Annotated in this window: 55 protein-coding genes (2 of these 55 running past the window's edge); 36 read left to right on the top strand and 19 right to left on the bottom strand. The window is 41.9% G+C overall.

Annotated features, from left to right (window positions below; all coding sequences use genetic code 11):
• A protein-coding gene (locus tag ID165_RS10805) for a YCF48-related protein (protein ID WP_192350448.1) crosses the window boundary here: on the top strand, window positions 1-1,301 show its 3' portion. It extends 682 nt beyond the left edge of the window; 1,301 of the gene's 1,983 nt are visible here — the last part of the coding sequence; its start codon lies beyond the left edge, outside the window; it ends in the stop codon at window positions 1,299-1,301.
• A gap of 604 nt (window positions 1,302-1,905) precedes the next feature.
• Window positions 1,906-2,232, top strand: coding sequence for a hypothetical protein (locus ID165_RS10800; protein WP_192350446.1), 327 nt, complete (start codon window positions 1,906-1,908; stop codon window positions 2,230-2,232).
• 49 nt (window positions 2,233-2,281) lie between these two features.
• On the opposite strand, the gene ID165_RS10795 is transcribed toward ID165_RS10800, so the two are convergent.
• Window positions 2,282-3,142 (bottom strand): S9 family peptidase, encoded by an 861-nt coding sequence (locus ID165_RS10795; protein ID WP_192350444.1) that lies wholly within the window; start codon window positions 3,140-3,142, stop codon window positions 2,282-2,284.
• Between the two features lie 258 nt (window positions 3,143-3,400).
• On the opposite strand from ID165_RS10795, the gene ID165_RS10790 reads away from it, so the two are divergent.
• The 4 genes from ID165_RS10790 (at window position 3,401) to ID165_RS10775 (ending at window position 6,648) form a co-directional block, all read left to right on the top strand.
• Entirely contained in the window at window positions 3,401-3,814 is a 414-nt protein-coding gene (locus tag ID165_RS10790) for a hypothetical protein (RefSeq protein WP_192350442.1), read from the top strand.
• A 224-nt stretch (window positions 3,815-4,038) separates the two neighbouring features.
• On the top strand, window positions 4,039-4,383 hold the full coding sequence (locus ID165_RS10785; RefSeq protein ID WP_192350440.1) for a hypothetical protein: 345 nt from the start codon (window positions 4,039-4,041) through the stop codon (window positions 4,381-4,383).
• A gap of 90 nt (window positions 4,384-4,473) precedes the next feature.
• Window positions 4,474-4,947, top strand: a complete 474-nt coding sequence (locus ID165_RS10780; RefSeq protein ID WP_225587077.1) for a hypothetical protein — start codon at window positions 4,474-4,476, stop codon at window positions 4,945-4,947.
• Between the two features lie 42 nt (window positions 4,948-4,989).
• Entirely contained in the window at window positions 4,990-6,648 is a 1,659-nt protein-coding gene (locus ID165_RS10775; RefSeq protein WP_192350436.1) for a sodium:calcium symporter, read from the top strand.
• 749 nt (window positions 6,649-7,397) lie between these two features.
• Here the strand turns inward: ID165_RS10775 and ID165_RS10770 are convergent.
• Window positions 7,398-9,578: a TonB-dependent receptor domain-containing protein gene (locus ID165_RS10770; RefSeq protein WP_192350434.1), complete on the bottom strand. Its 2,181-nt coding sequence runs from the start codon at window positions 9,576-9,578 to the stop codon at window positions 7,398-7,400.
• Window positions 9,579-9,656: 78 nt separating this feature from the next.
• Complete coding sequence (locus ID165_RS10765; RefSeq protein WP_192350432.1) at window positions 9,657-10,205, bottom strand: hypothetical protein; 549 nt, start codon at window positions 10,203-10,205, stop codon at window positions 9,657-9,659.
• A gap of 626 nt (window positions 10,206-10,831) precedes the next feature.
• On the opposite strand from ID165_RS10765, the gene ID165_RS10760 reads away from it, so the two are divergent.
• The 8 genes from ID165_RS10760 to ID165_RS10725 all read left to right on the top strand — a co-directional run bounded on the left by ID165_RS10760 (window position 10,832) and on the right by ID165_RS10725 (window position 20,169).
• On the top strand, window positions 10,832-11,125 hold the full coding sequence (locus ID165_RS10760) for a hypothetical protein (RefSeq protein ID WP_192350430.1): 294 nt from the start codon (window positions 10,832-10,834) through the stop codon (window positions 11,123-11,125).
• Between the two features lie 195 nt (window positions 11,126-11,320).
• A complete protein-coding gene (locus ID165_RS10755; protein WP_192350428.1) occupies window positions 11,321-11,758 on the top strand; it encodes a YHS domain-containing (seleno)protein in 438 nt (145 codons plus the stop codon).
• 1 nt (window position 11,759) lies between these two features.
• A complete protein-coding gene (locus ID165_RS10750) occupies window positions 11,760-12,848 on the top strand; it encodes an ATP-grasp domain-containing protein (protein WP_192350425.1) in 1,089 nt (362 codons plus the stop codon).
• A gap of 19 nt (window positions 12,849-12,867) precedes the next feature.
• A complete protein-coding gene (locus tag ID165_RS10745; RefSeq protein WP_225587076.1) occupies window positions 12,868-13,521 on the top strand; it encodes a Crp/Fnr family transcriptional regulator in 654 nt (217 codons plus the stop codon).
• An 85-nt stretch (window positions 13,522-13,606) separates the two neighbouring features.
• Window positions 13,607-14,038: a DoxX family protein gene (locus ID165_RS10740; protein ID WP_225587075.1), complete on the top strand. Its 432-nt coding sequence runs from the start codon at window positions 13,607-13,609 to the stop codon at window positions 14,036-14,038.
• Window positions 14,028-14,525 carry a DinB family protein gene (locus ID165_RS10735; protein WP_192350421.1) on the top strand — a complete coding sequence of 166 codons (498 nt, stop codon included), beginning with the start codon at window positions 14,028-14,030 and terminating at the stop codon, window positions 14,523-14,525. Before ID165_RS10740 ends, ID165_RS10735 begins: the two co-directional genes overlap by 11 nt.
• Window positions 14,526-14,860: 335 nt before the next feature.
• Window positions 14,861-15,823: an alpha/beta fold hydrolase gene (locus tag ID165_RS10730; protein WP_192350419.1), complete on the top strand. Its 963-nt coding sequence runs from the start codon at window positions 14,861-14,863 to the stop codon at window positions 15,821-15,823.
• A gap of 1,244 nt (window positions 15,824-17,067) precedes the next feature.
• Window positions 17,068-20,169, top strand: a complete 3,102-nt coding sequence (locus ID165_RS10725) for a CHAT domain-containing protein (protein ID WP_192350417.1) — start codon at window positions 17,068-17,070, stop codon at window positions 20,167-20,169.
• A gap of 15 nt (window positions 20,170-20,184) precedes the next feature.
• On the opposite strand, the gene ID165_RS10720 is transcribed toward ID165_RS10725, so the two are convergent.
• Both ID165_RS10720 and ID165_RS10715 read right to left on the bottom strand, forming a co-directional pair.
• Complete coding sequence (locus tag ID165_RS10720; protein WP_192350415.1) at window positions 20,185-20,895, bottom strand: hypothetical protein; 711 nt, start codon at window positions 20,893-20,895, stop codon at window positions 20,185-20,187.
• Window positions 20,885-21,442, bottom strand: coding sequence for an RNA polymerase sigma factor (locus ID165_RS10715; protein WP_192350414.1), 558 nt, complete (start codon window positions 21,440-21,442; stop codon window positions 20,885-20,887). The genes ID165_RS10720 and ID165_RS10715 overlap by 11 nt, the downstream gene beginning before the upstream one ends.
• A 196-nt stretch (window positions 21,443-21,638) precedes the next feature.
• On the opposite strand from ID165_RS10715, the gene ID165_RS10710 reads away from it, so the two are divergent.
• The 7 genes from ID165_RS10710 to ID165_RS10680 all read left to right on the top strand — a co-directional run bounded on the left by ID165_RS10710 (window position 21,639) and on the right by ID165_RS10680 (window position 27,891).
• Window positions 21,639-22,181 carry a hypothetical protein gene (locus ID165_RS10710; protein ID WP_192350412.1) on the top strand — a complete coding sequence of 181 codons (543 nt, stop codon included), beginning with the start codon at window positions 21,639-21,641 and terminating at the stop codon, window positions 22,179-22,181.
• A gap of 15 nt (window positions 22,182-22,196) precedes the next feature.
• Window positions 22,197-23,462 (top strand): hypothetical protein, encoded by a 1,266-nt coding sequence (locus ID165_RS10705; RefSeq protein WP_192350410.1) that lies wholly within the window; start codon window positions 22,197-22,199, stop codon window positions 23,460-23,462.
• 119 nt (window positions 23,463-23,581) lie between these two features.
• Window positions 23,582-24,145, top strand: coding sequence for a hypothetical protein (locus ID165_RS10700; protein WP_192350408.1), 564 nt, complete (start codon window positions 23,582-23,584; stop codon window positions 24,143-24,145).
• Between the two features lie 141 nt (window positions 24,146-24,286).
• The gene (locus ID165_RS10695) at window positions 24,287-24,712 is read left to right on the top strand and encodes a lipocalin family protein (RefSeq protein ID WP_192350405.1); all 426 of its coding nucleotides are present in this window, start codon (window positions 24,287-24,289) and stop codon (window positions 24,710-24,712) included.
• Window positions 24,713-24,763: 51 nt separating this feature from the next.
• Window positions 24,764-26,530 (top strand): PQQ-binding-like beta-propeller repeat protein, encoded by a 1,767-nt coding sequence (locus ID165_RS10690; protein WP_192350403.1) that lies wholly within the window; start codon window positions 24,764-24,766, stop codon window positions 26,528-26,530.
• Window positions 26,531-26,830: 300 nt separating this feature from the next.
• The gene (locus ID165_RS27100) at window positions 26,831-26,959 is read left to right on the top strand and encodes a DUF4256 domain-containing protein (RefSeq protein WP_370539746.1); all 129 of its coding nucleotides are present in this window, start codon (window positions 26,831-26,833) and stop codon (window positions 26,957-26,959) included.
• Between the two features lie 161 nt (window positions 26,960-27,120).
• Window positions 27,121-27,891, top strand: a complete 771-nt coding sequence (locus tag ID165_RS10680) for a metallophosphoesterase (protein ID WP_225587074.1) — start codon at window positions 27,121-27,123, stop codon at window positions 27,889-27,891.
• A gap of 672 nt (window positions 27,892-28,563) precedes the next feature.
• Here the strand turns inward: ID165_RS10680 and ID165_RS10675 are convergent.
• From ID165_RS10675 to ID165_RS26925, 3 genes are all read right to left on the bottom strand, one after another.
• Window positions 28,564-29,394: a nucleotidyl transferase AbiEii/AbiGii toxin family protein gene (locus tag ID165_RS10675; protein WP_225587073.1), complete on the bottom strand. Its 831-nt coding sequence runs from the start codon at window positions 29,392-29,394 to the stop codon at window positions 28,564-28,566.
• 27 nt (window positions 29,395-29,421) lie between these two features.
• Window positions 29,422-30,222 (bottom strand): hypothetical protein, encoded by an 801-nt coding sequence (locus ID165_RS10670; protein WP_192350399.1) that lies wholly within the window; start codon window positions 30,220-30,222, stop codon window positions 29,422-29,424.
• 274 nt (window positions 30,223-30,496) lie between these two features.
• Window positions 30,497-30,619 carry a hypothetical protein gene (locus tag ID165_RS26925; RefSeq protein WP_255505196.1) on the bottom strand — a complete coding sequence of 41 codons (123 nt, stop codon included), beginning with the start codon at window positions 30,617-30,619 and terminating at the stop codon, window positions 30,497-30,499.
• A 425-nt stretch (window positions 30,620-31,044) separates the two neighbouring features.
• On the opposite strand from ID165_RS26925, the gene ID165_RS10665 reads away from it, so the two are divergent.
• Window positions 31,045-31,515, top strand: a complete 471-nt coding sequence (locus ID165_RS10665; protein ID WP_225587072.1) for a transposase — start codon at window positions 31,045-31,047, stop codon at window positions 31,513-31,515.
• A gap of 52 nt (window positions 31,516-31,567) precedes the next feature.
• On the opposite strand, the gene ID165_RS10660 is transcribed toward ID165_RS10665, so the two are convergent.
• Window positions 31,568-31,939: a helix-turn-helix domain-containing protein gene (locus ID165_RS10660; RefSeq protein ID WP_192350396.1), complete on the bottom strand. Its 372-nt coding sequence runs from the start codon at window positions 31,937-31,939 to the stop codon at window positions 31,568-31,570.
• 108 nt (window positions 31,940-32,047) lie between these two features.
• Here ID165_RS10660 and ID165_RS10655 point away from each other — a divergent pair, with 108 nt between their 5' ends.
• Together ID165_RS10655 and ID165_RS10650 are read left to right on the top strand one after the other, a co-directional pair.
• Window positions 32,048-33,010, top strand: coding sequence for an NmrA/HSCARG family protein (locus tag ID165_RS10655; protein ID WP_192350394.1), 963 nt, complete (start codon window positions 32,048-32,050; stop codon window positions 33,008-33,010).
• A gap of 206 nt (window positions 33,011-33,216) precedes the next feature.
• A complete protein-coding gene (locus ID165_RS10650; RefSeq protein ID WP_192350392.1) occupies window positions 33,217-34,053 on the top strand; it encodes an oxidoreductase in 837 nt (278 codons plus the stop codon).
• Window positions 34,054-35,479: 1,426 nt separating this feature from the next.
• Here the strand turns inward: ID165_RS10650 and ID165_RS10645 are convergent.
• From ID165_RS10645 to ID165_RS10630, 4 genes are all read right to left on the bottom strand, one after another.
• On the bottom strand, window positions 35,480-36,691 hold the full coding sequence (locus ID165_RS10645; RefSeq protein WP_192350390.1) for a PepSY domain-containing protein: 1,212 nt from the start codon (window positions 36,689-36,691) through the stop codon (window positions 35,480-35,482).
• 51 nt (window positions 36,692-36,742) lie between these two features.
• On the bottom strand, window positions 36,743-39,223 hold the full coding sequence (locus ID165_RS10640; RefSeq protein WP_192350388.1) for a TonB-dependent receptor: 2,481 nt from the start codon (window positions 39,221-39,223) through the stop codon (window positions 36,743-36,745).
• 220 nt (window positions 39,224-39,443) lie between these two features.
• The gene (locus tag ID165_RS10635; protein ID WP_192350386.1) at window positions 39,444-40,400 is read right to left on the bottom strand and encodes a FecR family protein; all 957 of its coding nucleotides are present in this window, start codon (window positions 40,398-40,400) and stop codon (window positions 39,444-39,446) included.
• Window positions 40,401-40,526: 126 nt separating this feature from the next.
• A complete protein-coding gene (locus ID165_RS10630; protein WP_192350383.1) occupies window positions 40,527-41,063 on the bottom strand; it encodes an RNA polymerase sigma-70 factor in 537 nt (178 codons plus the stop codon).
• Window positions 41,064-41,396: 333 nt separating this feature from the next.
• Between ID165_RS10630 and ID165_RS10625 the strand changes: the two genes are divergently transcribed.
• Window positions 41,397-41,678: a DUF1835 domain-containing protein gene (locus ID165_RS10625; RefSeq protein WP_192350381.1), complete on the top strand. Its 282-nt coding sequence runs from the start codon at window positions 41,397-41,399 to the stop codon at window positions 41,676-41,678.
• An 842-nt stretch (window positions 41,679-42,520) separates the two neighbouring features.
• Window positions 42,521-43,855 carry an IS110 family transposase gene (locus ID165_RS10620; RefSeq protein ID WP_192350380.1) on the top strand — a complete coding sequence of 445 codons (1,335 nt, stop codon included), beginning with the start codon at window positions 42,521-42,523 and terminating at the stop codon, window positions 43,853-43,855.
• A gap of 715 nt (window positions 43,856-44,570) precedes the next feature.
• Here the strand turns inward: ID165_RS10620 and ID165_RS10615 are convergent.
• The 4 genes from ID165_RS10615 to ID165_RS10600 all read right to left on the bottom strand — a co-directional run bounded on the left by ID165_RS10615 (window position 44,571) and on the right by ID165_RS10600 (window position 47,691).
• The gene (locus tag ID165_RS10615; RefSeq protein ID WP_192350378.1) at window positions 44,571-44,882 is read right to left on the bottom strand and encodes a hypothetical protein; all 312 of its coding nucleotides are present in this window, start codon (window positions 44,880-44,882) and stop codon (window positions 44,571-44,573) included.
• 135 nt (window positions 44,883-45,017) lie between these two features.
• Window positions 45,018-46,043, bottom strand: coding sequence for a BsuBI/PstI family type II restriction endonuclease (locus ID165_RS10610; RefSeq protein WP_192350376.1), 1,026 nt, complete (start codon window positions 46,041-46,043; stop codon window positions 45,018-45,020).
• Entirely contained in the window at window positions 46,018-47,058 is a 1,041-nt protein-coding gene (locus ID165_RS10605) for a DNA cytosine methyltransferase (RefSeq protein ID WP_225587071.1), read from the bottom strand. The genes ID165_RS10610 and ID165_RS10605 overlap by 26 nt, the downstream gene beginning before the upstream one ends.
• Window positions 47,059-47,124: 66 nt before the next feature.
• Window positions 47,125-47,691: a hypothetical protein gene (locus ID165_RS10600; RefSeq protein WP_192350374.1), complete on the bottom strand. Its 567-nt coding sequence runs from the start codon at window positions 47,689-47,691 to the stop codon at window positions 47,125-47,127.
• Window positions 47,692-48,228: 537 nt separating this feature from the next.
• Here ID165_RS10600 and ID165_RS10595 point away from each other — a divergent pair.
• From ID165_RS10595 to ID165_RS10550, 10 genes are all read left to right on the top strand, one after another.
• Window positions 48,229-48,528, top strand: coding sequence for a hypothetical protein (locus ID165_RS10595; protein WP_192350372.1), 300 nt, complete (start codon window positions 48,229-48,231; stop codon window positions 48,526-48,528).
• A 191-nt stretch (window positions 48,529-48,719) separates the two neighbouring features.
• Window positions 48,720-49,394, top strand: a complete 675-nt coding sequence (locus ID165_RS10590; RefSeq protein ID WP_192350370.1) for a hypothetical protein — start codon at window positions 48,720-48,722, stop codon at window positions 49,392-49,394.
• A 102-nt stretch (window positions 49,395-49,496) separates the two neighbouring features.
• Entirely contained in the window at window positions 49,497-50,372 is an 876-nt protein-coding gene (locus ID165_RS10585) for a sce7726 family protein (protein ID WP_192350368.1), read from the top strand.
• Window positions 50,373-50,376: 4 nt separating this feature from the next.
• On the top strand, window positions 50,377-51,324 hold the full coding sequence (locus tag ID165_RS10580) for a sce7725 family protein (protein ID WP_192350366.1): 948 nt from the start codon (window positions 50,377-50,379) through the stop codon (window positions 51,322-51,324).
• Window positions 51,321-52,400 (top strand): RES family NAD+ phosphorylase, encoded by a 1,080-nt coding sequence (locus ID165_RS10575; protein WP_192350364.1) that lies wholly within the window; start codon window positions 51,321-51,323, stop codon window positions 52,398-52,400. Before ID165_RS10580 ends, ID165_RS10575 begins: the two co-directional genes overlap by 4 nt.
• Window positions 52,401-52,703: 303 nt before the next feature.
• Complete coding sequence (locus ID165_RS10570) at window positions 52,704-53,327, top strand: hypothetical protein (protein WP_192350362.1); 624 nt, start codon at window positions 52,704-52,706, stop codon at window positions 53,325-53,327.
• Between the two features lie 130 nt (window positions 53,328-53,457).
• Window positions 53,458-54,243 carry a hypothetical protein gene (locus ID165_RS10565; protein ID WP_192350361.1) on the top strand — a complete coding sequence of 262 codons (786 nt, stop codon included), beginning with the start codon at window positions 53,458-53,460 and terminating at the stop codon, window positions 54,241-54,243.
• A gap of 522 nt (window positions 54,244-54,765) precedes the next feature.
• Window positions 54,766-54,912 carry a hypothetical protein gene (locus tag ID165_RS10560; RefSeq protein ID WP_192350359.1) on the top strand — a complete coding sequence of 49 codons (147 nt, stop codon included), beginning with the start codon at window positions 54,766-54,768 and terminating at the stop codon, window positions 54,910-54,912.
• Between the two features lie 30 nt (window positions 54,913-54,942).
• Window positions 54,943-55,860, top strand: a complete 918-nt coding sequence (locus ID165_RS10555; RefSeq protein ID WP_192350356.1) for a zeta toxin family protein — start codon at window positions 54,943-54,945, stop codon at window positions 55,858-55,860.
• 12 nt (window positions 55,861-55,872) lie between these two features.
• Window positions 55,873-56,076, top strand: a complete 204-nt coding sequence (locus ID165_RS10550; protein ID WP_192350354.1) for a hypothetical protein — start codon at window positions 55,873-55,875, stop codon at window positions 56,074-56,076.
• A gap of 59 nt (window positions 56,077-56,135) precedes the next feature.
• Here the strand turns inward: ID165_RS10550 and ID165_RS10545 are convergent, their stop codons facing one another.
• Window positions 56,136-56,543, bottom strand: a complete 408-nt coding sequence (locus ID165_RS10545; RefSeq protein WP_225587070.1) for a DUF6527 family protein — start codon at window positions 56,541-56,543, stop codon at window positions 56,136-56,138.
• Window positions 56,533-57,671, bottom strand: partial view of a ThiF family adenylyltransferase gene (locus ID165_RS10540; protein WP_192350350.1) — the 3' portion only. It continues 40 nt past the right edge of the window; 1,139 of the gene's 1,179 nt are visible here — the last part of the coding sequence; the start codon falls outside the window, past its right edge; the stop codon is at window positions 56,533-56,535. The genes ID165_RS10545 and ID165_RS10540 overlap by 11 nt, the downstream gene beginning before the upstream one ends.

The following is a 57,671-nucleotide window of genomic DNA, read 5'->3' as shown; positions in this document are numbered from 1 at the left end:
GGAAAATAAGAATTTTTGGAAACTACTATATCATCAATCAACAAGATAGAGTGTTTATAACTAAATCGGATTCTATTGATTGGACTTATTCCCCTGAAATAATTGATTTTGAAGTTTCTGAAAACAATAACCTTTACACAATTAATCAAGATTTTAGCATAAGCCATTATGATAGTGCTTTTTCTAAAACTTGGCAGTCCGAGAAATCGCTTGAAAACATCCCCAGAGCAATTGGAGTTAGAAACAACAAACTTTTCGTGTTGACATTTGAAAGCGTTTACAAAATTAATCCTGATGACTTTAAAGTTTCAGAGTTATTTACGGATGAAGTCCCAATTCAAGAGCCCTACTTGAAACTAAACTTTGAAGATGAAGAATATGGATTTGAGAATAAGGATATTTTTCGTTTTGACAAAAAGAAAAAGCAGTGGTACCGATTTCTGTCTGTGGATTTCTCTATCGCCAATGTTTCTTTATTTTACAACAAAATTGTATTGGCAGACCGAAGTTTAAATAAACAATACACCTTTGAACCAAAAGAAAAGTCAGTTAAGGAATATAATTTACCTGAAAGCCTTTTCTCCAATCTCGTAGTTAAGGAATTACATTTTGAAAATGGCAGTCAAGGTTGTTTCCATTCTAATAATTCATTAAGGTCATACATTAGAAAAGGCGACAAATTTGTAGTTGATAAAAAATCAAGTTCTTCAAAATATCTTTCCCGTGCTTTAAGCGAAATAAACACTGACAAAATAGAACAGATTATTGAGCTAATTGATAAATCAAGGTTTGTAAAAGTTTCATTAAATGATTTAAATATCACAGAAAATGACATAAATGAATTTAAGGAGTTTATCGACAAAGAAGAAAAACAAATAAAGAAATCAGGAATAGACCGTTTTGACTTTGATAATTTATATTCATTTCCGGGAGAAAACATCGACTTTAATTTTTACAAGTCAGTTGCAGAATCACTTTTTACTCTAAGTGAAGAAGAAATCAATAATGCCTTTTGGCAAGCTTATGGAAATTGGAGTACTACAACCGATTGGAGAAGAATCACTATTGTATTTCAAAATGGAAATAAATTAATAATCGAAAACTCAGACGACAAGCCAAACTATCTTTATACACCTTGGGTAGTTGACTTTGAAGGTTTAAAATTTCGAACAAACTCTATTCTCTTTGGACAACAAATAGATGAAATAACAAATGGACAGTTTTTTAATGAAATTGCACAAGATAAAAATTATGCTATCTTCAAAATTGCTGACTATTTGTACAACAAAGAAACTAAATGAAAAATAACTGTGGAATCGAGTATACGTCCTCGCCAGATTTCTCTGACGAGGTGCGCTCCTCGGCGCACATATCTTACACCATTGTGTCCCGATTCTCTGGAAACAATGAATCTTTTCCCAAAAGTATTGGGGAAGGTGAGGTTCTTATGGAATGATCCGGGATTCTGTGGGTCTGAGCTAAACAGATCATCTCTCCTTCTGTTTCACTCTCATATTCAGGATCACAGTGGCGTCCTTTTCCTGTTCCAGTTCAACAAATTGCGGTTAGTTGATCCAAACTGCCATGGTTAGTTTGTAAGATCACATTGACGAGGAATCTCGGATTATTATTCAAGTGGTTTTTCTTGTTAAGAATGTGGGATTGACTATCCCTGATTCAGTCCATATTCCGACAATTCGCTAATTTTGAAGTTAACTTATCCGCCCCGGTAATAATTGCCCTAATTGAAGATCACCCGACCCTTTATGAAATCGAGCATGTCGAAAACGACACACTGGCATGATTATAAGCGCTGCGAGATTCTCCCGAATGGAGTTCGGGACAGGCTATCCCGTTTCTTTTGTCATGGGACAAGTTATGACCATTATAAATAAAAATATACAGATGAAACTGAAGAAAGTAATAGAGAATGCTCTGAACATGCTTGAGAAAGCTGACAATGGTATAGTGCTCATGAATATGTACAATGAAGTGATTCATCCTGCCGATGCGGCTTTCAGAGAGGAGGCTGTCCATCCCTACAATGCCAAGGCCTTTATAGAAGAGTCCCTGAGCCAAAATGGGCTGGACCTTAAGGACAAAGATTTAAGAATGAAGCTGCTGAAGCTGATATTGACCTTAGAGGAAACTGATGCCAACAAGAGCAGAAAGAAAAGGCTGGATGCAGTACTATCCGGGTATGATATAGAGAGTTTTGGGAAGATCGTCTAGCCGGCACCCCAGCGAGAAGCTATCGGAATGGCCTTACAATAAGCGGAACTTATTTTTTAAATTCCTCTTCCAAAAATTCAAACACCTTGTCAAAGTGGTTTAAGGGTTCTACATGTCCTCCTTTAAAAGCAAGGTGTAGATACCGGTGCTTAAACTTATGCTTGGCCAGGCGACTGATCAGCTGTTCTGACATATGGGTAGCAGGCCATTGCTCATCTTGTGTTCCCGAGAGGAGTAGGATAGGGCCATTGATGTTTTCTACTTCTATTTCTGCGAGATGGACGGCATTTTTATCCTCCAACATCAAGGTAAAAGCTTCATACAAATTTCCCATTAATGCCGGAACAAGAGTAGTTAACGGCGCAGGTACATAAGGGATTTCCCGGTTGTTGTCCTGCCAGGAAGAGGTGTTCGCCGCAAGGGTATGTGCAGGAAAAGAGACATGGGAGGCGGAGAGTGCTATAACTCCTTTGAAATGAGAATACCGGCTTGCCAGATTTAATACCAACTCGCCACCTTTGCTTGCGCCCATTAAAATAATGCGGCTGCTGTCCACCTGCGGATGGCGCTTTGCAATTTGCAGGACTGAATCTGAAATAGCGTCAAGTGAAATACGGTCCAGTGTGTTTGGGGACTGCCCGGAATTGAAATACCCTATGGCCAATACAGCAAAACCTCTGGCTAGAAATTCGTCCCGCTTTTCCTTTAGGTAGTTACGCTCCCAGTCATTACCGCCCGACCCACCCCCAAACGCTACGATCAATGGCTGACTTGCGCTATCGCCCAGATACAAGTGAGTGTCTATCTTGCCATGATTTTCAGACAGTGAGGGTGTACGCCAACTCAGATAGAAAAGAATTAAGCCAATTGCTAACAATGCGGCCCCTATACCGATACCAATCTTTTTCATAAGTATAATTGTGTTTATTCAGCATTCCATTTCCCCAAACCCAACCGGGCTTTACAATCCTTCCCGAGGCAGTTCCGGGGTGATTTTAGCACATAAAACCGGCAGGAGTGGTATTTAAATCATTATTTTTACCCGACATTTCCCCGACATTTTATCAGATACCGCCATAACAAAGGTTTTGCAATGATCCGGTTTTTAAAGCGATTCTTTATTTATGCTTCTGCATATCTTTAGGGCGTAGAAGATTGATCCAATTATATGATAACAGACTCAATGGCCAGACAGTTTTTGGTAATGCACAGGCATTTTTTACGGATATCTGCGATGGAGGATGAGCTGGGTATAAGTGGAAAGTCTCTTTATAAATGGATGATAGGCAAGAGGGCGCTACCCGATCGATGGGAACAGCCGTTATACGATTACCTATATCCCATGCTGGATCCCGGGAATGAAATCCATCTAAAGACCTATTGGATTGACAGGGTAGTGGTTCTGGAGGAGCATCATTTACTGCCCCGATATCGGCATATCAAACCGGAGCTGTTGAGAAGGTTTCATTTCTCCGGGCAGTATACCGCGGGTGCGGATGTGGTTTACTTCAGGTATTCCAACAAAAAGAATAGAGAAAGTAATATTTCCATCTATTCTGTCTATATCAAGAGTTCATGGTAGAAAAGGGATCAGGTGTAATAGCAAGAATAGCAGGTATGCTCTCTAAGGCAAAAAGTATGTCGGTTAGGGCAATGATAACTAAGAACAGAGGCCCTGCAAACCCGGCTAAACTTCTAATTGGCTGTCAACTATCGGGTTCTTGGATAGTTTTGAATGTTGAAAATATTTCCTCTTGCAAATTGATTTTTTATTGACATAACTTGCGATAATATTTCACTGAAAAAATGAAGAAACAGCGGATAGCGTACCTTCTCGGTTTGGTGTGGCTGCTTAGTCTATCCGTTAATTGTTTAACGCTAAGCAAAGCAGATACAGGAAGATCATGGGCTGTCGGGGTGGAGATTGTACAGCAGGGTATCGTGCAAGTATCAGATATTCTGGTGTGCAGCGACTCCCCAAAAACCCCTTCATTTGTCGTGGATTGGAGTCTGTGGTCCAAGTTTAATGCTCAATGGATTTCAATAGACTATGGGGTAAAAGACGCTTCTGATTTCTATTTGTTTTTCAAAAAGTCCATAGCACTATTTGACGTGAAAGAGACTTTTATCCATTTTTTTTATACGTGGTAGGGTAATTAATAAAATCTTCAGGGGCTGTATCCGGCCTGATTTTATTTTATCATTTACCATTCTATCATCATTATGTTCCAACTAGAACCTGTGACATTAATAATGTCATGCTTACTGATGTGCGCATTTAGCGCACCGTTTATTTACCATGGATTTCAAAATAGGGAAAAAAACAACAAACTTATTGCCCACCTGACTGAATTGGCGCAATCCAAAAGTGCCAATCCCAAAGAAATAGAGACTTGGAGGTATCAATATGCCTTAGGGATAGACCTTTATCAAAATGTATTGGTTTATGTCCGGCATGGAATAGATAGCTTCAGCAGCTGCTTAGATCTGGGGGATTATGGAAAAGTGAACCTGATCAAAAATTTTCAGAATCCTACAACCACTGCGCAAACACAGAAATTGCCGGAATTTGTCGCTTTGGAACTTGTCCCCAAAGTAGCTTCAAAAGAAGTGGTTTTATTGGAAATCTATGATGCCGAACACTATTCAGACCTGCTGGGAGAGACTGTTTTGGCGGAGAAATGGTTCGAACTGATTAAAAATCAGCTAAAATAATACGGATTGTCCTATAGGACGTCCTTTCTATTTCTCGAAATTATGACAAAACTAACAGATTCCTGGGGATCCAGGACAGGTTTGATACTTGCGATGGCCGGAAATGCAGTGGGCCTTGGCAATTTTTTGCGGTTTCCCGTGCAGGCGATCCAAAATGGCGGAGGAACATTTATAATTCCTTACCTGGTTTGTTTTCTGGTCATGGGCATTCCTTTGCTGTTTACCGAATGGTCCATAGGAAGATTTGGAGGCAAGAGAGGCAATCACAGTGCGCCGTATATTCTTGGATCGATGGCCAATAGCAACTGGTGGAAGTATGTTGGAGTCTTCGGGATTTTCACCAATGTGGCCGTGGTCGCATACTACACTTATATAGAATCCTGGACTTTTATTTATGTCATCCACACCGTGGTCGGGACATTTGCCCAAATGACCCAGTCAGAAGTGAGTATGTTTTTTGTTCACTATGTAAATCTTGACGGATCTGATTTTGGCATTTCCTATCTACCTGTATTGGTATATATAGTTGTTCTGGGTATCAATGTATACATTTTGTCTACAGGATTGGGAGGCATTGAGAAAGTTGCCAAAATAGGCATGCCACTGTTGATTTTGTTTGGGGCAGTACTTGCTTTCAAGGGCTGGAGCATGGGATCCGACTATGCCTCAGAGACCTTTCCTGAAGCGAATGCATGGGATGGTATTAACTTCCTTTGGACTCCCCAATATACATCGCTTCTCGATCCAAAGGTATGGCTGGCTGCAGCGGGACAGATTTTTTTCACCCTTTCAGTAGGAATGGGATCCATACAATGCTATGCCTCCTATCTCAAAGAAAACGAAGATGTCGCATTGAACTCCCTTACATCGGGTTTTACCAATGAATTGGTTGAAATCGTACTGGGAAGTGCGATTGTCATACCAATAGCGGCTGGATTCCTTGGTTTGGACTGGGTGTTGGACAATGCCGGGTTCGGAATGGCTTTTCAGACGATGCCTTATTTGTTCATGCAGTGGGGGGAGCTGTTCGGCGTTGTTGCAGGGATCTGCTGGTTTGGACTTCTCTTCTTTGCCGGCATCACCTCTTCTTTAGCTATGGGAACACCGTGGATGGGATTTATGAAAGATGAGTTTGGATGGGGGAAAGTAAAAGGAGCCGTGTCCTTTGGTGCGCTGGCATTGGTAATGGGGTTGCCCACTATCCTGTTTTACCGGTACGGGTACTTTGACGAATATGATTATTGGGCAGGAACTGTAAGTCTTGTCGTTTTTGCCTTTCTGGAGATGATATTGTTTACCTGGGTTTTTGGAATGGACAACGCGTGGGCTGAACTAAACAGAGGGGCGGATATCCGTATCCCCGGCATATATAAATGGATTATGAAATATATCACTCCTCTACTTTTGTTGCTGGTGCTCATAGCGGCATTGATCACTCCGATGGGCAATGATTGGGGAGGAGCGATAGCAGGTCTGCTGGATGGCAGGGGATGGCAGCTGGATACAGGGTCGTTGGTTTCCAAGATTGCACAGGCTGACCTTCAGCTTCTCATGCAGAAAGATCCTCTGAATGAAGAATTTTATAAAAGCAAAATATTCTTTTCTTCCTTGGCCCGGATTCAGCTCACTATCTTGTTTCTGTTCATAGCAGCCCTTGTGTGGTATTCCGGTACTAAACGTAAACAAATCTCCCATGAATAATTCGGCATTGATTTTAGCTGTTGCGGTACAGGTTTTGGTTGTTTTGGCAACCGCCTATTGCTTTTATTTGGTGATGAAAAAGCCTGACTCGGAGTAGATTTATGAGAAGATTTTACGGGAGGTTTGTAGCTAGTGCAGCAAAACTTCAATACAGCAAAGTATGTGGCATGAACAGATGATCTCCCGTAAATTTAGGGGAACTTCACCCCCATATCCCGTAGCATATGCAGGATCACAGTGGCATTCTTTTCCTTTTCCAGCTCAATAAACTGCCATAGTGTGCGGGAGTGCGTTTCAATCTGTCGGCCTTTTTTAATCCGCTCATGTGGAAATGGTGTAGGGCTTTCGGAAAAAAACTGCTGATTTTTGCATCCACCCGTTTTTCCAGATCCTTAAGTTCACTGCATATCTCTGCCCGGGTGGTACATGCGGTTGTTGAAATGAATCAGTATGCAATATTGATTGACTTCGTGTTAGTCCAAAGCCGAAAACTTTAACAGGCCAATTTTTGGACCAAACTGTCGCATTTTTGTGAGAAGTTGGCTGTTGCATAGAATAGCTGTTCAAACTATTGATTTTTTTACACTGTTGCTGAGAGATTTAGACGTTTTCACCCGGATTAAACCAGTATTAAATAAAACACCTAATAAACTACTGTTTATTAGGTGTTTAAGCAATTGTATTAATAGAATATAGGTTGAGGTAATCATCTGGCTCTTTAGCAATAATTTACACCCAGAACCTACCTTTTAAAGCTTGAAGCCTACGGATACTACAAAACTTCTTCCGTCTGATGGCCAGATTCCCGGTCCGGGATACATCTGCGGTCGTTTAGTAAAGTAGCTCTCGTTCAGTAGGTTGTTGATTCCTGCCCGTACAATAAAATTTGAGCTTACCTGATAGGAGGTATTCAAATCCCAGACATGATAGGAAGGGACTCTCCCTACCGCACCGCTTTCCGGTGGGGTTTCTGTATTCAGCACATCGGCATAGGTCTCTCCCACAAACTGATGTTGGAGTAGTACCTGCAATCCTTTGAAGTATCCTGTAAGTCCATTTCTGCTTAGCCATTTTGGTACAGCTTCAATTCTGTTTCCGGAAATATCCTGATTGCCGTCTTCACCGGCGATTTCACCGGATGTGTATTTCGCATCCATCAAACTGGTAGAGGTATAGAAATTCAAAGTCCAGTTGGAGCCTTTCCATAGCTGGTAATCCAGATAGAATTCGATCCCATTAGTCAGACTATTGCCGATATTTGTTTTTTGAATGTAGGTTTGCCCCTCTTGCTCCACATAGATATTTCCAAGGCGATTGCCTATAGATGTTTGGAAGAGGGTGATGTTGTACTTTAGGCCTGGGATGGAAGAGTTTTCCCAACCCACTTCTGCGTTATACCCAAAACTATCCTTCAGGTTGTCAGAGATGAGCATCAGGGGGTTTCCCGGGATAATATCCTGGAAAATAACAGGTCTATTGGCTTGTGAGAAACCGGCATATACCCGTGAATTCCGGTCCAGCTGATAATTGGCATTGATACCGAGTGCGGCGAAGTCATAAGCTATCGTCTTGGGTACCTTGGCGTCCTGGATATAATCAATACGTCCGGTCATTTTTGAAGAGCCCATTTCCACCCGTAAGCCTGGCGTAATACTGAGTTTTTCCGATAGGTAAAACTGATTTTCAAGCGCTATCGCAAAGCTTTCACTTTTCAGGTTCATATCCCTTTGGAACTCCCCGGATATGCTTATGTCGTAATCCGAACCTGTTGTTCCCTGCCCCCGCTGCCTTCTGTCCATGCTGTTGTTGAAATACCGGAAGTTGGCAGAGAAATTACTTTTCAGGGCTCCCAGTTGATAGGCATGGATCAACCTTCCTTCTGAGGTACGTGTATGATAATTATCTATATCCACGTTTCTGTGAGCGTATACACCGGTAGCCGGATCGATGAGGTCCGGTTTGTTGGCAAACCCGTCGAATGTGACAGAAGACCTTTGCCCGAATACTCCCGAAACTGTCCAGCTGAGCGAAGTCCTGGCCGACAGTCGGTAGTCCAGAACCAAAGCAGGAATCCAGATTTCCGGACTGTAGTAATTCCTGCTCCGGCTAGCCTGTTTCGGGTCTTCGGCAAACATCCCGTCATTCAGTGGGCCGGGGATCCGGTACAAATAGGTACTTCGGGAGAGTTCTCCCCTCAGCTTTAGTTTATCGTTGAATTGATAAGTCAGGCCCACATGCTGAGCATCTGATTTGGAATTGGAATTCCTCCGGTAACCTTCCGAAACCCGCTTTTGATAGTATGCATAGTAGGTCAGTTTTCCCACTTTGCCGCCAATGGCATTGAAGGTAGATAGCAAGCCAAATGAACCAACAGAGCTTAAGTTTTCGAAGGAAAACCGTTTGGTAGAGTCCGGCTCTTTTAAGATGTAATTCAGCATGCCTCCGAATTGCTGTCCATATTGCAGGGCTCCTGTGCCGCGGGTCAACTCTATCTTTTCTACGGCTTCTATAGGCATAGAATAATGGCTGGCAGGATAGCCGTATATATCCGTGTTTATCATTACGCCGTTCTGGCGTACATTGAATTCCCAGCTTCTATGGCCATCCAGTCCGCGGACTGAGAAGTTGATTTGGTTGCCTGAGCCATCCATGTCATACACAAATCCCCCCGGGATTTTGGCAAATAATTGCCTTCCTGTTTTATCGGCCAGGTTGGCTGGGAGCTGACTGATTTGGATTGACTCGGTTTTTGTTCCTCCGATCAGGAAGTTGCGGTGTGTGTTTGGAAGAGGAGAAACAGGCGCTAAACCCCGGAAATCCCTCAACTGAAATTCCTTTAAGTCCAGCGTCTTGATGCTGTCATTTTGGGCATAGGAGTAGGCCACCACGCATTGGAATAACCCAATGCTGAGTAGTTTTTTTATATTCATACGTAAGGATAAAATAAATATGTGCAGCCAACCGGGTAAATTGACCCAACTGGCAGTAAAAATGATTAAGCGTATATTTTATTCCAACTGTGGGGGAGGGGTCTTTATGGGTATAGCAATATCAGCGTAATCAGCCTGAAGTGACCATTTTTTATAGGAAGTATTTTGGCTAAAGAGAGTTTTAAGTTTGGGGATTTCACTTGCCATGAAGTCTCTTGGAAATAACTTGGCAAATAGCTGATTTCTTTCCTTTTTGTTTTGAGGCGATTGGTCAGAGATGGATCTTATCCAGTCAGTAACCTGGTTTTCCAGTTGCTGTTGTTGATGATCTATGATATAGACTAGTTGTAGGGTGTCATTTTGGTAACGTTGCTTGACTACCCGAAGGAATTTTCCATCTACCTCCATAGCCAGGTTAGTCGTCTGAAAAGATTCCTGATTGGCCATGTATGGAAGGGAGAGGGGTATTTCCATCATTTCAGTGTCAGAGTCATCATACATTTCTTCCCAGATGCTTTCTTCCCAATCTCTATTGATACTATGCTGAAAAGTATAGTAATAGATTAGGTACCCGAAGTAGTACAGGCAAAAACAGCCCAGCAGAACTATGGAAGAGAGTTTTCTCACTTGCTAAATCTACTAAATAATTATATCGATTTCTACGCAGGGAGTAGGTAATTTAAGCGATTTACAGCCTAACGGATCAGTGCAAAAGCTAGTTTGCAAGGTTGGCATACTGCAGCACGGTTAAACCCGAAATACGCATTAGTAATTCTACGCCACGGCCACAAGTTATTACAGCCATTAATTGCTTCAAAATCAGCCATTACATTGCTGTTTTCGAGTTCACCATATCCGTCGCGGCGGACTCACTCTCCAAAGAGGCGCCACAAAATAGGAGCGATGGTAAGAAGCAAGTCTCTGGCTAGAGATTAGCGTGCAAGTGCATATGCCGATCTCTTTATGATTTATATGTGAAATATGCATAATCAAAGGTTCTTGTCCATCCACTCTGCCTCGACATTGGTTCGACTTTTCATCGCTGCCCTGCCGAAGATAAGCAGACCGAATGCCGGGCTAGACTGAATGATGATGAAGGTTTTCTATTCCGTTTTTCATCCTAGTGGAGAATTTTTGAAAGGTGTCATATGCCTGACAATTGTATTCCAAGGAAACCCGGAGCTTGTAGCAAAATTCCTGTCTATGCACTTCTATAAAAAATCCCGAACGCACGGTTTACTCCTCTTTTTGGCTTGGCCTGCATTGGAATAGACTATCAAGACGACGCTTTTGTGGATCCTGTCATCGAACTGGAAGCGGAACAAGTGGGACTTCAGATAGGTGAAGAGCTTCAACGTTCTTCCTGGGTTTTTCCCTCCCAAATTCCATTTACTTTTCAGCTTTCGGAGGTATCAACAATTGCACACGAGACTTTTCGGACGAAATCAGGTATGGTTTTGATCTGGGCTATTTTAAGAAGAAAGTTCTGGTTGCCTTTCACTTCAATGCCATCCAATCGCTCGAAAATGGAAATGCCGAAAATGTAAACAACGGAATCTTTTCCAACAACCTTGAATACTTGCTTCCAACCCTAGAAATAGGATGGTTTTTCCCAAATAACATTGGAATTTCTGCCTACGCCAATCAGGTCCTCCAAGGTCAAAATGTACTAAACGGCCCAGGTTACGGTTTTGGCCTTTTCTATCAACTTAAACAAACACCTTAAATTCAATTCAATTCGTATGAAAACGGTCTTACTCTTGGCTTTCGCCTTTTTTATCCAAACAGTAGCTTTCGCCCAAAAACCCGAAGTTTACCTCTCTGACGGTAAGGCAATCGGAGGCTATGATCCTGTTGCCTATTTTACTGAAAGGAAGCCTGTCAAAGGCAAAGAAGAATTCAAGTCCGTATACATGAATGCCAGTTGGCTCTTTTCCAGTGCTGCCAACAAAAAGCTTTTTGACGCAAATCCTCAGACTTATGCACCTCAATATGGTGGCTATTGTGCCTTTGGGGTGGCAGGTGGATACAAAGCAAAAATTTCTCCGGATGCATGGACTGTTGTGGACAACAAACTTTATTTAAATTATAACTTGAATGTCCAAAAAGACTGGCTTAAAGACCAAAATGGAATGATCAAAAAAGCCGATCATAACTGGACTACCGTCAAAAAACAGTAAAATGAACATCATGGAGGTCACTAATCCAAGCTTCCCGATCACCGTAAAAACCAAGGATCAGGTTTCCCTCGACCCAACTACTGAGACCAATCCTTTCGAGTTTTGGCCTGCCTGGACAATTCACCTTCCGATGTATTTGCTTGGGATCTACTGGGGAATCCGTCTTCAGAATCTTAATTACTTTCAGGCCTTGAACCCGGCTATTGAGAATGGGGGGCTTTTCAACTATTCAAAATTCGACTCCATGCTGGACTTTGCTGAGGAAAATATACCCAAAAGCATTCTCAGTCATCCACCCCATGACTTAAATGGATTATTGGAAAAAGCTGCAAAAAATGAAATCCATTTTCCCTTCATTCTCAAACCAAATATAGGAGAGCGAGGTCGAGGGGTACGGAAAATCACAAATCAAACCGACGTAGCACTTTATCTCGAAGCATTCAAAAACGAAGCGTTGATTTTGCAGGAGTTCATTTCCAAAAACGAAGAATATGGGATTTTTATCGTAAAAAACCCTGAAACAGGTCAGCTGAGCATTCCGTCCATCACTCAAAAAATCCCGCTCCAAGTCATTGGAAACGGAGTGAATTCTGTACAAATGCTCGCAGAAAATCACCCAAGAGTGAGACGGTATTTACATGAAATACAGGAGGAGCTTTTAGAAATCATCCCGGCAAAAAATGAAATCTTCCAACTCAGTCACAGCGGGAATCATTGTAAAGGTGCGCTGTTTTTGGATAGATCGGAGCTAATTTCCCCGAAAGTATTACTGGCTTTTGAGCATATCTGCCTTCCTCTATCAGACTTCTACTATGGTAGACTTGATGTGAAAGTGGAATCTTCGGCAGATCTCGAAGATGCTTTTGCAATTTCTATTCTGGAAGTGAATGGTGCCAATGCAGAACCGATACACATCTATTCGCCGGGAAACTCCTATGTCGCTTCTCTAAAAACCATTGCAAAATTCTTCAGGAAGATGGCAAAAATCGCCAAATTTAATCTGAAGTCCATGCCGGCCAGACCTAGTCTTTCGGTTTTGAAACTCAGTTTTCAATCTTATAAACGCCTCATAAGGGACAGCAATGAGTGATGAAATTAAATTTTGGCACTTGAGAAATCATCAGCTGTTTTGGGTGCTGAACAACTCGCAGGTGAGGCAACTTTGCATCATCACCAATTTCAAGCGCGCCAAGAAGGGCGAAATGATAGATTTTGGAGACAATGAAAGCTCCAGAATCTTTCTGCTTAAGCGTGGTAATCTGAAGATTGTCCAAGTCGATGAGGAAGGGAATGAATTGATCGTGGATATTATCCAAAAGGGAGAATTGTTTGGTTCTCTCAACCTTGATAAAGAAGAAAGCACTTATGAATATGCACAGGTTTTGACCGATAGCGTAGTGCTATGCAGCTTCAACACCGCGGACTTTGAACGCTTGCTGGCAGAGAATCCGACCTTGGCTATATCTTACACCAAGCTCATCGGCTTTCGGCTGAAGCGGGTCAAAAACAATTATTCCAATCTCTTTTTCAAAAACACGAAAGAACGACTTATCGCTTTTCTTACAGATTGGGCGAAACGTGAGGGCCGATTCACAGGCAATCAGGTCTGCATCGACAACTTTCTCACCCATAAGGAAATCTCCCAAATCATCTGCAGCTCGCGGCAAACCACCACCAAACTTTTCAACGAATGGGAGCAGCAAGGTTTGATCACCTACTCCAGAAAAGAAATTAGGATAAAAAACCTGCGCGAGCTCGATTAAAATTGCTCAAAGTGTAAGTTTTATGACAATTGGAGTCAGTTGACCACTACATCTTTGAGGTATAGAACCATGAAATCTTAAGACTATGCTGCAAGGACCGGGCTTTCCGCCTAAATCATTTATAAATGCAAAACGCCTCAGTTGGGGACTGCGGATTTTGGCGGCAATAATTCTGATTCAATCACTGATTTTTAAGTTTGGTGCGCATTCGGATTCTGTTATGCTATTTACTACTTTGGGTCTTGAGCCTTTCGGAAGAATAGGTCTTGGCGTGATTGAATTAATTGTAGCCATCTTAATTCTAACACCAAAAGCCACACTTCTTGGGGCAATTTTGGGAATTTTAATTATGGTTGGAGCGCTCGGAGCGCATATCTTCCAACTAGGAATTATATTCAATAATGATGGAGGAAAGCTATTCGGGCTTGCATTGGTCTGTTTTCTGGCTTGTGTGGGGCAGGTGATTATCCTAAAAAATCAATTGATCAGTTTTATCAAACGCCGGTATGCTATCTAACTCATGCGCTAATCAGCTCGAGGAGCTCAGTGATCTTCTGCTGCAACTTTCTCACCAGGATTATTCTCAATTTTCTCCGGTGTTTCGAACCTCCTCAATTGGTCAGCATGTACGACATATTTTGGAGCTTTTCGAATGCTTGATCGCTCAGTATGACTCCGGTGAAATCAATTATGATCTCCGAAAAAGAGACTTAAGGATGGAACGGGATCCTGTATTTGCTTTGGAGAAAATCAGGCTGATTCAACATCAAATCATTCTTCCAGACAAGGATTTGCTATTGTATCCGGATCAAAATCCGGAAACTGAGGGCATCAATACAACCTATTTCCGGGAGCTTTTGTATAATCTGGAGCATTGTGTCCATCACCAGGCATTGATAAGATTAGCTTGTCATGCTATTCCTGGAATATTGATTTCTGAATATTTTGGAGTAGCAAAATCGACCCTTACTTATAATTCCAGAGGAACTGTGAATTATCAGTAAACCCGAAATATTCATTAGCAATTCTACGCCACGGCGCACAAGTTATTACAACCCTTAATTGCTTCAAAATCAGCTATTACATTGCTGTTTTCAACTTCACCATATCCGCCGCGGCGGACTCAGTTTCCAAACAGCCTGATTTTCTTGCGATTAATGACCTTCCCGATTTATCGGGACAGGCTATAACGAAACCTAATGCATAATTCGGGTTAAACCTTATACTGACTTTGCAAGAGTATTTTGACAATTACAACTAGTTCCTTTTCACTCTTGACATAGGGCTGTCACTGACCGGATTTAAGTTTGCATCACATCAATTTTTAAACGGCAATAAAATGACAAGCACAACAAGTAAAAGTGTAAATCCAACCCAATTCCCGGTTCCCGCGATGATTTCAGTAAATGGCGTGGAACTGGAAGTATTTGAAGCAGGTCCAAAGAATTCGGGGAAACCTGTCGTTCTCTGTCACGGTTTTCCGGAACATGCGTTTTCCTGGCGTTATCAGATACCGGCACTTGCTGCAGCTGGCTATCATGTCATCATTCCAAACCAGAGAGGTTATGGCAACTCATCCCGTCCGGCCGAAGTAACTGAATATGACATTGAACACTTGGCAGGTGACCTGATTGCACTGCTCGACCATTACGGATACGAGGACGCCATTTTTGTTGGTCACGACTGGGGCGCAAATGTCGTTTGGAGTCTGGCGCTATTGCATCCAGAGCGGGTAAATAAAGTGATCAACCTGGCTTTGCCCTATCAGGCGCGTGGAGAAAAACCATGGATTGAGTCGATGGAAGCACTGGTTGGAGGAGACTTCTATTTTGTTCACTTCAACAGACAACCCGGAGTAGCAGATGCTATAATGAATGAATACACATCCCGGTTTCTGCGTAATATATTCCGCAAAAATATACCCCCCACACCTCCTGAGCCGGGAATGCTAATGATCAATCTTGCAAGAGCAGAAAAACCACTTGGGGAGCCTTTGATGGATGAGGACGAACTGGCTGTTTTCATCTCGGCTTTCGAATCATCAGGGTTTACAGGAAGTATAAATTGGTACAGAAACCTGGATAGAAACTGGCACTTGATGGCGGACGTAATCCCAATCATCCATCAGCCGACTCTTATGATATATGGTGAACAGGACACGATTCCAAAGTCTGAAAACCTAAAAAATATCGTTCCTAATTTGGATGTTGTCAGTCTGGATTGCGGTCATTGGATTCAGCAAGAAATGCCGGGGGAAACTACCCAATCAATTTTAAAATGGCTGGAACAAGAGAATGCCTAAAAATGAAATAGAAACATATCGTCCTAAAAGCCGAGCAGATTGGAGGCAATGGTTAGAAAAAAATCATCAGTCAACACAATCTGTTTGGCTCGTTTATTACACAGAAAAGTCAAATGTTCACTCCATCAAATTGGAATAAAGACGTTGAAGAAGCACTTTGCTTCGGGTGGATTGGGCTCTGAATCAAGGGCTTTATTACCTAAATCTTGGAGTCTGATAAATCGACTGGTAGTACTTGCCAGATAGGAAAAAGGGGGCAAACCAATCACCGGCATTCCAGATCCGGAACAGGATCATGAACCTCACTTTCTGTTTTTGTCTGAAAAAGGATGCCATGGGATGCAGATAATCCTGCTGACCAACCAAAAAACACCACAATTCCCTCACATTTCCTCCCATTTTCCCAAATAATACCCTAGGGCCGACTGTTAAGAAAATGTCCTGTGGACATTTTTAAGGAGGAGCCAGATTGCAGGGAGGGATTTAGCGAAGTAGCTAGCCTGCGTGATGGGATGGTATCATTTTTTTTCCGTTCTTGCCATTGTTCATTATCGCCTGCGACACTCGAGGTATCGAGACTGACAGGATCTGGGAACTACGCCAACTTTTATAGCATCCTTCTGGGCTTAAATCCGGAAACTATCAAACACCTTTTGATTCTGAAATCTTGATGATAGTACTAAACATGCGCCTTCTCTCTTCAGGGATTGGGCCGGCTAGTAGGGCAGGGTGAGGCAGTAAGCTGATATTTAGGGGGGCATGATTCGTTAGTCAGAATCCTGTTCAACAGTAGTTTTTATAAGGCAAATAGAATGAAAGAAAATATTCCTGAACAGCGTGTATAAGAAATAGCGGGTGAGTCTTCACTTGGAAAATCCTGCGGATTTCCCAAAGCCCGTTTCTATTAGGAGAGGCTCGTACCGAAACACGCCACAGTTCATATACAAACACGTTAGCCTTACACTTTACTAAAGAAAAGCTTGTATCTATCGCTTTATCGCGACTCACGAATCCTAAATTTTAAAGAAGAATGACTTTATTACTACCTAATTCTTTTTGATTTCTGGCTTTTAAATGTTTGTTTCAAGGGTTCCAACATAGATATGCACCCAATATTGTGCCCTAAACTAACCTAAATACTTAAAATTCCTGAATAGAATTGCTGATCAGGTAACTGCCCCTAGCATTAAAACCGAACCCTGAGTGAAACATAGAGGCTGGCTTCAATTGATTAAATACACGCCATGTTTATTGACAGTAAAACATCACTAGCACTTTTTATTTGCCTTTTTTTAACCCTCAATCATACCTTATGTAAGCAAAATTCGAGGGCTTCACAACACGGTCAAAGTTCTCTTGGAGATAGTCTCTTCTCATCCCGGCAATACCTTGAGGCTGCCAGGGTTTTTCAACAGCTGTCAAATCAACTGGGAAAGGATCACCAAGATTTCTTGCTCTTTCAAAGTAAGTTTCACAGAGCTTCCGGCTTGCACTATTCCGGTCAACAGAATTATACAAAGTCCCGGCAGGAATTTGAAAAAGCCCTGGAAAATAGCAAACCACTCGCTTCTGATGGTCATGTTGATTATCTAAAAGAACTGTTTACCGAGGCCTATCATGATTATGCCAATTCTGGTGATTGGGCAAGTTCCTTGCAGCTGGCATTGGAGGGATATCAATTGATAGCGTCTCAGATCGGCACTGCTGACAAGGCAGATTTTGTTTACGACATTGCTTACTTGCACGACAAGAATAAAGACTATCATGAGGCAATCCGGGTTTACAAAAAGTCTATCAGCCTTTACGAGTCTTTGCCTCCGGAGGAATTGGATGTGTCCAGTTTGGCTTTGGCTTATAACAATCTGGGTACCATGTATGCGGAAACCGGCTTTTTCACCCAACGCAAGGAATGTTACCTCAAAGCGAAATCCCTCTGGGAATCAGATCCCGATGTGGACAAAAGTTACCTGATAACCATCTATGGGAATCTCATGAGGCAATACCGCACCTATGGTGACAAGGCGGCTGCCAAGGAATTAATTGAATCAGTGAACGAGCAGTTTGACCAGTGGGTGAGCGAGGAATCCTTTGGAAAGTCCGGGTTTAAGGCTACCATTAAACCTCAGCTAATGCATCATGTCAACCGGCACCGGATCAACATTCTCTATTATGATCTGGCTGACGACGGTCAATCGGCACTCGCCCATTTAGATTCATTGAACGGATTTTTTCAGGATCTTCCACGGGAAAGCCAGATACAATATTCCAATTACCTGATCAGCAGCATTCTCAATACAGCAGCTATCTTGGATGATTATGAGAATAGTACTGAAATTCAAAAGAAAATCCAGCTTTTGGATATGGCACTGCAAAAAAGCATCAGGTATGATAATTATTACTATGAAATGCTGAGCTATGCGGATTATTGTAAATTCTGGTTGTTTTCCTCAAATGAGCTTGATAAAGCACTTCTTGCGCTGGATAAAGCCCTGCAGATCGGTAGGAATCATGACATCCGGGAAGTCAACCTGCTAAACCTGTCCTTGAAAAAAGCAGATATCCTGCAGCAAATGGATGATTTTGGTCAAGCAGAGCAAATCGTGAAGCAGGCTTTTTCGCTATTGCTCGCTGAGGAAATAGATGACGTGATGGTCGTCAATGTGCAGGACTTTGCCGAGCGAAACAGTGTATATTATATCAATGCGGTAAAAGAAGCTGCCAACGTTTACCGAAACCAATTTGAGTGCACGGGTGAGCGGGAGTTGGGCCTGATCAGTTACCATCTCTTTGACGTAGCTGCGCTTATTTTTCAGGACTATTATCAAAAAGGGGCTTACAACCCCAGCCTGAACATGACTTCCGGTAATATTCATGAAGGCTTGATTTCACTACATCTGCAATTGGAGAAGCCTGATGTGGATAGTCTATTGATCCGGGTGGAAAACAACTCCTCCCAATTGCTGTGGCGGGAGTTTGAATCCAAATACCAACAATACTTGGCCGTTCCGGACAGCTTGTTGCTACAGCACAATCAGTTAAGGTATTCTTTAGTACAGCTTCAGCAACAAAATGTTACTTCTTCACAGGACGAAATACGTCAGTTGGAAGCAGAACTCCAGGCCAATGAAGCCAGCATATCCTCCTACGATACGAGCTATTTTGATTTTTTCACAGGGGGAATCAATCTTGAGTTGATTCAAAACCAACTCTCAGACGATAGGGCAATTGTCAGGTACTTGGCAACAGATTCAAAACTATTCGCCTTTGTAGTCAGCGCTGAGAAAACACGTGTGGTGGATCTGGGCGAAAAAAAAACAGTGCTTGAGCTCATGGATGCCTATCATGAACAAATTCAAACCATCCAACCTGGGGCGGCGGCACTTTCCAGACAGCTTTACGAACTGCTGGTCCACCCCTTGAACCTTGAAGGGGAATCCATCAGTAAGCTAGTCGTTATTCCAGACAGTAAGCTAAATTTTCTGGCCTTCGAAAGCCTGGAAAAAGCTGACAAGTCCGGGTTATTGATTGAAAATTACGCTATTAGCTATTCCAATTCCTTTAAGCTGTGGGGCTTACAGCAATATGCAAATGCTGGAAAATCAAGTTCCCGTACTGTAGCAGCCTTTGTGCCCGAGTACCCCAAATCTTTCCTTAAGACTGTAGAAACTATTCCTATAACCCGAAGCCGATTGACTTACCTGGAAGGCGCACTTTCCGAAGCTCATTACATTGTGGATCGTTTGGGAGGTGAGGTTTTCCATCGTGATCAGGCCAATAAGGATGAGTTTCTCAATGCTATAGGTTCTTTTCAGGTGTATCATTTTGCTACCCATGCGGTGATGGACAAACTGAATTATGAAAGTTCAGGGATATTCTTTCAGGATGGGGAAAATATGTCCTATTCGGAGCTATACAATATGCGTTTTCCTGCTGATCTGGTGGTACTGAGTGCCTGCAATACCGGGATTGGTGCATTGCAGGCCGGAGAAGGAATGATGAGTCTGTCACGCGCACTTACCTATGCCGGTGTAAAAGCCTCGATTTATAGTTTGTGGCAGGTGCCTGATGAAGAAACTGCGACCTTGATGCGTTCTTTCTATGATTTTTTGGATAAAGGTAGCTCCAAGGAAGAAGCACTTGCAGAAGCCAAAAAGCAATTTCTGGTGGATCATCCCATGAAGCGGCATCCTTTCTATTGGGCGGGATTTGTCCTCAACGGCAATGTAGAAGGACTTTCTCCGCGTGGAAAGTGGATAATACCCGATGAATACTGGGCTTTTCTTGGCATTGCCTTTCTGCTGCTGGCGGCAGCGGGATTCTTCTACCGTAGAAGACAGACTTTATGAACTAAAAGCTGGTGACTAATCCAGTTCTTTCAATAATTTAGTTGCCTGAGACGATAGGAAACCTTTGGCATCACGCACCTTTTTCAGGTGGGTTTTTGCTTGGGAAAGCTGTTCCTCTTTTAGATAAGCTAAGGCTAGATACCATTGGGAAGCTTCAAAGTAGGAGGCTGTCCATTCCTGCCGTTCCAGCAGCGGGAGGGCTTCGGTAGTCTTTCCGGCGGCCATCAGCGAAATAGCCTGATAGAATAGATCCTGTTCTTTGTTACTTTCTTGATACAGCCTTCCGAAAGCAGCACCGGCTTTAGCGTATTCCCCTTCCTCATAGAGGTGAAAAGCCTGTACTGAAAGACCTTTTTGTCCGGCATCACTTCTTACAAGAGGCTCCACGGTATTGGGGTAAGGTTCAAAATAAGCATAATATAAATCCTTAGGCTGTTGTGGGATCTGACTACTAATCCACCAGCCCATAGCCATCAGTGCCAACACAGCAGCAGCTGCGTACCACCATCGGTAGGATGGGCTTGGGGTAGCATCGATTGTATCAAACCTGGCCTTGAGATTCTCCCGTTCTTCCATCCGGATGGCTGCTTTCAGTTTACGATGGAAGGTTACTTCCTCCGCAAACGAAGAATCCTCCAGCATTAACCGGTCAAACTCGGTTTGTTGCAAGGCTGTAAGGGTCTTTTCGAAATACCCATCGATCAATATATCCCTGTCACTTTTCATATACCCCTACTAATTTTCTTAATTGTTTAACACACCTGGATTTCTGGCTCTTGACCGTGTCCTTAGAATCATATCCAAGCTGTTGCTGGATTTCGTCAAGTTTTTTTTCCTCGTAGTAAAACAAACGCAAAATATCCCTGCATTTTGTTCCAAGCTGCTTATAGCCTGATTTGATAAGAAGCGTCTGTTCGTCCGCTTCATTCTCACCCGGCAATTCGGCAAGAGAAAATTCATCAAGTATCCCACTTTGGTCAAAAGGTACCGTTTCGTGTTTTTCTGACTTTCTGAGGTGCTCAATCAGCTTGTATTTTCCGATTGCAAAGAGGTAAGTTTTGATGCTACTCTGTAAGGTTGTCAGCTTTCCGCCAAGGATGTTTTCGTAGAAGACAATGATGCTTTCCTGATAAATATCTCTGATCACATCATCCTGGAGCCGGTATTTTCTCGCAAACGCAAGAAAATGGGGTTTGTTTTCAGAATAGATTTCATCCAGTTTTCTCTTATCCCCACTCCGGATGTCCTGTACGAAACGTTCCTCTTTATTCATTAATAGCTAAATCAGTTAAAAAGTAAACCCTAAGTTGACAAAACTACATTTTTTTCTACCGAGTGTTTACTTTTTCCTCCTTTTCACATGAAGTAGTTGAAAGGTTCTTGTAAAACTTCTCCGCTGAATAAATACATCGATCGAGGCTTTTACAAAAACCACACATCAATATTATTTAAATCAAATCAATTTCAGTATGAAAAAGTTAATGATCATTGGCGCTTTTTTGCTCGCCTTTACCAGTACCACTTATGCGCAGGAAGGAGATCTCCACCTGAATGCAGGAGTCATGGCCGGACTGCCCATTGGTGATTTTTCGGAGGTCTATGGTGTAGGAGTCGGGGTAGCTTTTAAGGGACTCTACAGTCTTAACCCTGACGCAGAGCTGACCTTCAGCACAGGATATTCCAGATTTGGTCTCAAAGAAAGTTACGCCGCAGGTCTCAAGGGGTCTTTGGGGATCGTCCCTCTTCTGGCAGGATATCGTCATCATCTGGAAAAAATCTATCTGGAGCCTCAGCTCGGCCTATCCATCAACAGCTCTTCACTCAAAGGATCATTTATGGGCATGGGAGATTTTGGAGGAAGTGCCTCCTCCACCTCTTTAGCCTATGCGGCCACTGTGGGATACCTATTAGGGGATATAGATCTTTCTATCCGCTATCAAGGATTTGCTCTGTCAGGAAGTGGGCTTGGATTTATAGGTCTTCATGTAGGCTATCTATTTAAAATCAACTAATAAATTATAAATATTATGAAAACTTACACTTTGTTTATCAATAAGCTACGCTATGCTGTAGTCGCAGTGTTGTTTATAGCCCTGTTTTCATGCGAAAGCAATGAAGAGGTAGATCCGGTAGAAGAGATACTGCCTCCGATTGTGCTGGACTGTGACTATTTCAATACAGATCAGGTATTGATCAACGACCCTGACCGACCGGTGGATTATATTATTGAATGTTGGGCCCGGGTGGAGGGTAGCCTACAAATTCAGCCTGGGGTGGTCATCGCCTTTGAGAACCATGCAGGACTTTATGTTGATCTTGACAATAGTCTCTTCGAAATACAAGGAACTGTTCAGGAACCGGTTGTTTTGACGGGAACCTCTGCGCAGAAGGGTTTCTGGAGAGGAATATACCTGACCGAAGCCCATAACCCAAACAACCTCATCGAACACACGGTGATAGAATATGCAGGATCCCAAAACCTTACGGGATCTTCACCAATCTACGAAGGAAGCTTAGCTATACGGGGTGTTTCGGGTACTACTCCACAAGCGCTTACCCTAAACCATGTAGAAATTATTAACGGAGGAAGTATCGGTTTGGACTTTCACAGAATTGAGCCGAATGCAACCGTGGCAACTTCCAATTTGACTATTTCTGGAAATGAGGGTGTTCCCGTGAAAGTATCTGCTGTGATGGCGGATGTTTTCGACAACACATCTACTTACGTAGGGAATTCCTCAGATTTTATAAACATCACCACTGATCATGGAACGCTTGATGACATGGAAGTAAGCTTACAGAAACTTGATGTTCCCTATCTGGTAGATGGTAGGATCTTAGTGAGTGATGAAGCTCATTTGACCATTGAAGCAGGGGTGGAAATGCAGTTCAAGAGTAGCGGATATCTACAGGTTTCCGGAGACAATGTAAGCTTAAAAATACAAGGAACAGATACAGAACAGGTGCTACTAACCGCTGAAAACGGAACCAACTGGGGAGGGATTTACTATGGTCATACGCAGGATAATAACAGCATAGATCATGCGATAATCGAATACGCCAAAGGAGATTTTCCGGTGGGAAACCTCTCCAATTCAGGTGCAATTTATATGCATGCCAACCCAAGGGTATCTGTTTCAAATACTACCTTCAAAGACTTGCCAAATTTTGCTTTCTATGCCTATACCGGTGCAAGTGTAAACGAACCTGAACTTCCAAACCTAAGCCTTAGCAATATCACCTACACAAACGTGGTAGGAGGTGAGCTAGGCTGGGGTAATGGCAGGAATTGATAGGAGTATCTAGACCAAACAGTCCAGCGGAAAACATACCTTTCGCTGGACTGGAAAGTCTGAATTCTTTTTCCCTCAGTACCAATATTCTTTCGAAAACACTACTTAAATAACTAACCATGAACTTATTAGTCAAAAAAACAGGGTTGAATTTTCTCTTATTGATAGGGATGCTCATCCATGTAGGATGTGGCAGTGAGGAGCCTGATGAAAACCCAATACCAACGACATCAGCCCATTCCTATGATATATCCATAACCGGAGGGGAAACACTCGCTGGAGAAGTGCCCAAAGAAAACTCTGGAATTTACAATGCAGTTTCCTTTGTCCAGTATAATGATGAAGCTGGGCAAAATACCGTCAATGTGATGGTACAGGAAACAGGTAAAGCGCAGGTGGTATTCGGTATTCTTTTGGATGACAATAATAAACCTACATCTGTAGTGAAAAGCGGAAAGGAGTTTACCTCCGTGATGAACTTTGGTAAATGGGCTGAAGAGCTTCGCTATACCTCTGTCGAATGCACCTTTACGCTAGAGGACTATCAGGAGCACGACATCACCGTTTTTGGGGATGAGGCCACTGTAGCGTCTTTTACGCTGAATTTTGACGGGGTATTTGAAGCTTCCACCACCGGGGAAGAAGTAGAAGCTAGCGGCAGTATCACTATAGCTGCCCCCTGAATCATAAACCTGGCTCGTAGCAGTGATCTTGAGCTGGACTAATGGAATACATGGACAACCCCGGAAACCAATCTAACCTAATAGGGTGACCGGGACTCCCATTAGTAAACTGGATATTAACATTTTTAAAAACATAATTGAATGAAAATCAATAAAATACTGCTTTCGATAATCGGTATGGCGCTATGCTGTGGATTTGCGTTGGCACAAAGCCCTACGATACAACCCGAGGACCTGATTGGCTCATGGGAAATAGAAGGAACCTTGATGGGGGATAATGGCACAGGTTGGCTCAACCCCCACAAACATGCTTCTGAAGACTGCAAAGACCACACGGTATTTATGGAGGGGAATAAGGCCAAAGAAGTTAAAAACAATGGAGCCTGTGAGGCAAGCGAACGGGAGTTTTCATGGCAACTGGAAGGTGATAGCCTGACCTTGACCATGGGCGAAAGAAGTATTGTTTGGCATGTTCTCAGTATAGAAGGCAATACAATGAAGGTAGGAGTTCAGCTGAGAGCTGACTCTGAACATAGAATGTATGTAGTCTATAAAAAGGCAGCGTAATAGCAAACGCAAATACTAGTTACAATGGATAACCTGATAATAGTTATTAAAATGAAAAAGATACAACTTATTGTGATTGGCGTATTGTTTTTTTATCAAGGAGCCATAGCACAGCTTGCTACTGATAAGGTGATTAATCTTGGCTTCGTTCCGGAGCGTGTTGATTTTTCCTGGGACGATAAGTATATGGTGCTGGAAAATGAAAACCGATACGAGGTTTGGAATTTGGAAACCTTTTCAAAAAGCCTTGAAGGAAACTATAAGTTCAAATGGAACCAATTCATGGGCGGAAGTACGATAGCGGAGGGGAGTGGGAGTTTTCTCTTTGGAAATGAAGAAGTATTTCTAACGGTTGACTATCGAAAGGAAGATACGGCTATCAAAGTCTTTGACCTCGCAAGCGGAGATCTTCTTTGGGAAACTGTTCAGCTTAATCTGGGTATTTCACTTGCTGAAAAGATCCTGAGTATCCACAGCACCTATGGGATGGATGTAGCTGGTAGTCAGCGTATCCATCAACGACATAGTTTAGATAATGTATATTCTGGGAATAAAGTGCTGGAAAGATTGGTGCATTATATACCTGAACTGGGGGCGATAGCTTTCAATGGGAAGGAAGGCTTGGTTGCGGTCAGTATTGAATCGGGTGAAGTACTTTGGGTACAGCCAGAGGTAACCGGAGGCATCGGCGAAGTGCTATTGGCAGATGAAGGAGAATTGCTGTTGGCTATAAAAGTTCCGAATTCGGAAAGTGGGCTGGACTACCTCACCTCGATACCAGAGGTGCAGGCTATTGATTTGCGGTCGGGTGCCTTGGAGTGGAGCGTGGAGTATCACGGGGAATTTGTCCCGGGCTATGCTCAAATCACCGGAGAAACCCTTGTCTTGCCTTATTTGGGGTTGACTTTAATAGACTTGAAGAATGGGAAAGAAAGAGACGGGGATGTTAAGAGTAGATCCAGCTCCGTTAGGACTGCTTCCAAAGGAATAGGTGCGCTTATGGCTATGGACAAAATGGTCAATGGTGATCAGGGAAATGACTCTGGCTCTGGAAAATATGATAGAAAAACAGTCCGTAAGTTAATTTTTGACGAGCAGGGGTTACTCTGTCATTATACCACTATGAATGCTAAAGGTCAGCTAAATTCGGGAGCTGGAGATAGAGGTTTTCTGGGAATTGATTTGGAGGAAGACCAAATAGTAGTGGAAAACCCAAAAATCAGCAATGCTTCCTGGACGCCACTGCACGATGATTATGCAGATGGACTATTTTATATCAAGATGCGTGGAAATTTGAACCGCACCAAAATTGTAGCAATAGATACCCGCTCCGGAGAGGTGATTTTTGAAACAAATAATGCCAAAAATAGTGCAGACATAAGCCACGATTTCAATCCTTTCATGGTTCAGGATGGAAGAATTGTGGATGTGGTCTCCGCGGGTGTGTATCTGCTCGATGCATCCACAGGTGAGGAAATTGCTTATATGAAATCCAAAGATATGGGCGTGGGAAAACTGGTGCACAGTCAGTTTTATGCGGAAGGAATAATGCTATTTGGCACCAAAGGCGTAGCCATACTTGATCAAACTGGAAAGCTCCGCCAAACGCTTGATTTGGCTAACGTGGAAGAATATGTGATAGGAGATGAGGAAGTCTGGTTGGCAAACTCAAACAGTTTTACCAAACTCGGCAAGCGTGATTTTAGTCTCTTAGAGCAAGTAAACTTTAAACAAAAGGAGAACATTTATTTTAGCCTCAATGGCAAGGTGTTGGTCAAGCAAAATTCAAAAGGCGATGAATTGAGCATTTATTTGTAGGGTCTTGGTTTATGGCTTGTTTTCAGCAAGGTATTTAGCGTCATGGTGCTCAATGCGAAGCTGAACTCCGAACTCCGAACTCCTGAGGAGGTTTTTTTCAGTGCCGGGTGGGGATGTGATAAATTCAAACCGGGAAGACCTGGACACTGGGCCCATCTGGAGCAGGGCCAAGCGCATCCTCTTTAAGGAGAGCCTGTCCCGATATTTTAATCCCGAGAACAAAGTGATTCGGCAGCAGAAGCGATTCGGGAACAACCAACTACCAGATGGACAATTCTAATACTGCCTGCCTCCGACGGAATGACAGTGGGAGCCATAGCTGCCAATTTTGATACGAAAACTTCAAACTGGATCATCACACCTGAGCCAATCCGAAAGTTAGGCGGAGCTATCTTTGGGGATTGGAGATACGGACAGGTATTCATCTAACACAATGGAGCCGATTCCTAATTATGGGACAAGAGGTTTTAGAGGCTGGCTGGGTGTATAACCGATAGGATTGTTATTTTTGTCTAGCAGGGGTTCAATTCCTACATCTACCTCCTATCCATACCATGCAAAGAAGACCTTTTCTTCAAAAACTAAGCCTCTTGAGCACCTCGTTCATTACTCTACCTTTTATTTCCTACGGGAAAATGAGCTTCCCAAACGGTTCCCGGCTGAAAATAATCACTGCTTCCGATGGACACTGGGGGCAGCCGAACACAGATTATGAAAGCTCACACCGGAATCTCATAGAGGCTATCAACCGGGAAAAAGACGTAGATTTGGTGGTGTTCAATGGTGACTTGACTCATGACAACCCTAGCTTGATGCCTGAGCTGAAAAAGCTCTACGATCAGCTGCAGGTACCCTACCAGGTGACCAAGGGCAACCATGACCATACCGATGAAGAAGCCTGGGTCCATTACTGGGGCCAACCCAGCAATTATTCATTTGTGCAAAAAGACGATTATGGGATCGTGCTCCTCAACTCTTCCAGTGCTACCGGGGAATATCTATGCGTGGATATGGCATTTGCCCAAAAGGCCCTGGAAGAACTTCAGGCGTTGTCCCATGTTTTTGTGTTTACTCATATCTCCCAAAATGACTGGACACGCCATGGAGTAGACTGTACAGACTTTATGGACTTGCTGGCAAGCTATCCCAATGTAAAAGCGACTTTTCACGGACATGATCATGATGTAGACGGTATCATGCTCTACAGGAAAAAGCCTTATCTGTGGTCCGGCCATTTTGGCGGCAGCTGGGGCAACCCTTTCCCCTCTTACCGGGTTTGCGAAGTTGGAGAGGACGGTAAAACGGTGACCTATCTCAAAACAGTAAAAGACGGCACTATTCTGAACGGGAACAATCTGTGATTCTACACTCATGCGGGGTTGTGCGGCATGGCCGCGGGTACGAGTAATTGACTTGAAGTTTTGAATTGTAAGTATGTATTGCTCAATCAATTGCATCATAAAGGAATTGAAATGATATGCCGGTGAACGACTTTCTGAAGGTGCTCCGGCTCTTAATCGTACCTTACTGGAATTGAAATATTGGGTTATTTTAGGTCGCATTGCTCGACTATAGCCTCTCAATCGCACCAATTTGGAATTTGAAAATGCAATTATTCAATTCGTAACCATGCTTCGACAGATGACTGAAATATAAAAAGCAGATCCCCCCTTTTCGAAGAGATCCAAGAATTCGCCCTACCTATCGCTGCGTGTGCGACCTCATCAGTCCCCTGCATTCTTTAGGCTCCGGCCGATGATTACCGATAGGGAAGGGCTTTGCTTATTCCCAAGGTAATAATATACTTTAAGCGAACGATTAATATTGAGGGTAATTATATGCTTCATTTCCTAGTTTGAGCTTTCCTCTAGTGAGTAGTTGACTAAACCTTCTGCGAAAGCGCCGCTGTATGCTCCAGTTTCACTTCCTCTTTAGTTAGAGGAGAGCCAATAGGAATCTTGATAGTACTATAGAGAACTTTGCCATTAGTATGTAATAGCCACTCTCTTCAAAATCATGGATAGTTGCCATATTTAGAATATCTGATTTAAAAGTTCTATGATTTCGTCTTTTACTTGGGAGTAATCAGCCATATTTTTAGCTGATATCTGATGCCCCAAGCTATTTTTCCAGACAGCTTGAAGCCGTTTGTCGTTTTCGTCATTGATCATCTGATCGATACCCGTAAATTCCAACCCTTTAAATTTCATTTTTAAATGAAATGCTTCTACGATTTTGGGCCAATTGAGGTCAGCTACATTTTGTGACAAGTACCAGATATCGTAAAAATCCCGTGGTGCTGTGTACGAGCGCTGAATCAAAGCCCTGAGCTTTTCGGCTAATACTTCTTGTAGTGAATAGCAAGGTACAGAATTAGCTATATCGGATAGCTGATCACTATAGGCATGATGTACTTTTCTGTTTTCCGGAGGAAAGATCATCTCTTCATACAGAATAATTTCAATCTTAATCGAAGTCTGCCAACGTTGGGGTGGAGCCGGTGCTTGGTTTCTGGGATGATCAGCACCCCAGAATTTGACCTTGGCAGCAAAACCGGTAAGCTCGTCTTTAAACTTCAGAGGCTTCAGTTCTTCAACATAGAGCGGGATATCTGTCCGTTCCGCTACCAGCTTAACTATCTGATCAAGTAACTTTCTGTCCAGCACAAAATTTGGATTAATGGCAGTGAAGTCAAGGTCTTCGGAGAACCGATAATCCTCAAAGTAGCATTTCCTTAAACAGGTGCCTCCTTTGAAAATGAGGTTATTCCGGCACTCGGGAATTGAGAATATAGCATCCACAAAATGCCCCAAGACCCAGTCTTTATCGATGGTGGTTTTGGCAACCTCTTTATTGTTCGGCAATCTTTTCTATCTCTCTTTTTAGGATCATTAGTACTGTTTATTGACTATGGCTAAAATCGTTGATTCTGAAATATTCAATTTCAACTTCCATTCTCCATGATACTTTCCGTCGTCCTGGCTCAAAGGGTCGAGTGGGTTATAGGTTTGTGTTAACTGTGCTTTGGCAAAACGGATAAAGGATTTCATGCCCTTTTTTTCTAAGAACTCTGCCAAATAACCCATACGCTTGATGGCTGCCAAGTTTTTTATTGCCTTGCTGTATTCAATCATCTTCTCCGAAGAGAGTTTTGCTGAATAAAAAGCCCGGATTAATTCCGCATAGCCGCCTGAATGCTGAGGCAGGTCAAAGCAATCCACAATGGTTTTTTCCACATCTGTGATTGCATAGCTGTGATTTCCATAGCCATCTTTTATGATGCCTGTTCTTTTAGCTGGGGTGATCTTAACGAATTGATAGCTTACACCAAATACCTCTTTGTGGGGTTTTACTTTGGTCGTCTGAATGAAGATGGTATTGGGAAACTGCTCTGTAAGGCCATGCAGGTTTAAAGCCGACCAATAGGCAATTGCACCGTCTTCTACCAGTTTGGTACCGATCACTTTTTCATCTCGAAAACTTGAACGGCAATATTTTCCCCGTTCAATTCGGGAAAGGATCTTTTTATGTACCAGATTTTCCACCAGTTCATTAATGTCATCATATTCGCCAGAAGACAAGTCTTTTAATTCCTGAAGTGTGAATATGTCCATTTCATATTCATCTAACAGTAGCATCAAATCTATCTGAGATTGAGTCAGGTTTTCAGAAATGTATGTACCTTTTGCCATTATACTTTGGTTCAGGATAAACCCCAATAATTGGGGTTTATCCTTTTACGAAATGATATTCGAATATAAGGCACTTATTTAAAAAATCAAGTTTTAGAATTGGACAAAACACTGGTCTGACAAATAAATTTTTGTCTGTCGAGTCGGGATAAGTCTACAGAATTGAATTTCAGATTTAATACTAAAGTGTTTAAAGTTCAAACCACCCTCTTCCCCTCCTCAGTTATCACATATCTCTGCTCTGAACTATTTCGACTTTCGGGATTTGTCATCTTTATCCATAATAGTTCCAGTCCAACCGGAATTCCTGCATAATAAGATCTTCCCGCTCCTTAGGAATGGGGCGCAGTTGATCCAATTCATCTTTTAAGGCTGTGGCTTTGGTAAGGGATTTCATTTCGATTTTTCATTGATAACCTTAATAAACTCTTCTCTAAATTCCCTAGGCTGTTTTTCAAAACTTCAATAGTTTCTTTCAGTGGATCATTAATGTTTCCAACATTGACATGGTTGCTTATAAGATTAATGTCCCTATTTTAATAGGACGAGTCAGTGTGTAAATCAATATCAGTATTTAAACTCTAACCTGTACCCTTTTTTTTAATAGGACTCTCGAAAGTGATTCGGAGCAGAAGCGAATCGGGAATGACCAACCAAGCTTACTTTATTCTTTATTTCATCTGGAGCAGTGCCGATCGCCCTCTCTTTAAGGAGAGGGAGGGGTGAGGTAGACTTAGTCAATTGCAAATTGAATTGGATATCAGGGTGGAATTACAAATCCCACCCAGTCTCGACTAGCGATTTAACTACACCCAGACGGGGATGAGTTTCTCCACCGTGCTATCCCTGATGAGCGAAGTCGGACCGAAAGGAATCAAAAAGTTCAAAAGCGCCAAACACTTTGCCTCCTGGCTACGACTAGCTCCCAACAACAAAGTAAGCGGAGGAAAACTCCTGTCCAGCAAAGTGCCTAAAGGAAGCAATAGACTAAAAATCGCACTCCGAAACGCTGCCAATGCCATCGGAAACCTTAAAGAATCCACTCCTCTGAGGGACTTCTTCCAAAGAATTAGCTTTAGAAAAGGTCGAGTCTCTGCCATCAGCGCCACAGCACGAAAATTGGCGGTGACCATTTGGAACATGGTAGTAAAAGGAACTCCAAACCTCAACCCGGAAGGGTACCTGTTCTTAGACCAAAAAAGAAAGCTGGGATTAGTTAAGAGGATAAAGAAGCAAATCGATAAATTCAGTCTCACAGAAGAGGATCTAGGCCTTAAAACAGCTGAATTTTAAGGCTTTAAAGTGCCGTTAGTCAGAAGGCTACTAGCGACACACATTCAGACAACTAAACAGTAACAAACTCACCTTTTTCACTGATAACTTGATTTCCCCATTCTGTTATTGCTTCTAAAATCGGGACAAAACTTTTCCCCAAATCAGTTAAGCTATAAACAACTTTAATTGGCGGTTTTCTACCGGAAACTTTCCGGGAAATTAAACCGTCCTTTTCTAATTTTTTCAACTGTAAACTTAAAGTCATTTCCGTAACAGACGGCAATTCTTTACGAAGTTCACTATATCTTTTCGGCTCATCTTTTAAATGATAAAGAATAACTGCTTTCCATTTTCCGCCAACCAAATCCATTGTTAGGCTTACCGTGCAAGGGTAGGTTTTCCCTTTCAGTTTTACAAAATCGCCAATGCATTCTGTTTTCATTTCTCAATGTTTTCAACCTATCTGATTTGATAGTTATTGCAAATGTATATTACTCAATTTAGTTTTGCAACTATAATAATTATAGTATACATTTTAAATATTAGAAAAATGAAGGATTCAGTAACAAAAAAATCAGAAAAGCCACTTATTACCATTGTCGGTGTTTTGGGCAAACAGGGCTACAGTGTAGCACGAACGTTGTTAGAAAGCGGACGCTATCGGGTACGTGGTATTACCAGAAGGATTGATTCGCAAGAGGCGATTCAACTAGCAGAACAGGGAGCAGAACTTGTGAGTTTACCGCTCGACATCGGACATAAAACAGAGTATGTGGAAGCATTCCGTGGCTCGGACGGCGTTTTCCTGTTGACACCAATGATTGTCCCACCAGCTACCCACGAATTTGAATTGGGAAAGCAGTTGGCAGATGCTGCCGTTAAAGCAGGTGTAAATCATATCGTTTTCAGCAGTTTGGAAAATGTAGATAAAATTTCAGGAGGAAAATTGTTTGCGCCACATTTTACAGACAAAGCGGAAGTAGAAGAATATATCCGTGGCCTACCCATAACAAGTTCATTTATCTATATGGCTTTCTTCTTCACCAATCTAATTGAATTTTATACCCCTAGATTAGATGGTGATACGCTTGTATTTCCGATTTACTTGCCCAAAGATTTTCGTGCACCATTTGTTGACCCTATAACCGCCACGGGACCTGCCGTTCTAGAAATATTTTCCAATCCTGATAAATATTCGGGAAAGTCTTTGCCTGTCATAGGTGATATTATTTCCCCACAGGAAATAGTTGAAACCTTTACAAAAGTTACAGGAAAAAAGGCTGAATATGCTTCTGCGTATTCACGAGAAGAATTCCTCAATCACTTTCCAGAACTTAGTTCAAATGACGGTTTGGTAAGGGAAAATTTAGGAATGGCAGAATATGCCGTTGAATACGGATATTTCAGCAAAGACCGAGACTTATTGTGGAGCAGGCAAATAAACCCAGATTCACTTACTTGGGAACAATTTCTACGTAATACAAACTGGAAAGGAGAAAAACGCTCTTATTGACAGCCTGAACCGCTAACAATGGGCTAAAAGTTATGCCGGCTGACGAGCGTGTACTAAATGAAGTGTAACTTAGTTACGTGAGTGCCGGTAACTGCGGAAGTGGTTCATAATACAGCACAGCTTCTAGCCTTAGTCGTTAGTCAGAATTAAATAATGACTAATCCAAACATACTAAGCACTAGTAATTCACCTATAAGACGAGAACGATGAAAAATAAAATTTGGCTTATCACAGGAATTTCAAGCGGATTGGGTAAAGCTTTTGCCCAATCCGTTATTGAAAAAGGAGACTTTGTGATTGGAACATTCAGAACCCAATCACAGGTTGAAGACTTTAACAAACAACATAAAGATAATGGCTTTGCTATTGAACTGGATATTTCAAACGAAACTGAAATTGACAAAACAGTTGAATCCATTATTTCAAAATTTGGACGTATTGATGTTTTAGTTAACAATGCGGGGATGGGTTTTGCAGGTGCTATTGAAGAAACCTCAACCCAAGAAGTGAGACAGGTATTTGAAGTAAATTTCTTTGGTACTCTAAAACTGACACAAGCTGTTCTACCATTTATGCGTAAAGAAAAGAAAGGACACATTATTCAGATTTCATCACACGCAGGGATAAAAGCTTCTGCAGGTTTTGGCATTTATAATGCCAGTAAATTTGCCTTAGAAGGTTTTAGCGAAGCAATGGCACAAGAAGTTGCCCCTTTAGGAATAAAGGTGTCAATTGTTGAGCCAGGGCCATTCCGTACAAAGTTTGCAGATAAAGGAAAAGGACTTGAAGCAAAAAAAGAGATCTCAGACTATTCGGAAACCGCAGGTGCTTTTAGGAATAAGTTGAAAGGAATTGACGGAAAACAAGAAGGCGACCCACTAAAAGCATCCCAAGCGATTATCGACTTAGTTAATTCAGAAAATCCGACACTTCGCTTACCACTTGGAAAGGTTGCATTAATGACAATCGGAATGAAATTGGACAGTATAAAATCGGACTTGGAAGCGAACAGAAAAACGGCTGAAAATGCTGTATATGAATAAAAAATGTGCCACAACAACGTGTATAAGCAATAGCGGTTCAGGTGCAAACTCGAACCGCTTTCGCATTTTAACCTAAATCAATGCAGTCTTCAGACTGCTGTTCCGAACTAGCTTAAGCTGTTTGTGGAGGCACGACCGGCTGCGAGGTGATTACTTGAGCTTCCACCTCTACTACCTACACAAGACAGCTCAAATTTAGCACCTTGGTTTATTTTTAAGGTGCGTGGGGAGGCTGCAATAGCGGGCCAGACGGCTGGTAAGCGGGTGAGGACAAGCCGTTGAAAATTCTTTCGGTGAAAGAATTTAGGCTTGGGCCAGGCTGTGGGGTGGTGAAGGAGTTAAAAAAACAAACTAGCCCCCGAGTGGGCGAGGGGGCTAGTTTGTTTTTAGCCTGACTATGAGCCAATAAATGAATTGTCCGAAGGCAATTCAAGGCTGATTTCGGGCGAGGATTTTTGGATACTTTTGATCCCAAAAGTATCGAAGAAAAAAACCTCAACGCCATCGATATTGGTCAATAGAGGAATTGAGGACTGACAAAATACATTACAGCCCCTTTTTCCACCTCCTGCACTTACTCTCTTATCCCACTAAATCTGTAGGCAGGAGACAATTGCCTTGTTTCCATATTCGACCTAGGGTTGAAACCCTAGGCTATTAATCTGTCATGCCTACGGCATTGATTCGTTTTTACGGTGTATAGTGCTTACCTGATCTTCCGTATTTACTACCTACACAAGACAGCTCAAATTTAGCACCTTGGTTTAGTGTGAGGGTATGCCCTTGGGGATATGTGGTTTTTGGGACGCAGGAGCAGCCGTGAAGAAAATTGGCTAGCTCGCGACTTTGGAGCGAGATCCGCCTATTTTTAGGCAGCGAGAAGTCCCAAAAATCAAATCGGTCTTCAATCGTTAGAATTTATTGATTTCTTAACCGATTTGAAACATAGCCTCGGGCGAAGGCTTTTGGATACTTTTGGCCTCAAAAGTATCGAAGAAAAAACACCTCAATGCTATCGATATAGGTCAATAGGGAAGTTCGCCAGACTTTCCATTGACCTATATGAACTTAGCACTACTCCTCAGACCACACCTCTTTTCCAAAACAAGCCACATCTACAAAATCCCCCTTGCCCCCTTTGACAAGGATAGTTTTCTATGACAATATAGGTGCTGAAGGGGGAGTGGCGCTCGTTTCCAGACTGCTGACAGAATTAGTATTGCCGTTCGTCACGACACGAACGGCGGCGCAGTGCTTACCTGATCTTCTATCTTTACTACCAACACAAGAGCATTGATATTCATTGCCTTGGTTTAGCGTGTGGGCATGTTGGCTTGTCCCGATCTTGCTTACACTTCGGGAGCGTAGCGTATCGAGAAGGTTGCGAGCTAGGGTTGTCTTCCCATTTTCCAACTGCTCCCTGAGTTTACCTGCTGGAGGAATGTACGTCGAAGGCAGTTTCTGAACCCGTCGAGGATGATGATTCTCCCTGACTTGATTTACGTTTCTTTTTGCCCCAGTGCCTATTATACCAAATTAAAAATCCGGAAATCGGAAGAGTAGCGCAGATAAACGAAATAACAAATGCCAGTAGCTTGCCTGCAAGACCTCCTATACTTCCCACATGAATGTCGTAATTCAGTTCTTCCAGTTTTTCTCCCGGATTTTTATCCTCAAATACCAACGTTCTTAACAGTGCCCCGCTGTATTGATCATACTGCTGGGTGACAGAGGCTGAGCTAGGTTCTTTTCTTACGACTATATTTATCGGACTTACCGGAGTTCTGGGAAAATAGAACGTGTAGGCAATGGCGTCAGGGTATTGCCGGCTGGCACTTTCCAAAATCAATGGAAAAGGATTTTGCTTGGCAAGGGCAGTACTGTCAGAGAGCACTTGGGGAAGGGAGGTATAGGTGTTTCCCGAATTTGCAAGCCATTTAGCACTATTACCGACCCATTCAAAAGCCCAAAACAGACCGGTAAGGGCAAAAATCAAAGCAAAGAAGAGGGAATAAAACCCGGGAATATTATGCAAATCAAAAACTTTCCGTTTCCATCCTGTGCTATTTTTCCACTTAAACCAGTATCTGGCTTTTTTTGCCTGTTTGTTTTTTGGCCACCAAAGGATCAGCCCACTGATCAGGGAAAAGGTGAAAATCAGTGTAGCCATACCGACAATGGTTTTGCCGATAGCGGTGTTTAGAAGTAAGCTCCAGTGCAGGTATAGCACTATCCTGAAAAAGTCGAATTCCGAATTTTCATGACTTATAAGTTCTCCGGTGTAAGGGTTTAAGAAAATAGACTCATAATACTCCTTTTCATCCCAATACCACATCCCTGATTCCGTACTTTCTTTGAAAGCCCTGAAGTGAACCGTTCTGTTTTTGTCATTGTAAATTTCTACGGTGGATACGGGCTTTTCCAGACCCCATCTTTGTTGTGCAATGTCAATCAGCTGTGTTATCGGTAGCGGGTCGTCTGCAGCCTGCCGGACAAATAACTTCTCATGATATACGACTGGGACAATTTCATTAATGAAAGCATAGATGCACCCCGTGATGCCCAGAATAACGATGATCAGACCTGATGTCAACCCCAGCCATAAATGTATGATTCGAAATGTCTTCTTAAAGTTCATGGTGTAAAGAGCCGGCCAAAACCCGGAAAGTCTTGGCCGGCTTGGTGCTGATTAGAATCGTAATGAGAAGTTGGCGGCGAAATTGGCAGGGGCTTGGGCATTGCCATAATGATCCCAATACCTGATGTCAGTCAGATTATTGGCTTTTATCTGAATTCCCCATTTTTCGGAATTGTAGTGCATAGCGGCGTTGAGCATGGTGTATTCGGGAATGAAAAAGGTGTTGGCGGTGGTGCGATAAAACCGGTCTACCCAGTTGGCTCCGAATCCAACCCCAACTCCTTTGAGTGCTTGCTGAAGAGTATAGGACACCCAGAGGTTCGCTACATTTTCAGGGGCATTGGCGGCCTTGTTGCCCTCGATGCTTTCATCGGAAGCCCGGATGATCCGGTTATCATTGTATGCATATCCGGCCAGAATATTCAGTCCTGTAATAGGCTCTGCGATTATTTCCAGGTCCAGTCCCTTACTTTCCTGTTTCCCATCCTGCACAGTGAAGAGGTTCTCGTCTATTCGGGTGGCATTATCAATACGGATGTTGTAGTAACTGCCCGTGAAACTGAGTTTTTTGTTCAGTAATTCTAGCTTGACTCCGGCTTCTGCCTGATTGGCAAATAGAGGGTCCAGTGTCAATCTACTTCCATCGGGCTGTAGTGCAGGGGCGACATTCTGGAAGCCGCTCATGTAGTTGGCAAAGATTGATACCTTCTCCGGTACAAACTGATAGACAGCACCCAGCTTGGGAGCCAGGGAGGTTTGGCTGAATCCATCATCATCAAGTTCCTCCAGAGGATCTCTGTCAAAATGATCCACCCTCAATGCCAGCATCAAAGAAAGTTTCCTACCCAGTTCCACCACATCGGTAGCATATAGACTTGTTGTCTTTTGATCTGCCGTAGGGTTGTCAATAAAGACAGCGTCCTGATCTAGTTGCTGGCGGGTAAGGGGAGAAAATCCTTCAGTCAAATCTATGGTGTCAATGACTCTGGATTCAGAAAAGAGAAATTTGCCGGAGAAATGCCGGAAATTAGCCCCTACCAGTAGCTTGTGAGTCACACTTCCTGTGGTTAAACTCCCGTTGAAGTTTTGTTGCAGGTTGGTGTACCCGTTATACACCGGACCATAGATGCCTGCCGCCCGCATTGCTGTGGTAGGACTGGTCCAGATTACGGGACGCTGATAGCTATAATCCACATTTTCTGACACATGGGAGAACAAAGTGGTGGAGTGAAATGTATCCGATAGCCTATATTCTGCCTGCGCAAAGAGTTTTGTGGAATAATTCTTAACATCCGCATTTTCATGATATAGTGTGGCGCGATAATCCAACGCTATATCTTCAGGCTGAAGAATATCAGGTGAATTGATGATAAAGTTCATCGGTTGGGTGTTGTTGGCTTTCAGATATTCCACATCCACTAGGAGCTTTAGCCGATCAGTGACTTGATAGGTTAAGCTGGGAGCCAATAATAATGTATTGTTGAAGCCATAGTCCAAAAAACTCTGCTGCTTGTGAAGTGCAGTGTTTAATCTAAAAAGAACTGATTTGTCCTTGTTCAGAGGTGTATTGATATCCGCAGACAGCCGGTTAAGTCCAAAACTTCCTGTGGTATAGGAAATCTCAGTACGGCTTTCTTCCATAGGCTTTTTGGTTACTAGGTTTACCAACCCTCCAAAGGAAGAAACAGAGGCTCCGAATAGTGTCGCGGAAGGGCCTTTAAGTACTTCGATACGTTCTAGGTTTGCGATATCCAGCGCAGAGCGCTCTGATGAGGTCTCCATTCCGTTACGTGAATTGACGCCGATCCCAAATCCCCGGAAAAAAGTACTCAGTCCTCCTGAAGGATTGATTACCGGTACTGCCCCGGGGGCGTTTCTGATGGCATCCTGTATCGCAAAGGTGACCTGCTCTTTGATCAGTTTGCCCGTGATTACATTATAGACTTGGGGGTTTTCCAGATTGGTGAGAGGCATACGCGCTACATAAGCCGTTTCTTTTTCGGCAAATATATTGACATTGCCCTCCGGTCGGTCAGAAACTTCGACCTGATCCAGCTGCCTGATGTCTTCTTCCAGTACAATACTTCCCAGCTTAATGTTTCGGTCTTTTTGGACATTTACCCTGATAGTTTGCGGTAGATAGCCTACCATCCTAATCTCAAGTTCTTTGTTGCCCTCAGATATACGGCTTAAGTAAAAACTGCCGTCTGAAGAGGTGGAAAGTCCAATTTCCTCTCCCAAAACCACAATGGATGCGTATTCAAGGGGTTGTTTGTCTGGGCCGGTGACGGTGCCGCTCAGCTGCCCATAGCCCAGAGGCGCAATGCTGATCTGTCTTCCTGTTATGTCAAATTTCAAAGCCGTCTGGCTTTCTAGCTGATAGAGAATATCGGAAACACTGATATTGCGGTAGGGATCAAAGGCAATTAGTTTGTCCAGGGAGACCAGCGTGTTACTGTATACAAATGTGAACGTAGTCTGTTCTTCCATTTGGCTCAGCACTTCTTTGAGGGGTAGTTTATTGGCGCTCAAGTGCAGAAGTTTGTCAGCATCGCTCTGAGCATGTGCTGGGAGAAACGGGCATATAAATACAGCTAGAAATAGGGGGTAAAAGGCGATCCCCACATGGAATCTTAATCGTTTAAATTGCATATTTACACTAGGTTTTAATTTGTTTGGGTGACCACTCGATGGATTGAAACTGTTTGCCGGGTATGTTGACGCATACCCGGCTCAATTGGAATTAGTTATTTTACTTAGAAGATTTTTGTGCTTGGTTGTTTTGTACTGCAATCCCAGCCTTTTCCCTGCTGAAAGAGAGGTTCGTGGTTTTACTTAGTAACTGAATGATTTCATTGAGATTCTCCTGTTTAAACTTCCCGGTAAACGAACGTTCTTCATAGCCCCTGTTTATAAATCTCACAGCAAACCTTCGGGAGATAACCTCCAAAACTTCCTGAATAGGTGTATCCTCAAACCAGAGTGTATCCTGTGTCCAAGCAGTGATCCGTTCGGTATCAATCTGCTGGATAAGTTCGATTTGTCCGGTTTCTTTATGGTAAACAAGTTGCTGTCCCGGAAGGAGTAATTGCTCCCTTCCCGATGCGCTGAAGCTAATGCTCCCTTCGGTAAGAGTGACGGTGACCCTGTTTTTCCCTGCATGGTTACTTACATTGAACTTGGTCCCCAACACTTCGATTTTTGCTTCGCCCACGCTTAGGATAAAGGGACGCTTGGGGTCTTTTGCAATGTGAAAGAAGGCCTCGCCATGCCCCATTTCCATTTTTCTGGAAAAAAATGAGAAGCGGGAAGGATAGGTAATAGAAGATCCTGAATTGAGGGCTATACTAGTTTGATCGGCTAGTATGACATTTCCCTGTTTTCCTTCTGCCACCTCAAACGTTGTATTGGTAGAGAAAAGACTGTTTAGTAATCCGGAATATAGCGTGACTCCAATGCAGCATATAAGTGCTACGCTCGCGGCCCATCTCAGCCAGGGGATTTGTATTGGTTTTGATTCGGGTTTAGCCGGACTGATATGGGAAGAAAGGTTTTTCCAGATAGCTGCCACGACTTCATCTTCCTGATTACTAGGGAGAATATTTTCTGTCTCCTCTTCCTCCTCTAGCCATTGTTGCACAGCTACTTTTTCTGCTGGGCTGCATTCTCCCTGATGGTATTTTAAGAGTAATTTTTCTGTGATCTTCATTCCAAGCTTTTCAAATGCGATACCGCATACACTGTAGTAGTAGCAAAGATTGGAGTTTACCCTACCTCGGAATGAAAAAAACTTTTATGTCCTCATTCTGGAAGACAACAAAGAAATGTTGGTGGATCAATGTTGGAATTCCTTCAGGCTCTTTCTGAAGACTGAGAGTGCTTTGGTAAGATGTTTTTCCACCGTCTTGACCGAAATCAATAAACTGGATGCGATTTGTGAATTGGACATCCCTTTAGTCCGGCTCATTTCGAAGACTTCCCTGCAGCGGCAAGGTAATCGGTCCATGATCTGAGTAACTTCATCTGTGAGGCTGTTGTAAAAAATCTGGTTTTCCGTGCAGTTGCTTTCATTGCAGAGGTCAACTTCGATACGCTCTTGGTACTTCGTTTCTACTGCCTTTTTCCTGAAATACTGGAAAACCTGAAACTTGGCGGCTTTGGTCAAATACTTTTCGTAGGACTCAGTAATGACTAGTTCATCTTTCCGCTCCCAAAGTGAAGTGAAAATATCCTGAGTCATTTCCTTGGACAGTTCAGCGTTCTGCGTATAGTTCAAGCAAATCCGATACACCTTTTTAGAATACTGAAAATAAATGGCTTCAAAAGTCTTTGCATTCAGTTCTTCGAAAGTTTTGTTGTCCCTAGTAAACATCCTGACAAGTGCGTGCTGGTGTAGAAAGTGCCAAATCTAAGAAAACCATCAATAGCTTCCGCTCTTATTTAGAATTAAAATAAATAAAAACTCATATAATTAGAGGTTACTTACGCTTGTGGGAAAAGTAAAGGGAAAAAAGGGATTAATTTCAGTGTACTTTTCACAATTGAAAACAGTGGAGCCTAAGACAGGCGGGTTCCAGGCTGTTTACGGTTGAGGTTTTCGAAACCTACTCATATCCCAACGCTATTCTACCTCCAGGGAGCACCAATGCAGAAATGACAACGGCTAGTTAGATAAGTGCTAATTTCCAGACCAAATACAAGTAAAATGAAAAATCTCGTCCACATCACTGGCGGTGACTCAGCCGGCTTCTCCCTTAAAAGAAGTATCGAACTACGGAATATTCCTATGCCTGAGGTAATTTCGTTGAAAGATGACCTACGTGTAGGTCCGCTCGGAGGAATAGATACCGAAACCGGTTATGACAAACGCAGAGAATGGTGGAATACCATCGCAGAGATGAGTGAAGACAGGGAGTATGTTGACTCGTTTTATGATGACCTGAAAAAATTGAAGCGTATCAAAAAAATATTGGTAATACCGAGTTAGCACCTTGGTTTATTTTTAGGGCGCATGGGGAGGCTGCAATAGCGGGCCAGACGGCTGGTAAGCGGGGGGAAGCATTATTGCAGCAAGGCTTTTGGATACTTTTGGCCTCAAAAGTATCAGAGAAAAACTACCTCAACGCTAGCGATTCGGGTCCATAGAGGAATTGAGGACTGACAAAATACATTACAGCCCTTTTTCCACCTCCAGCACTAACTCTCTTATGCCATTAAATCTGTAGGCAGGAGACAATTGCCTTTAACTTTTTCAACACCGGGTTGGAACCCGGCGCTACCCATAGCGCATGCCTACGGCATTGATTCGTTTTACGGTGTATAGTGCTTACTTCAGCTTTCGCCTCTTCTACCTACACAAGAGAATTCATGTTTTTAGCACCTAGGTTTATTTTTAGGGCGCGTTGGGAGTGACGCAGCACGAGGGTGCGATTGGCATGAGGGTGAGGACAAGCCGTTAAAAATTCTTTCAGTGAAAGAATTTAGGCTTGGGCCAGCGTGTAGGGGAGGAGGCGTCTTGACCCCGCCCGCCATCCTGTCTCCTCGCTATAAATGTCCACTGGACATTTATTTTACGCTCAGCCCTCCTTTTGGGCCAAGTGAAGGGCATTTTAAAAATGACACAACTAGAGGAAACATACGTATTATCATTACACGCCAAAGCAGTTAAGATCGTGTTTTGGATTAGTGCTAGATCCTGTGGTCAAGTGTGATTCCAGCCGCTATTGAACATCAGATTGGTGGCCGATAATTCGGACCCCGTTTAAGAGAATAACTATTCGTTAGCTGCTGGGCTTTGGCGTTTAAGTTCCATCCAAACGTTACCGCATCATGAAAACCAAAAATCAAGCAAAAGTCAGTATGATCAATCCCGATGCAGCAGGGATTGACATTGGAGGCTCCTTTCATTTCGTAGCCGTTCCTGAAGATAGATCCACATCCCCGGTAAGAAGGTTTGGAAGTTTTACCAGAGACCTCCATGACTTGGCAAAATGGCTGAAGGGATGCCATATCAAGACAGTGGCGATGGAGTCTACCGGTATTTATTGGTTGCAGCTTTTTCTGGTACTGGAAGAGTATGGCTTTGAGGTTTTTTTAGTGAACGCCCAGCATGTTAAAAATGTATCAGGAAGGAAAACGGATGTGCTTGACTGCCAATGGATCCAGCAGTTGCATTCCTATGGGTTACTATCGGCAAGTTTTCAGCCGGAAGATATGATAAGAACACTCCGTGGCTACATGCGGCACAGGAAGAATCTGCCCCAAGCGTATTCTACCCAGATACTTCATATGCAAAAAGCCTTCGAGCAGCTCAACATTAAACTTCACAATGTGATTACGGATATCACGGGGAAATCCGGCCAGCTTATCATCAACGCGATACTTGACGGAGAACGGGATCCCGAGAGACTTGCTTCATTGGCCGTAGGCCGGGTTAAGGCTTCGAAAGAGGAGATCGTATTATCCCTGGAGGGAACCCGGAAAGTGGAGCCTCTCTTTGAACTACGGCAATCCTATGAACTAAATCTGATATACAAGCAAAAGATAACCGACTGCGATACCCAGATCCAAAAACACATGGAGGAGCTGGCGGGCGAAAATGGAACCGGCAAATGCCAAGAAATTCCAAGGAGAGTATATAGTAAGAACAGGTTCAGCTTTAATGCCACCCCATACCTTGCCGATATTGTTGGCGTGGATCTTACCGGGATATTCGGTATCAGTGAAGTCTGTGCAATGGAGATTGTTTCAGAAGTTGGGGTGGATATGAGCAAATGGCCTTCTGAACGACAGTTCACCTCATGGTTAAATCTTTGTCCCCACAATCGGATATCCGGGGGGAAGCTGTTGAAAAACAAAAAGAAAAAGAGCAAAAACAAGGCGGGACAGGCATTTAGAATGGCGGCCTTTGCCCTCCAGAGAAGCGACCATTATCTGGGAGCTTTTTATCGGAGGATGAAGTCAAAAGGAGGGGCGTTGTTTGCCACAAAGGCCACTGCGAGAAAACTAGCTGTTATATTCTATCACATGGTAGGTAGCCAGTTGGAGTTTAATCCCATATCTCTGGAAGAATACGAGAAAAGCCATGCGGATCGGAAGCTAACATATCTCAAAAGACAGGCATCCAAATTAGGCTTGGAATTGATGCCTGCTGGGGATAGCTAGTTTTGTTTCTTAAGAGCCAAAAGGACAAAAGAGAAAATACATTAACACCATCGAAACATGTCAATAGGGCAGTTAAGCTAGACTTTCCGTTGACCTATATGATTTAAGTGCTACTCTTAGGACTACGCACTCTTTTCCAAAACAAGCAAATCTACAAAATCCCCCATACCCCCTTTGACGAGTCAATTTTCTATGACAATATAGGTGCTGAAGGGGGAGTGGCGCTCGTTTCCAGACTGCCGGTCAGAATTAACGTCAGCCGTTCGTGACGACACGAACGGCGGCTCGGTGCTTACCTGATCTTTTGTCTTTACTACGTAGACAAGACAGTTCAGATTCAGCACCTTGGTTTAGTGTTTAGGGCATGCCCTTGGGGATATGTGGTTTTTGGGACGCAGGAGCAGCCTTAAAAAAATTGGCTAGCTCGCGACTATGGAGCGAGATCCGCCTATTTTTAGGCAGCGAGAAGTCCCAAAAATCAAATCGGTCATCAATCTTTTGAATTTCTTGATTTTTTAACCGATTTGAAACATAGCCTCGGGCGAAGATTTTTGGATACTTTTGATCCCAAAAGTATCAAAGTATCAGAGAAAAAAGCCTCAACGCTATCGATGCAGGTAAATGGAGAAATTTAGGAATGACAAACTACCTCCAAAGCCCCTTTTCCACCTCCTGCACTTACTCTCTTGTCCCACTCCGGATTTAGTACATAAACTTATAGTGAGGGTGGAGAGAGCCTCTCCAAAAACCCTACAACATCACCCAGATCTCCCGCCGACTCATCCGTCAACTCAAACTCCTCAAACTCATGCCACTCATGATCCACAGCCGGGTTATAGGGCGAGGCATGCAGTCGGGGCAGCCCCCACTCATCAGGGACAAAAAACTCCTCAGAGATCAACTTCGGCAAGAGTAGGGCAGTGGCCTTATCTACGCTTATTCCTGTAGCATTCGAAAAGATCAGGGAGCCAAATTGCTTGTAATTATGGGCATCCCTATAGCGGTAGTTAAATCTGATATTCTCCATAGCCCAAAGAAAACCCCACCTCTTGCTTATAAAAAATCGCCGTCACCCATTGTCAGATAGAAAATAGAAATGGATTAAGCCGGGAATTACCAAATTCAATTTACTCTCGCATTGGGAGAAAGCTATTAACCAGACTTAAGGTAAAAAGCCACCGCTATAAGGCCCTAAAAACTTATCCCCGTTAAAATGCACTAAATGATCCGGATTGTCAGCTATCCAGACCTCCGTTTCCCAGGCTATATCCGCGATAAATTGACGGAATTTGGATCTATTCAGAAACGCAGTCACATATACAATTCCAGCTGTGCATTCAGAGGTGAGATTTTTCAGTTGAAGTAATCTTATTTCGCTGATCGGTCCGGATGAATGTACTGCTTCAATTAAGTATAGCCAGTTCTTTTCCTTGGAATAGGCGATCACATCCGGTAATTCTTCATGGGCCAACTCGAAAAACTTAAGTTTCTCCAGCTTTTCCTTTTCCAGGTATAAGTACTTGTCTGAAGTGTCCCCTATGTATAGCACTTCTGCTCCAAATCCATACCTCGGCAGGAAATCTTCCAGAATTGCTTTTTGAAGATCATTGTGCTCGCCTGACGAAAAGGTAAGCTTCCCTCCGGAAGGCAAGACAACTTCCACCCGTTTGATTTCCCGTGACCGCATCAGTTTTTCACTCAGCGGTACCATGTTTTTCAGTCTTTCCTTGACCTTTAAGTCCCAATCATCAGACCCAAATTCCCTAATGAGTTCTCCATAGCTGGGATTAATAGAATAACCTCTAGTGGAATCATTCGTCGCCGAATTGGGGCTTGATTGCAAAACAACCTCTGCTATTGTCAGTAGCTTTAAATCCTTTCTCCTGATGTCGTCATAAGATCCGGAACTGATCTTTTCAGAAAAATTTTTGTTGACATACTCAATGATCTCTCTGGTTTTTAGGGAGTATCCGTGGCTCAGGTCTTTGGTTTTTCCAAATCCACTTTTATTGGAAATATCCCCAGCAGCCAAAAAAGCAATAGCCATTCTTTCCAGCCTTCTGGGAGTGGCATTCATGGGAATGCCAAAGGAATCTAAAATATACAACGCCTGCTGAATCAGAAGTTGGACCCCTTTAGGTTTCTCAGCAAATGTCTTCAGTTTATCCGGCGTGATATATTGCTTCATTCTCAAATAAAACTAGTTGCTCATTCTCATTTACAGGATAAGGATTGCCGCTTTCCTTACCGATTAGGTGATTTTTTACAGTTCTTGCCAGATGATAGGCAAAATGTGGTGCCACGGCATTTCCTATCTGATTATATTGTTGAGTTTCTGTGCCCTCAAACTCAAACCAATCCGGGAAACTCTGAAGCCTCGCTGCCTCCCGAACGGTAATTCTTCTACGTCTTCCATCGCTTAATCTGATGCGATGCATATCACCTGTGGAGCCGGCCAAATTCCTGCATGTTAGTGTCCTTGCGGGACGATCTAGATAAAGATCCCTGGGATTGATGCATTTGGACGCTTTCTCATAATTGGCTACATAGCGATCCATGGAGGCGGTAAGAAACTTAGAGTTTTCCGCTACCTGAAAGGCCATCTGTCCCAATGCCTGCCCGGCACTTATTTTTCTACTCACCTTTGGAGGTAAATGAATTTTCGATTTCGAGCCGATTACAATTACACGTTCTCTATTTTGGGGTACTTCATAATTCACTGCATTGAGGAGCGAATATTGAATGTAATATCCCAATCCTTCCAAGGCTTCAATTACTTCCTTTAGATACCATTTATTTTTGTAAAGCATCCCCCTTACATTCTCAAAAAGCAATACCTCGGGTTTCAACTGTTCAACTGCTGATAAAAAGATAGGAAACCCGTCCCTTGAATCTTTCAGTCCCAGCTGTTTGCCTCCTACACTGAATGGCTGGCATGGAGGCCCGCCAATTAGCACTTCCGCTTTAGGATACGTTGACTCGGGACTGAGTGTGGTCTGAATACATTCTCCCAGCAGGTTTCTGTTATAGGTAGCGCAGGCAGCACCATCCATTTCATAGCCGATCGTTTTGAATCCATTGGCCTCAAACCCCAACGATAGGCCGCCACATCCCGCGAAGAGATCCACTACCGTGGTGTTGTGGTTATCATCGATCCAAGGTTTTAGCTTCCCGTTTATTTCTTCCCAATACTCCATATTCATAAAAATAATGGTTTTTATCCGACATTTTGAAGTTGATTTTCCGTCGGAATAGTAATCAACTTGTTTCTAGGTAGTTGCCTCTCCTTTTCTGATCACTCTTGCGCCGTTCTTTATTTTAGTAGGAATCAATCCCCAATAGTATTCGGTCATTTCTTTACACAACCCCAATAACTCTTGTAGGGTTTCCTCATATTCCTTCAGATCGAATGTCGCTTGATCCCTCATCACTCTTTTTTCTTTGTTTAATACATAGCGGTGCCTGATATAAAAGTCTTCCCCGGTGCTGGATTTTAAGATAATGGAGTGAACCAATTTGTTCCTTTCTTGCCGCAATTCGTCAAGTCTCTCTATCAAGGGCAGAAAAGCTTTTTCAGGACCACCATCGGACTTTTGGAGAAAGTTGCGGAGATTTTCAATTTTGTGGCCGGTTTTGGTATCTGCGAAAAAAGCAAAACGTTCACCTGTAATCCCCATTTTATATACTATGTCACTGACCAGAAAATCGGCATCGGTAAATGCTAGTGTAAGCTTTCCGATTAACAGTTTCAATTTATCCATAGCATCCTTTCTGATTATCAGATAAAACTCGGGTTTTTTAGAGAAGGATACAATCAATAGTTGTTTCTCAGACATTGATTGTCAGATAGCTGCAAAAATTTTGTGCACTAACCCCAGAGGGCTAATTCAGTTTTTAGATTTCTTCACCGAAGCCCTTCTGCCAAATCCCCTTGATCACCTACCCAACCTTCATAAACTCCTTTTCCGTATGTATCCATTTTTACAATTTAGCTATTCAATTAGTGTAATGGCTGGTGCATAGAACTCGCCAGCCTGCCTCAATATTTTAACCCCGGCGTTTGCAATTCTGCAATAACCCGATAGAGGGTGAGGTGAAAAACCACCCTTTATGGACCGATCTTGCTCCTAGTACAAGGCTAATCTAACGGCACCCTCTGCGCACCAATCTCTAACTGCTTTAAGCATCAGCATTTTACTGTTCGTATCCATAAAGCATAGAACTTCACCGATTTTTAGTAAAAAATGCAAATAATTCTCTGTTTTTCAGCGAAATATACCCTGTACAGGGTATGGATTTTCTTCAATATTTGCTTGTTCTTGTAAGAGTCTTTTAGCAGAGCAACTATTTTCACCATTTAAAATCGAAATATTATGAGTTGTTTCAAATCAGCATCAGCAAAAGTTGTAGGTGGGATTACTGGGCCTCTTTTAATTGTTAAAGTTAATGATGTCCCATCTGGCATAGTTCCACCAACTTTAAAAAAAGGAAATATTCCTTATGACCCTAAAAATGTATTTCCTGTCATAATTAGTAATTCAGTTCCTGGTTCTACTTCTGTGAATTTGGAAATAACACAAAATCTTACCGACGAAAACGAATTTGATTTTGTGGAATTGTTTTGTGGAGAAATTTCCAAAACTGGTACTCGTATTCCTATAGTAAAAGAATAAAAATTCCTTTGCTATTCAACCAGAAATGTGGATGACTTTCTGGATTTCAGCTAAAAACACCCTATATATTGTATATAAAGTTTCGATTTTTACCTTTTCTTGCAATAACCTTTTAGTAGAAGACGAACAACCAACTTTTATCACCCATCCGGGCTTAAATCCGGAAATCCACCTGCCCCCAATTCTCTCGGATGAAAAAGGTAACTATTAAAAATTTGATTGATTTCAGAGCTAAGACGGATCGGTCTAAGATCACTTTTTTGAAGAATCTGAGAAAGGAAAAAATGAAAGCACCTACAGATGATGGTGGTGATTATTGGATAAGTTGCGTAAGTGCAATTAGTAATGTCTTTAGGAATAATGACAGAACTTTGCTGGGAATGAAGGTGGCGGAAATTCAGGACAAACTTAAAGTAACGACGAGGAAACAAACGAAGGATCAATATCAAAGGAATATAGATATCCTCACGAGTTTTGAAGATTTTGATCTGCAGACAATAAGACCAGCCGCAGAAATCAATATTAAAAAACAACCAAAAACAAAAGCATTATTAGACATCAGCGGCCTACCCATCGAGGCAAAACCAAGTCATGTTTTTAGTTTTTCTGAAAATGGAAGTGAAGAGGTTGGCGCGGTTTGGTTTGTGGCAAAAAAGGGAGGTTTTCATCTATATGATTTAGGCATGTTTGCTGATATGATCTATAGATATTTGGATGCCTGCTATTCCAGGGAATACTTTGTAAATGCGTCATTCTGCATTGCTGTAGATGTGTTTAGTGGTAAAGTAGTCAGGTATAAGGATATTGAAAACGGCACAATTCCTTCTTTGATTGATACTACGATAGAACAGATGAATAAATTGTAGACTAGTACATTGATTTCCTGTGCAGCTCAAGTCACCGGTTAAAATGGACTCTTTTTTGCTCAATGGTAATTTGTAAACCTAATTCTCAATTAGCTTTGTGTCATGGTTCAAACCGCCCCTGTTACTTTTTCTGATCCTAAACTCCTGGCAGGATTGTATTCCAATGCCTCATTCCGAAATCTTTGCAAGCCCGGCGAGAAGCAGAATGGCTTTGTGAAAATCCTTCAATCCACCCTGAATAGTGACATCAAGGGGCATACGCTAAGAGGAATACTGGATATCGGCTACAAGGAATTACTGCAAAATTATCGCCACGAATATTTATTCAAGACCACACTTCTCAATGATTATGTGCTGAAGAAATATTCCATGAAGAGCTCCATTTTGTTAAACGAGTTCCAGGTCGGTAAGTCAATAGCTGATGCAGTTCTGGTCAATGGAACAAACAAGGTATTTGAAATCAAGACAGAGTTGGATTCACCCAATCGACTAACCACCCAGATTCAGGACTACAAGAAGGCCTTCTCTGAAGTTTACTTAGTAGTGCATGAAAATCAGGCTGAGAAATATGCAGCTGTCATTGCTGAGGAAATTGGATTATTATGTTTCTCAGAGAAAAACCGGATTTTGAACTATAAAGAGGCTACTCCGGATATCAACAGGTTGGATGTGGATGTGATGGTTAAGTCCTTACGCAAAGATGAGTTGATCCTGCTTGCTACTAGACTCTCTGGAGAAATACCTGAAGCAACTCCTGTAAAGCTGTTTAAAACTTGCCAGCAAATAGTAAGAGACTACCCGTGTACTGAAGTTCAAAATAAGTATTTGGGGATCATCAAAAAAAGAATCAATCCAGTGACTAATGAATTGATCAAATCAGATCAAATTCCATCTTGGCTGAAATTCTTTTGCTATTCAGAAAATATCAAAGAAAAAGATTATATTCACTTAATTGATAGTTTGGATATAACCTTATGATCTGATGTATTTTCCGTTTTTGAGAGGAAAGCAATTTGAATTGATTGCACTGCGTGAATTGGTGTCCCTTCCTCTGGATGCTAATAAGGTTTCTCCAATAGTTGAGCCTCTTAAAAAAAATCTTAATTCGGTAGCTACTGCTGCCAAAGCATTAAAAATTATCGGGGTAAAAGTCCAACTAATAGTCAATCCTCAACATGGTGACTTGAAGGATAATACGGATGAAGTTTTAAAATTTATCTCCATTCAAGAACTGTCTTATGGTACTGATAATTTGATTCCAACTTTTTTAATTCAAAATACTAGTGATTTCCAGGCTTTACATTCTTTTAGAACTAATAGAACTTGGTCTGGTAATCCTTTCTCTTTGATTCATTTGAAGCAAATTCCCGAAGTGGATCAAATTGTCCATTATACGGAAGGAAGCCAGTTGTTTGCTAACATCATTCATGTGAATCAGGTACTTGCCTTACGAAGAAAGTTTAGGAAAATACCATCTTCCCTTCTGGCGGATCCATTCAATAGGCAATTAAGAAATAAAGACTATCTGGACTTGGAAGATGAGTTTTTCTCAAATGATTACCTCTATTTTTTAGATGAGGGCTATGCTGGGTATGGTGATTATCTCACTATTGGTTCTGATTTTATAGAAGGTGGGAGACTTCCCTATGCTGTCGTAATTCACTTAACCTATTTGGATTCTGTGTCTGGCGATATTCGAATTCGCCATTTTCTATCTGATAGCAATCAAGATGATAGTGATACTGCCGGTAAGTTTTATGAGGCTTTGACCAAACTGGTCAGGTTTGTAGAAACTCATAGAATCGCTGAAACTATGGCGACTTCGAAGTTTAAAGAGTATTATCGAACTCAAGCCTACCCAGGTCTTGGCGTAATTAAAAAGTTATCCATGATGCACCATATAGAATTAATGCAATCGGTGATGAAATGAAATTTTGTGCTCTTGATATTTTTCTGGATCCCTCGATTCTTTTAATTGGGACGATGGTAAGTGCCGATGGTAACTGTCCCTATACTTCAAGGATAAATGTTCCTCTTGTTCCACTATCATTTGTAGGTGAAAAACTCGAAAATCTACTTTCCTTGTATAGTCCAGCAGATAATGAGGAAGAAGGCATAGACTTAATTGATCATATCTTGGATTATTGGCCCAGTTTATTTGATTTGACGAAAATCCAAAAAACTATCCTACCTGCTGTATTTGAAAAGGTATTTGAGGAATACGAAATATTGGATTCTAACCTAATAAAAAGTAAAGTAGTTTTTCTTCCACTTTTTAATAAATCCATACAGGATTTTGAATTGGATTTAAACAGTCGATGGGAAAAACTGACTGGCGAATTGAAATATCAAAATCGATTCTTTCTTTCTGAAGAACTAGATTGGGATTCTATCGGAACAACCCTTGAGTTGCTTGTGAGAACCCATGCTAAAGGAAATCGATATTATCGAGCGAGGATCTCAGAGGATAATATTGATATCAGCCAGATGGGCAAACCCCCTAAAGAAAAAGCAAGTGCAGGAAGAGCAAACCCACTTGGAATCTCCTATTTGTATTTGGCAACTGATCCTGAAACAACCTATTACGAATCGAGGGCAGGGCTACATGAGCAGATCTTTTTAGGGGAGTTTGAGGCAATGGATAACTTAAATGTGGTTTCCCTGGAGAGAATTGAATTTCTGGGCCCGGTTGAAATCCAAGAGTTGGGATTTGATTTGGTGGAATTTATTCGCTTTAGAGGGTTTTTGATGAAATTAAGCGAAGAACTTTCTAAACCCATTCGGAAAAAGGATTCAGACTTTGACTACCTACCTACGCAGTACCTATGTGAATACATTAAATCTGTACTTGGATTTGATGGCGTACAGTACCAAAGTTCCATGAACCCCTCAGGCTCTAATTTGGCAATTTTCAACGACGATAAAGTTGGATGCATAAGTGTGAAAGTATTCAAAGTAGATCAGGTTAGATACGAGGTATCCGAAAGGGAAGACGCACAGGGCTAAGGACTAGATTGATCCTAATACAACCAAAAAAACACCCCTTCCCCCTCACTTTTTTCACTTTTATCTACAAAAATACCCTGAACTAGGGTGTTTTTGTGTCAAAGATTTTTTGTTTTATTGAACAATCAATTTACAACTAAATTAAATGCTACTTCTGATGAGTTGGGAAAGTGCGGCATTGCCTGCCTCTCCGATGAAAGGATTACAAAATATCCCGCCGCTAGCCTCAGTTTGGACGTAAATCTAAACTTAACAGATTCTAGTCATTTGTTGTAAAAATTGAAAGCATTTTAACTAATTGTAATGTCAAAGGCCACAAGTTTTGTAGGAGAACATACGGTAGAGCTTACCATTGTCCCAATTTTAAAGAATATTCTTGAAAAAGAATTTAATTTCGTAGTGCCCATTTTTCCTTGGATGACCCGTGAAGGAGGAAGTATCTCTAAATTGATTCATAAACATGATGAATTTAAGATAATTGGTTTATATCCCAGACGACCAAAACTTGTAACTCCCGAGACAGATATTCTTGTTTTAAAAATAAGTCACCAAATAATTTTTGGTGCGAAATCAGGGAAATCTCTAGGAATACCTATAATTGGAGGAATCCCTTTAGTTAGAAATTTTTGGGAATTGTGCCATAAACCTGACTGTTTATGGCTAAACCTTGACTTTGACGCGAATGAACAATTGGAATATGAAATTCCACTGGATAAGATTAATCAACCTAATGAACCAATATCGAAAAGAACCTTTAAATCAGAAAGTGAAATAATTCAATTAATAAAGGAGACTGCTATAACATTTGACATAACTAAAGCAATTAATGCCTTTGGGAAAATCAAAATGGATAGTATGAATTTAGATTTTTATTCTAGTTTTGCCTATATGGGAGGTTATAAGCCAATATATTTCTTATTAAAGTAAAGTATCGAATACAAGGCAATTTATGACAATGAAGTGCGGTATGATGGGAGACTATCACGTACCATTCTGTGAGAGGATCGGGGTGAAATTCCCCTTGCCTACGCGACACTTGACCGTTAGCTACAAGCTTATGAACCAACTACAATTCGACATACATCAGAACTTTTTTCTCCACACTGATGGCTGGGGCCAAGCTCAACTGCAAGATATAACTAAGTTACTTGATAGCGTTATAACTGACTTCTATACAAATTTGGACTTAGGACAAATTACAGGAAAAACAGTTTATATAATTAATGCTAAGAACAAAGTTCCTCCAAAAGATTGCCCCGAAATTATTAAACTTGATAGTTTCAACTTGATATACCTGAACACATCCGACAGACTTTGGAGTCAATATTGCTACCAGTTTGCCCACGAACTTTGTCATCACGTGGTTGACAGCGACTTCTACACGACAAATGACAAATTTGGATGGTTTGAAGAGGCACTTTGCGAATTAGCTTCAATCTTCTGCCTTGATAAAATGTCGCAAACTTGGCAGACAAATCCTCCTTACCCAAATTGGAAGGACTATTCAACGTTATTGAGTGAATACCTCATAGAGAGTATTGATAAACCAGATAATAAAATTTCTAAACCATTTAAAATTTGGCTAACAGAGAATCTTGATGAACTTTTTAAAGACCGATATAAAAGATCAGAAAACAGAATTATAGCATTGCAATTATTTCCACTTTTCAAACGCAAACCAGAGTTTTGGAAGATTACTCATTATTTGAAGTTTATAAAAGTGACAGATGAAATGACTTTTGAAAACTTCTTAGACGCTTGGACGGAATTAGTTCCTGATACATTGAAAGAATTGCTTGCTGAAATTAAAACAGTGCTAAATGACCAGAAAGTCAGCAGCTAATCGAGACGGCCGTGAGCTATAAGCCCACGGCGCACAGGTCTCAGTGAACCTCTTAATTCATACAGGTCTTATTATGCAGTCGATTATTTCAAAAGTATAGGACAGAAATACCTCCTAGTTTAATGTACAAGCATGTAAGATCTTCTTCAATGCGGCGGCATCGGAGGCGTGAATCCCTCCCTAAACTCAGAAAATCACAGGCTATTCAGCCTAAAATCTTGAAATTTCCCTCAATTTCCTCCCGTTTTCCCAAAAAATACCCTGTACATGGTATGTTTTCCTATCATTTTATTCCTTTTCTTGCGTACAGCCTTTTAGTTATTGAGAACGACCAACCTACTTCTTACTCTTTATTCCGTCTGGAGCAGAGCCGATCACCCTCTCTCTTCAGGAGAGGGCAGGGGGTGAGGTAGACTATACCAGCTTTTATCATCTATCTAGGGTTAAATGCGAAATCTGTTTATTAACTTTTAAGAGAAATCAGATAACCTGATGTTAAATACCTAATAAAATTAAGGCACCATGGCTAAGAAAAATGAACAAACATCAAAGAAGGCAGCGACTGCTGCTTCAAAGGACTTGCAAGACCCGAAATCTTCAAAGAATGCTAAAACTGCAGCAGGGTCAGCGTTAACTCAAGCTCCAGATAAAAAGAAGAAGAAAAAATAGGTCTGGATTTTTATAGATAAAAGTAAGATTATGCACCCGTTTTCACGTAGACTTGATGATAGTGACTTAATTGAGCATTTTTTAATAGAAGTGCTTGAATTCAATCCTGAAGATATTGAGCAGGTCATTACAAAAATCAAGAATGGTGAATTTCAAATTAAAAGCTATCCTGACGAAGATTGTACATTGAGGAGTACTAAACATAGAAGGAGAAAATTTGCAGAAAGTTCTATTCGGTGGGGTTTGAGAAAGCAAATAGTTCAAGAGCTCTTTACAGGAAGGAGACTTGAGAAGGATGACGAAATAGTTCTTGGAAATGGAGGTGCGTTACCTATTAGTGATCTTAAATCAGAAAAGAAAGCGGTTGTTCTTACTGGCTTACCTGCTTCAGGAAAGTCAGGTATTGCTAATGAGTTGGCGGATAAACTAGGTGCCATAATATTAGATTCCGATTTTGCTAAACGAAAATTGCCAGAGTTTGAAGATGGGCCAGGTTCTGCTTCGCTTGTCCATGAGGAGTCAGACTTATTGATATTTGGATCAGATCAAGTGAAAACTCCAGAAGATTTCATGCCGCTTTTTCAATTGGCACTTATGGAGAATTATAATTTGGTAATACCGAAAATTGGGCATAAATTAAGCGGAGTGATTCAGTTGGGTGAGATTCTAAAAGCTTTTGGATATGAAACTCATTTGGTTTGTGTAAATTTGGATCGCAAAAAAGCAACTATTCGTGCAATACATCGGTTTATGGATACTGGGAGATATGTGCCACTTGGATTGATATTTGATGGTTATGCCAATGATCCTTTAGGAACCTATTTCCTTATTAAAGACAGTATTGATATTGTAAATTCCCCTTACGATTCATTTGGGCTGATTAGTTCAGATGTTGCTTTAGGAAAAACTCCCAGAGTCCTCCAAGCTTCACCGCAAAGCCCAATTTAAAATTCAGACAACATGAAAAAAGGTCATAATAAAACAATTGAAGGAAAGGCGCTGAAAAGAAAGGCTTTTACTGAAAATATATCTTTAAAAGCCCGCCGTAAATCTTTATCAGATAAATCTATTAAATATTCAGATGGTGTAGTTAGAATTTACAAACGTGAAGAAGAGGATATCAACAGATTTGCTGCTTTTGCTAGAACATTAATGCCTAGATAGATTAATGAGGCTGTCCAGTATTTTGAGACAGCCTCTTGTTTTTTAAACCCACTCAAATATTAAAATTTCAAAACCTCCCAAATCCACTCCCAAAGACTTTTCTTCTTTTTCGCATCAATTGGGGTTTTTTTCTCAGGCTCAGGGGTATAGTACTTCTCTTTGGCTACCTTATCGGCTTGCCTTCCATTTGAGATTTGATCATCAGACCAAGATCCAGACCATTCAACCTTGCTCTTTTTAATCCAATAGTGAGATTTACATTCAAAACTCCAATTTCCGATGGAAGGATAGAGTGAAATGCCCTTTCCGTCAAATGTCATCTTCCAGTCAGTAGGAGAGAATGGTGTCACCACCTTATTGCGGCAGCCACACACACAAAGGTGTATGGCTGTGCAATATTCCATAGAGATATAGAGTATTCCTTCCTGTAATTGATCAGGAATAAATTCTACAAAACTATGCTGCATGATCATCATTTATGATTTTTGAAACCTCAATTGAATAAGTTGAATGATGCTCATTCTCCAAATCAACGTATATTCCAGAAACCTTTTTCCATCTGATCACTGCAAGAATTCCATTAAGGGCATTTAAATCAGCTATCTGAATATTTGTAGCATATTCATTCTCCTCTGTTTCTTCGGAAAATATTCTTGAGTTTAAATGGTCTGATTTTCCCGAAGAACCAGAAGTCACCCGGACTGCCCCAGTGAGTTTACCCTCTACTTCCATTATGCCAATGCCAACGTCCGAAAAGGCAATTCCCTTTTCAGTCAAGTAGTTAGTGATCATCTTTCTGGCGGCATTGTTATCAACACATATAAAGACATAGGACATCTCATCCAATTCAGATAGATTTCCTTTCATTACATAGGCTTCATGCTCCAAAATTCCCTTGTGCATCTCTGAATAAATCCCGCTGTAATAGGAAACCTTTGAAGGACTCTGATTCAGAATATCTAAAGAAGCTGCACCGGGAGACCGAAATGCATTGTGCTGATCAAAGCTGTCTCCATCATAGATGTGAATTTCTCCAACGGGAGTTTTAGCCACAAGATCTAGGATATAAGCACCTGTTCCGCCAAGACCCACTATTGCTATCTTATGTCCCTTCACCTTATCGTTGATATTCTCAATTTGAGCCCTGCTCGAATTGGTGTCGATGTACTGGAATACCGTTTCACATGCTGAATCAGCAATAACTTTAAAAGTCTTCTCAGTAACTCTGCCATCTAGAAATTTAGCTGGTGCAGAAATAATGTCTGCATATCGCTTGACCTTCTCGTATTGGTTGGGGTATCCTCCTGATGGTTTGTTGGAAAACGATCTGTCAATCTGAATTCTGTCATTCAATTTTTTGGGATTGTTTGAATGCTGTATTTCAGAAATCACAGTGCCATCTACATTGCAGGGGTTTTCTCCCGCAAACTCAATCACATGATTGTTTGGCTTCTCGATTTTCCCATTCCCAATCAAAGTAAGTGGGCTTACCAATGTTCCGTATTTGATTTCTTTTTTAGAATTCAGATAGGGGATATGGTGGACAAGTAAATGTCCACCTATAATTTTCATTTCATAGCCCTCATCCCGAAGGC

The organism is Algoriphagus sp. Y33 (genome assembly GCF_014838715.1).
In the GTDB taxonomy this organism is placed as follows: domain Bacteria; phylum Bacteroidota; class Bacteroidia; order Cytophagales; family Cyclobacteriaceae; genus Algoriphagus.
The sequence above is the reverse complement of the archived record's forward strand: the minus strand, read 5'-3'. Positions and strand labels throughout refer to the sequence as shown.

Excerpts from the sequence above, each read along its gene's own strand:
- ID165_RS10720 (WP_192350415.1), bottom strand. The coding sequence starts at position 20,895 with ATGAAAAGTGACAGGGATATATTGATCGATGGGTATTTCGAAAAGACC.
- ID165_RS10610 (WP_192350376.1), bottom strand. The coding sequence starts at position 46,043 with ATGAAGCAATATATCACGCCGGATAAACTGAAGACATTTGCTGAGAAA.
- ID165_RS26925 (WP_255505196.1), bottom strand. The coding sequence starts at position 30,619 with ATGAAATCCCTTACCAAAGCCACAGCCTTAAAAGATGAATTGGATCAA.
- ID165_RS10665 (WP_225587072.1), top strand. The coding sequence starts at position 31,045 with ATGAGTTTCTCCACCGTGCTATCCCTGATGAGCGAAGTCGGACCGAAA.
- ID165_RS10800 (WP_192350446.1), top strand. The coding sequence starts at position 1,906 with ATGAAACTGAAGAAAGTAATAGAGAATGCTCTGAACATGCTTGAGAAA.
- ID165_RS10650 (WP_192350392.1), top strand. The coding sequence starts at position 33,217 with ATGAAAAATAAAATTTGGCTTATCACAGGAATTTCAAGCGGATTGGGT.
- ID165_RS10595 (WP_192350372.1), top strand. The coding sequence starts at position 48,229 with ATGAGTTGTTTCAAATCAGCATCAGCAAAAGTTGTAGGTGGGATTACT.
- ID165_RS10775 (WP_192350436.1), top strand. The coding sequence starts at position 4,990 with ATGACAAAACTAACAGATTCCTGGGGATCCAGGACAGGTTTGATACTT.
- ID165_RS10550 (WP_192350354.1), top strand. The coding sequence starts at position 55,873 with ATGAAAAAAGGTCATAATAAAACAATTGAAGGAAAGGCGCTGAAAAGA.
- ID165_RS10620 (WP_192350380.1), top strand. The coding sequence starts at position 42,521 with ATGAAAACCAAAAATCAAGCAAAAGTCAGTATGATCAATCCCGATGCA.
- ID165_RS10735 (WP_192350421.1), top strand. The coding sequence starts at position 14,028 with ATGCTATCTAACTCATGCGCTAATCAGCTCGAGGAGCTCAGTGATCTT.
- ID165_RS10730 (WP_192350419.1), top strand. The coding sequence starts at position 14,861 with ATGACAAGCACAACAAGTAAAAGTGTAAATCCAACCCAATTCCCGGTT.
- ID165_RS10625 (WP_192350381.1), top strand. The coding sequence starts at position 41,397 with ATGAAAAATCTCGTCCACATCACTGGCGGTGACTCAGCCGGCTTCTCC.
- ID165_RS10560 (WP_192350359.1), top strand. The coding sequence starts at position 54,766 with ATGGCTAAGAAAAATGAACAAACATCAAAGAAGGCAGCGACTGCTGCT.
- ID165_RS10710 (WP_192350412.1), top strand. The coding sequence starts at position 21,639 with ATGAAAAAGTTAATGATCATTGGCGCTTTTTTGCTCGCCTTTACCAGT.
- ID165_RS10615 (WP_192350378.1), bottom strand. The coding sequence starts at position 44,882 with ATGGAGAATATCAGATTTAACTACCGCTATAGGGATGCCCATAATTAC.
- ID165_RS10695 (WP_192350405.1), top strand. The coding sequence starts at position 24,287 with ATGAAAATCAATAAAATACTGCTTTCGATAATCGGTATGGCGCTATGC.
- ID165_RS10600 (WP_192350374.1), bottom strand. The coding sequence starts at position 47,691 with ATGTCTGAGAAACAACTATTGATTGTATCCTTCTCTAAAAAACCCGAG.
- ID165_RS10575 (WP_192350364.1), top strand. The coding sequence starts at position 51,321 with ATGAAATTTTGTGCTCTTGATATTTTTCTGGATCCCTCGATTCTTTTA.
- ID165_RS10655 (WP_192350394.1), top strand. The coding sequence starts at position 32,048 with ATGAAGGATTCAGTAACAAAAAAATCAGAAAAGCCACTTATTACCATT.
- ID165_RS10645 (WP_192350390.1), bottom strand. The coding sequence starts at position 36,691 with ATGAACTTTAAGAAGACATTTCGAATCATACATTTATGGCTGGGGTTG.
- ID165_RS10700 (WP_192350408.1), top strand. The coding sequence starts at position 23,582 with ATGAACTTATTAGTCAAAAAAACAGGGTTGAATTTTCTCTTATTGATA.
- ID165_RS10580 (WP_192350366.1), top strand. The coding sequence starts at position 50,377 with ATGTATTTTCCGTTTTTGAGAGGAAAGCAATTTGAATTGATTGCACTG.
- ID165_RS10795 (WP_192350444.1), bottom strand. The coding sequence starts at position 3,142 with ATGAAAAAGATTGGTATCGGTATAGGGGCCGCATTGTTAGCAATTGGC.
- ID165_RS10725 (WP_192350417.1), top strand. The coding sequence starts at position 17,068 with ATGTTTATTGACAGTAAAACATCACTAGCACTTTTTATTTGCCTTTTT.
- ID165_RS10630 (WP_192350383.1), bottom strand. The coding sequence starts at position 41,063 with ATGTTTACTAGGGACAACAAAACTTTCGAAGAACTGAATGCAAAGACT.
- ID165_RS10570 (WP_192350362.1), top strand. The coding sequence starts at position 52,704 with ATGTCAAAGGCCACAAGTTTTGTAGGAGAACATACGGTAGAGCTTACC.
- ID165_RS10790 (WP_192350442.1), top strand. The coding sequence starts at position 3,401 with ATGATAACAGACTCAATGGCCAGACAGTTTTTGGTAATGCACAGGCAT.
- ID165_RS10590 (WP_192350370.1), top strand. The coding sequence starts at position 48,720 with ATGAAAAAGGTAACTATTAAAAATTTGATTGATTTCAGAGCTAAGACG.
- ID165_RS10545 (WP_225587070.1), bottom strand. The coding sequence starts at position 56,543 with ATGCAGCATAGTTTTGTAGAATTTATTCCTGATCAATTACAGGAAGGA.
- ID165_RS10605 (WP_225587071.1), bottom strand. The coding sequence starts at position 47,058 with ATGAATATGGAGTATTGGGAAGAAATAAACGGGAAGCTAAAACCTTGG.
- ID165_RS10740 (WP_225587075.1), top strand. The coding sequence starts at position 13,607 with ATGCTGCAAGGACCGGGCTTTCCGCCTAAATCATTTATAAATGCAAAA.
- ID165_RS10660 (WP_192350396.1), bottom strand. The coding sequence starts at position 31,939 with ATGAAAACAGAATGCATTGGCGATTTTGTAAAACTGAAAGGGAAAACC.
- ID165_RS10635 (WP_192350386.1), bottom strand. The coding sequence starts at position 40,400 with ATGAAGATCACAGAAAAATTACTCTTAAAATACCATCAGGGAGAATGC.
- ID165_RS10785 (WP_192350440.1), top strand. The coding sequence starts at position 4,039 with ATGAAGAAACAGCGGATAGCGTACCTTCTCGGTTTGGTGTGGCTGCTT.
- ID165_RS10670 (WP_192350399.1), bottom strand. The coding sequence starts at position 30,222 with ATGGCAAAAGGTACATACATTTCTGAAAACCTGACTCAATCTCAGATA.
- ID165_RS10770 (WP_192350434.1), bottom strand. The coding sequence starts at position 9,578 with ATGAATATAAAAAAACTACTCAGCATTGGGTTATTCCAATGCGTGGTG.
- ID165_RS10585 (WP_192350368.1), top strand. The coding sequence starts at position 49,497 with ATGGTTCAAACCGCCCCTGTTACTTTTTCTGATCCTAAACTCCTGGCA.
- ID165_RS10755 (WP_192350428.1), top strand. The coding sequence starts at position 11,321 with ATGAAAACGGTCTTACTCTTGGCTTTCGCCTTTTTTATCCAAACAGTA.
- ID165_RS10750 (WP_192350425.1), top strand. The coding sequence starts at position 11,760 with ATGAACATCATGGAGGTCACTAATCCAAGCTTCCCGATCACCGTAAAA.
- ID165_RS10555 (WP_192350356.1), top strand. The coding sequence starts at position 54,943 with ATGCACCCGTTTTCACGTAGACTTGATGATAGTGACTTAATTGAGCAT.
- ID165_RS10715 (WP_192350414.1), bottom strand. The coding sequence starts at position 21,442 with ATGAATAAAGAGGAACGTTTCGTACAGGACATCCGGAGTGGGGATAAG.
- ID165_RS10705 (WP_192350410.1), top strand. The coding sequence starts at position 22,197 with ATGAAAACTTACACTTTGTTTATCAATAAGCTACGCTATGCTGTAGTC.
- ID165_RS27100 (WP_370539746.1), top strand. The coding sequence starts at position 26,831 with ATGACAGTGGGAGCCATAGCTGCCAATTTTGATACGAAAACTTCAAAC.
- ID165_RS10565 (WP_192350361.1), top strand. The coding sequence starts at position 53,458 with ATGAACCAACTACAATTCGACATACATCAGAACTTTTTTCTCCACACT.
- ID165_RS10690 (WP_192350403.1), top strand. The coding sequence starts at position 24,764 with ATGAAAAAGATACAACTTATTGTGATTGGCGTATTGTTTTTTTATCAA.